Genomic DNA, 55589 nt, shown 5'->3' with positions numbered 1-55589 from the left:
TCCAGGTGGCGCGCGCCGGGCATCGCGGCGAACAGCAGCGGCAGCGGGGCGACGAGGAGGCCGAGGACCGCGCAGGCGGCGAGACCGGCGCGCAGCTGGCTGCGCATCAGGGAGCGGACGTAGGTGTGGCCGAGGGTGGTCTGCTCGTCGATCTCGGTGCGCGGGCGGTAGTAGCCGGACGCCCGGCGGGTGCGCCTGGGCGGGCCGGTGACGGTGACGCGGCGTTCGGTGGGGTCCTGGGGCACGGCTCACGGCCTCCGCATGAGCAGGTCCCGCAGTTCGCGGGCGTGGCGCCTGCTGACCTGGAGCTCCTCGGTGCCGACCAGGACGCTGACGGTACCCGCGTCGAGCCGGAGTTCGCCGATGTGACGCAGGGCGACGAGGTGGCGGCGGTGGATGCGGACGAAGCCGCGGGCGCGCCAGCGCTCCTCCAGGGTGGACAGCGGGATGCGGACGAGGTGGCTGCCCCGGTCGGTGTGCAGCCGGGCGTAGTCGCCCCGGGCCTCGACGTGGGTGATGTCGTCGACGGGAACGAAGCGGGTGACGCCGCCGAGCTCCACGGGGATGTGGTCGGGGTCGGGCTCGTGCACGGGTATGCGCGCGGCGGCGGAGGTGGCGGCCGCGGTGCCGCGCTGCTCGACGGCGCGGCGGACGGCCTCGGCCAGCCGCTCCCTGCGGACGGGCTTGAGCACGTAGTCGACGGCGTCGAGGTCGAAGGCCTGGACCGCGAAGTCCTCGTGCGCGGTGACGAACACGACCAGCGGCGGCCGGGCGAACCCGGTCAGGAGCCGGGCGAGGTCCAGTCCGTCGAGGCCGGGCATCTGGATGTCGAGGAAGACGACGTCGATGGCGTCCGGTCCGTCGGGGCCCGACTCCAGGGCCCGGTTGATGCGGCGCAGCGCCTCGGTCGCGTCGCTCGCGCCCTCCGCGGTGCCGATGCGGGGATCGGCGTTCAGCAGGTACACGAGTTCCTCGAGCGTGGGGCGTTCGTCGTCGACAGCCAGGGCGCGCAGCATGAACGTGGAGTGTAGGAGCAATCCGTGCCCCTGCACACGCCTGCGACGTGGTCGTATCCGCTGGATACAGTGCCCGCATGAACAGCAGGCCCGCTTCGTTCGACGAACTCGACCGGAAGATCGTCACCGCCCTGATGGAGAACGCCAGGACGTCCTTCGCCGAGATCGGCGCGGAGATCGGACTGTCCTCGACGGCGGTCAAGCGCCGGGTGGACCGGCTGCGCGAGACCGACGTGATCACCGGGTTCACCGCGACGGTGCGGCCCTCCGCGCTGGGGTGGCGCACGGAGGCGTACGTGGAGGTGTACTGCGAGGGGGCGGCGCCGCCCAGGCGGCTCGCGGAGGTCGTACGCGGCTACCCGGAGATCACGGCGGCGATGACGGTGACCGGCGGCGCGGACGCGCTGCTGCACGTGCGGGCGCGGGACGTGGAGCACTTCGAGGAGGTGCTGGAGCGGATCCGTGCGGAGCCGTTCATCCGGAAGACGATCAGTGTGATGGTGCTGTCCCACCTGATCCCGGACAGTCCGGACGCGGAAGCCGCCCTGCTCTCTCCGAAAGGCGCAGCAGACGTGCGCTGACCAGGCGAACAACGCAGCGATCCTGCGGGAACACGCAGCTTTTGTCGCTTGTCGGGCTCGGGCGTCACTTCCTACCGTGGTGTCAGCACCCCGTCACACACCGTGAAAAGCGGAGGTACCCCTCTGTGACCGAGTCCCGTGTGCCGCGCCGGCGGCGATTCCTGGTCTGCGAACCCAGACACTTCGCCGTGCAGTACGCGATCAACCCGTGGATGAGCACCGGCCGACCCGTCGACGTCATCCGCGCCCTCGACCAGTGGCGGGCACTGGTCGACACCTACCGTGCCCACGGCCACACCGTGGACACCGTCGAGCCGGTTCCCGGCCTGCCCGACATGGTCTTCGCCGCGAACTGCGCGGTCGTGGTCGAGGGCCGGGTCTTCGGCTCCCTCTTCCACGCGCCCGAGCGGCGTCCCGAGTCGGTGCCCTTCGAGGCGTGGTTCAAGACGGAGGGCTTCGAGGTCCACCATCCCGAGGCGGTCTGCGAGGGCGAGGGCGACCTGGTCCGGGCCGGCCGCTGGATCCTGGCCGGCACGGGGTTCCGCACCACCCGTGAGGCGCACCGCGAGGTCCAGGAGTTCTTCGGTGTGCCGGTGATCTCGCTGACCCTGGTGGACCCGTACTTCTACCACCTGGACACGGCGCTGTTCGTGCTCGACGACGGATCGGGCGGCAGCGCCGGCGACGGCGGGACCGCCGCGAACATCGCCTACTACCCCGGGGCGTTCTCGCCCGGCAGCCGTGAGGTGCTGCAGCGGCTCTACCCGGACGCGGTGATCGCCACCCGTGAGGACGCGATGGCGTTCGGGCTCAATTCCGTGTCCGACGGACGGCACGTGTTCATCGCGCCCGAAGCCCGGGCACTCGCCGACCGGCTCGCCGGTCTCGGCTACGTGCCCGTCCCCGTCGACCTGTCCGAGTTCCACAAGGCCGGTGGCGGCATCAAGTGCTGCACCCAGGAGATCCGGGAGACCCGCTCATGACCGCACCCGCCCGCACCCGCGGCTCCGAGGAGCTGATCCGCGCGGAGGAGCGCGTCCTCGCGCACAACTACCATCCGCTGCCCGTCGTGGTGGCCCGTGCGGAGGGCGCCTGGGTCGAGGACGTGGAGGGCCGCCGCTATCTGGACATGCTGGCGGGCTACTCGGCGCTCAACTTCGGTCACCGCCACCCGGCGCTGGTCGAGGCCGCGCACCGGCAGCTGGACCGGCTGACGCTCACCTCGCGCGCCTTCCACAACGACCGGCTCGCGGGCTTCGCCGAACGGCTGGCCGCCCTGACCGGCACGGACATGGTGCTGCCGATGAACACCGGCGCGGAGGCGGTGGAGAGCGGCATCAAGGTGGCCCGCAAGTGGGCCTACGACGTCAAGGGCGTCCCGGCCGACCGGGCGACGATCGTGGTCGCGGCGGACAACTTCCACGGCCGCACGACGACGATCGTCGGCTTCTCCACCGACGAGACGGCCCGCTCCGGCTTCGGCCCCTTCACCCCCGGCTTCCGGATCGTCCCGTACAACGACCTGGCGGCGATGGAGGCGGCGGTCGACGAGACGACGGCGGCCGTGCTGATCGAGCCGATCCAGGGCGAGGCGGGCGTGCTGATCCCGGACGACGGCTATCTGGCGGGCGTGCGGGAACTGACCCGCCGTGCGGACTGCCTGTTCATCGCGGACGAGATCCAGTCGGGTCTCGGCCGCACGGGGCACACCCTGGCCGTCGAGCACGAGTCGGTCGTGCCGGACGTGGTGCTGCTCGGCAAGGCGCTGGGCGGCGGCATCGTCCCGGTGTCGGCGGTGGTCGGCAGGCGTGAGGTGCTGGGTGTGCTGCACCCGGGCGAGCACGGGTCGACGTTCGGCGGCAATCCGCTGGCCGCCGCGGTGGGCACGGCGGTGGTGGAACTGCTGGAGACGGGCGCGTTCCAGCGCCGGGCCGCCGAGCTGGGCGCGGTGCTGCGCGAGGGCCTGTCCGCCCTGGTCGGCAAGGGAGTCGTCGGCTTCCGGGCGCGGGGACTGTGGGCGGGCGTCGACGTGGACCCGGCGCTGGGCACCGGACGCGAGGTCGGTGAGCGGCTGATGCGCGAGGGCGTCCTCGTCAAGGACACCCACGGCTCCACGATCCGTCTGGCGCCGCCGCTGACCGTCACGGGTGAGGAGCTGGCGGGCGCCCTCGGGACGCTGGAGGAGGTTTTGACCTGCTGACCCGCTCACCTCCTGACCTACTGACCTGCCGCTCTCCTGGCCTCCTGACCTCCTGACCTCCTGACGTGCTTACCCCCCGAGCGGGCCCGTCGGGACTCACGAACTGGACATCCACGGACTCGGGGACTCGGTAACCCGGACATCACGAAGCGGCTCGGTCCCGGTCGAGCCGCTCCACGTGCGCGACGTTGTCGCGGTCCCCGGCGTCCTCGCCCGGCCCGGACGCGAACCAGGCGTCGAGGATCTCCCGCAGCAGCGGCCCGGACGTCAGCCGAAGGCTGAGGGCGAGCACGTTGGCGTCGTTCCAGCGGCGGGCCCCGTCCGCGGTGTACGCGTCGGCGCACAGGGCCGCGCGGACACCCGGCACCTTGTTGGCGGCGATGGACGCGCCGGTGCCGGTCCAGCAGCACACCACGGCCTGGTCGGCCCGGCCCGCGGCGACCTCGCGCGCCGCCCGCTCCGAGCACACCGCCCACCGCGGGTCCGCCCCGGGGCTCAGCGCGCCGTGCGCCAGTACCTCGTGGCCGCGTCCGCGCAGTTCCTCGACGAGGAGCCGGGCCACGGGTTCGTCCATGTCGGAGGATACGGAGATACGCATGGGCGAAGCGTACTCACCGGCCGCTCACCTCATCGGCCCAACCACATGACCGAAGTCACGACCATACCCAGCATGATCGGGGGAACGGGTACGACCTGAGAGACGTAGGACCGAGCAGCGCTCCGCCCGGAGTGTCCGCGCGTGGAAAGGGAGGCCGCCACGTCCCCCACCGAGAACGGCCAAGAGACCGACGCGGCGGCGGTACGCCGCCATCCCGCTCTGTTCCGGGCGATCAAGCGCCGGCGCAACCCCCGGCTGCGCCGGTCGGACATCACCGTCACGGACGAGGCCGCGGTCAAGCGAGCCGTGAAGGCGGCCTCTCTCGGCAATGCCATGGAGTGGTTCGACTTCGGCATCTACGCCTATCTGGCGGGCACCATCGGCCGCGTGTTCTTCCCGTCCGGCAGTGACACCGTCCAGCTGCTGTCCTCGTTCGCCACGTTCGCCGTGGCGTTCCTGGTGCGTCCGATCGGCGGCATGGTCTTCGGCCCGATGGGCGACAGGATCGGCCGCAAGAAGGTGCTGGCGCTGACGATGATCCTCATGGCGATCGGCACCGCCACCATCGGGCTCATCCCCAGCTACGACTCGATCGGCTTCTGGTCGCCGCTGCTGCTGATCCTGTTCCGTCTGCTCCAGGGCTTCTCCACCGGCGGCGAGTACGGTGGCGCGTCCACCTTCATCGCCGAGTACGCGCCCGACAAGCGGCGCGGATTCTTCGGCAGCTTCCTGGAGCTGGGCACGCTGGCCGGGTACACGGGCGCCGCCAGCCTCGTGACCGCGCTCACGGCGGCGCTGGGCAGCGGCACGATGGACGCGTGGGGCTGGCGGATCCCCTTCCTCGTGGCGGCGCCGCTCGGCATGGTGGGTATCTATCTGCGGCTGAAGCTGGACGACACGCCCGCGTTCCTGAAGCTGGAGGACTCCAACGTCCACATCTCGGAGGCGGCGGACGCGGTGGAGACCACCGCCCGGGGCGACCTGGCCGGGATCTTCCGCACGCACTGGCGGTCGCTGGTGCTGTGCATCGCGCTGGTCGGCGCGTACAACATCACCGACTACATGCTGCTGTCGTACATGCCGACGTATCTGTCGGACGAGCTGGACTACAGCGAGAGCCACGGCCTCATGATCCTGGTGGCGACCATGGTGCTGCTGATGCTGATCATCAACCAGGTCGGCCGGCTGTCCGACCACTTCGGCCGCAAGCCCGTCCTGATGACCGGCATGATCGGGTTCTTCGTGCTGTCCGCCCCGGCCTTTCTGCTCGTGCGGGACGGCAGTCTGGTCGCCGTCTCGGGCGGCATGCTGATGCTCGGTCTGTCGCTGGTCTGTCTGCTGGGCACGATGTCGGCTGCGCTCCCGGCGATGTTCCCGACCAACGTCCGGTACGGGTCCCTGTCGGTGGGCTACAACCTGTCGGCGTCCCTGTTCGGCGGTACCACCCCGCTGGTGATCACGGCGCTGATCAGCGTGACGGGCTCCGAGATGATGCCCGCCTACTACGCGATGGCGGCGGCGCTGGTCGGTGTGGTGGCCGTGGCCTGCATGAAGGAGACGGCCCGGAAGCCGCTCGCGGGCTCCCCGCCGTCGGTGCAGAGCGAGGAGGAGGCGGCGGAGATCGTCGAGGCACAGGCTCCGACCCCGAAGTTCTGACGCCGGGTCTTCGCGCCCACGTGGTGGGGCGGTGGGATTCCGTGCGAACCCCACCGCCCCGTCCGTCTGCCGGACGTCCGTCAGCCGCGTCCCCACAGGGCGGGGACGTTCGGCGGCTCCCGGCCCGGGCAGGCGCCCGACGCCCACGACGCCCCGGCCGCCCGTGCCGATCCACCGGACATCCGCCCTCCCCCGGTCGCGCCCCCGCCCCGGGCCGTGCACGGGCCCGGGCTTCGCGCCTTCGGCTGCCGGACACGACGGAGGAGGGGCCCGCCGCGTCGATCGAGTCGGCCGAAGAGCGGCCGAACCGTCCCGGGCCGGTTCCGGCGGGACCGGGCTACGATCGATCACCGGACGCGGACGACCGGTCGACAGCCCGGAGAACTGGGAGACACACCGTGTTCTACTACGTGCTCAAGTACGTACTGCTGGGCCCGCTGCTGAGGGTCGTCTTCCGCCCCCGGATCGAGGGCCTGGACCATGTGCCGGGGTCGGGGGCGGCCATCGTCGCGGGCAACCACCTCTCGTTCTCGGACCACTTCCTGATGCCCGCGGTGCTCAGACGCCGCATCACCTTCCTCGCCAAGGCCGAGTACTTCACCGGGCCGGGTCTCAGGGGCAGGCTGACCGCGTTCTTCTTCCGCAGCGCGGGACAGATCCCGGTCGACCGCTCCGGCAAGGAGGCGGGGCAGGCCGCGATCCGCGAGGGACTCGGCGTGCTGGGCCGGGGCGAGTTGCTCGGCATCTACCCGGAGGGCACCCGCTCGCACGACGGCCGGCTCTACAAGGGCAAGGTCGGCGTCGCGGTGATGGCACTCCGGGCCGGGGTGCCGGTCGTGCCCTGCGCGATGATCGGCACCTTCGAGGCGCAGCCGCCCGGCCGGAAGATCCCCAAGCTGCACCCCGTGGTGATCCGCTTCGGCGAGCCCCTCGACTTCTCGCGCTACGCGGGCATGGAAGGCGAGAAGGCCGTGCTGCGCGCCGTCACCGACGAGATCGTCTACGCGATCCTCGCCCTGTCCGGACAGGAGTACGTCGACCGGTACGCGGCGGACGTGAAGGCCGAGGAGGCGCGGAAGGCGGCACAGGGGCGGAGGTTCCCCCGGCGGCCGCACCGTTGAGGGGACTCGGGGTTCCCTCCTCTGCCGTCGGCAGAGGGGCGTGCCGGGCGGCACCGGCCCGCCTACGGTCGCCGTATGACACGTGCAGTGGTGATCGGGGCGACGGGACAGATCGGACGGGCGGCGGTCGGCGCGCTGGCCGGGGACGGCTGGGAGGTGACGGCCGTCTCGCGGGGCGGCGAGCGGGACACGCGGTGGCCGCGGGACGTGAGGGTGGCACGGGCCGACCGGGAGGACGACGCGGCGCTGTCGGCGGCGGTGGGCGAGGGCTGTGACGTCCTGGTGGACATGGTGGCCTACGGGGAGCGGGACGCACGCCAGTTGGTCTCACTCGCGGGGCGGGTCGGATCGGCTGTGGTGATCTCCAGTCTGTCGGTCTACGAGGACGACAAGGGCCGCAACTTCGACACGCAGACCGAGCCCGACGGCTTCCCCGAGTACCCGGTGCCGGTCACGGAGGCCCAGCGCACGATCCGCCCCGGCGACGGTTCGTACAGCACGGGCAAGGCGGCGCTGGAACGTGAACTGCTCGCCGCTGGAGACCGGTTGCCGGTGACTCTGCTGCGGGCGGGCGCGGTCCACGGCCCGTACTGCCGGACGCCGCGCGAGCTGTACTTCGTCAAACGCAACCTCGACGGCAGGCGCCGGCGCGTGCTCGCGTACGGGGGCGCGAGCCGCTTCCACCCGGCGAGCGTGCGCAACATCGCCGAGCTGATCCGGCTGGCCGCCCCGCGTCCGGGCACCCGCGTCCTGAACGCGGTGGATCCGGACGCCCCGACGGTGGCGGAGATCGCGGCGGCGATCGACGCGGTGATGGGCGTGGAGTCCCGGGACGTGCTGGTGGACGGCCCGCCCCCGGTGGGCGACGTGGGCGCCACCCCGTGGTCCGTGCCGGCGCCGGTGGTGTGCGACATGAGCGCGGCGGAGAGCCGGCTGGGCTATCGCCCGGTGGTCCGCTACGCCGACACCCTGCCGGAGACGGTGGCCTTCATCGAGGAGCGGCTGGCGGGACGGGACTGGCGGGAGGCGTACCCGGAGATGTTCCAGGCGTACGGCGACCTCTTCGACTACGCGGCGGAGGACGCCTGGGCCGCGACGCGGCAGGGCTGAGGACGACGAGGAAGGGGGCGGCCGGTCCGACCGGCCGCCCCCTTCCCACCGGGGCCGGGCTACGGCTTGGGGGTGGCGTGCGGCGCGCAGGTCAGGTCGCGGGTGTCCACCTTGCCGGTGAGCAGGTAGGTGTCCACCCGGTCGTTGACGCACGGGTTGACCAGTCCGGTGACGCCGTGCGAACCGGCGTCCCGCTCGGTGATCAGGCGCGAGCCCTTGAACCGCTGGTGCAGTTCGACGGCGCCCCCGTACGGGGTGGCCGCGTCCCGCTCGGACTGGACGATCAGCACGGGCGGAAGTCCCTTGCCGGTCCTGACGTTCAGCGGGGTCTGCTGCTTGACCGGCCAGGTGGCGCACGGCAGGTTCATCCAGGCGTTGGCCCAGGTCATGAACGGGTGGTCGCGGTGGAGCCGGGTGTTGTCCCGGTCCCAGGTACGCCAGTTCGCGGGCCACTTGGCGTCGGTGCACTCGACGGCGGTGTATACGGCGTTGCCGTTCTCCGCGGAGGCGTTGCCCGCGGTGTCGGACGGGTCGGGTGCGGCGGCGTCGACGAGGGCCTGGGTGTCACCGGCGACGTACTTGCTGAAGACCGTCGCGATGGGCGCCCAGGCGGAGTCGTAGTACGGAGCGCTCTGGAAGAAGGAGATCAGCTCGGCGGGTCCGACGACGCCGCCCAGCGGCTCATTCGCGGCCCTGGCGCGCAGTTCGAGCCACTGCTCCTGGACCTCGGCCCGGGTGTCGCCGAGGTGGTAGGCCGCGTCGTTCTCGGCGACCCAGTCCTGCCAGTCCTTCCAGCGGCCCTCGAAGGCGACGTCCTGGTCGAGGTTGGCCTGGTACCAGATCTTGTCGCGGGACGGGTTGACGACGCTGTCGACGACCATGCGGCGGACATGGCCCGGGAAGAGGGTGCCGTAGACCGCACCGAGGTAGGTGCCGTAGGAGACGCCGAGGTAGTTGAGCTTCTTCTCGCCGAGTGCGGCGCGGATGACGTCGAGGTCGCGCGCGGTGTTCGGCGTGGTCATGTGCGGCAGCATCTCGCCGCTGCGCTCGTAGCAGCCCTCGGCGTACTCGCGGGCGAGCTTGCGCTGGGCGCGCTTGTCGGCCTCCGAGCCGGGCACGGGGTCGGCCTTGGGCGCCTTGACGAACTCCTGGGGGTCGACGCAGGAGATGGGCGCGGAGTGGCCGACGCCGCGCGGATCGAAGCCGACGAAGTCGTATGCCTCGGCGGCGTTCGCCCACACCGCGCTCTTGCCGGTGACGCGGGCCGGGAAGCGCAGGCCGGAACCGCCGGGACCGCCGGGGTTGTAGATGAGCGCGCCCTGGCGCTCGCTCCTGCCGCCGGTGTTGCCGATGCGGTCGACGGCGAGCTCGATCTGCTTGCCGAACGGCTTGGCGTAGTCGAGCGGCACCGTGACATAACCGCACTGGATGGGCTTCGGCAGGTTCCAGTCGGTGGCGCAGTCCTGCCAGTCGACACCGGCCTTCCGGGCGCGGGCGGCGGCGATGGCGGCACCGCGCGCTTCCCGGTCCCAGCCGTGTGCGTGCCCGCGGCCGGCGGCCGGGGTGGCGCTCGCGGCGGGGGCCGAGACGGCCCCGGCTATCAGCGTGGCGGTGACCAGCGCTCCGGCCGAGCCGAACGCCGTCGCCCTCCGCCGCATGCTGCTCTTCCTCAAGAGGCCCTCCCCGTACGTGTTCGCGACAAGTACGGGGATCCTCGCGGCTGTGGGTTCACCGAGAACAGAGCCAGTGCTACTTCTTTGCCAATCCGATAAACGGAGAAAGGCGTTCGGTCGGCGGAAGCTCCGGCGGGGACCTCAGCCCAGCGAGGCCAGTGCTCCCTTCAGCAGCCGCCGAAGCCGCAGCGCGTCCGGCGCCACGGCGGTCACCAGCGCGGCGGGCCCGGCGAGCGGCATGACGGCCGCGCCCTCCTCGAACGTGCGCGCCACCGGCGGCTCGGCGGCGAACTCCGGCCGTACGACGAGCACCTGGCCGACGGCGCGGTGCCCCGCCAGTCCGGCCGGCCCGTCCCAGCCGCCCGGGGCGCCCGGCCCGCAGGCCAGCTCCTGGTCGAGGACGCACCCCCCGTCGCTCCGCACGGTCAGACGGCTGGTGAGCCGTCCCGGTTCCTCACCGGCCCGCCCGAGCACCTGCTCCTCGCGCAACAGCAGCCGGGCCCCGGCGGCGAGGTCGACGCGCGTGGCGACGCTCAGATCGCTGCCGTCCGCCGAGATCAGCTGCTCGGGGAGCCAGCGCAGTTCGGCACCGTCGCCGACGGTGAGCCGGACGTCGTATCGGGCCCCGGCCTTGACCTGCCCCGGCAGCGCGAGCGTGGCGGCGGCCGAACCGATCCGCAGCCGGGCGCCCTTCACCGCCTCGGCCGCCACCGTGAAGTGATCGCCGCCGAGCGGCCCGCTCATGGCGCCGACCAGCATCACCCGGGCCTCGGCACCGCTGCCCCGGGTCCGGCGCACGGCGAGGGGGCCCTCACCCTCCAGCACCGGCAAGGCGGTACCGCCGCGCCCGTCGCCGCGGGCGAGGATGCGGGCGCTCGCCCGGACGCCGCCCGGGGCAGTGGTCACGCGGTCCACGCGGCGATCCGCGCCCGCACCCAGTCGGCGACCTCCCGGGCCCCGTCCTCGCTCCGCAACGACTGGAGGACGACGGGCAGTTCACCGCGCTGCGCCTTGGCGTCGGCGGCCATCCGCGCGAGGTCGGAGCCGACGTACGGGGCGAGGTCGGTCTTGTTGACGATCAGCAGGTCGGCGGTGGCGACGCCGGGCCCGCCCTTGCGCGGGATGTCGTCGCCGCCGGCCACGTCGATCACGAACACCTGCGCGTCGACGAGTCCCCTGGAGAAGGTGGCGGTGAGATTGTCCCCACCGGACTCCACGAGGATCAGGTCGAGCGGTCCGGCCTCCTCCTCCAGGTCCTCGACGGCCTCCAGGTTGGCGGAGATGTCGTCCCGGATAGCGGTGTGCGGGCAGGCACCGGTCTCCACGGCGCTGATCTGCTCGGGTGGCAGCACCGCCTCCCTGAGCAGGAACTCGGCGTCCTCCCGGGTGTAGATGTCGTTGGTCACCACGGCGAGGGACAACTCCTTGCGCAGCGTCCGGCACAGCGCGGCGACGGTGGCGGTCTTGCCGGACCCGACGGGACCACCGAGCCCGATCCGCAGGGCCCGTCGCGTCCCGTCGGGCCGACGGGCGTCCGCGGAGACCGCGGTGGACAGTGCGTGGTGAGGGTCGAGATGCATGCAACGGCTCCTGTCGAAGGTGGGATCGGCCTCCCAGCCCGTCCGGCGTTCGAGGACGAGACCGTCCGGGCGGAAAGAGGGGTCAGAGGGCGGTGCCCCACGGCGGGGCCGCAGGGGCGGAGCCCCGGGGTGGAGGTCGGGAGGGGGCGGCGGGGGCTGATCGGCTACGAGGCGAACAGCCGGACCGGCCATCCGGCATGCACCTCGGCCCCGATCTCGAGCAGGGGTGCGGACCTGGCGGGCAGTACGCCGACCCCGTCGGTCACCACCCGCTCCGCCACCTCCACGGCGTCCTGGGCGACCCGGTCCACTTCCTCCGCGAGCCGCGCCAGCACCCCCGTGGCGTCGAACGGATCGAGACCGAGCAGCCGCACGACGGCCGTCGCGGGTCCGCTCATCCCCTCGTAGAGGGAGCAGTACGCCGCGTCGAGCGCCCCGAGTCCGGCCGCGCGTGCGGCCAGCCCCAGCACGACGGGCTGATGGGCGCCCTTGGGGAACAGGAGTGCCAGGGCGTCGAGTTCAGGGCTCGGCCAGGTCGTCCGGGCGGCCCGCGTCAGCTGCCGCCCCAGTCTGCGTGCCGTCACCCGCAGGGCGGGCGACGGGGTGCGGGCGTCGGCGGCCCGGTCGAGTGCGCCACAGTCGACGCCGAGGGCCGAGGCCGCCGCGACGGACGCGGCGACGGCTCCGCTCGTGTGCAGCCGTCCCCGGCAGAACGCCTCCAGGCTCGCGGCGTCGGTGATGCGTCCCGCCCGGACGGCGGCCTCCGCCCCGCCGGAGTGTGCGTGCCCTCCGGCGGGGAAGCGGCCGTCCGCGAGGACGAGCAGTGCTGCGCGGCTCATGTCGGCGCTCAGAACAGAAAGTACCGCTGGGCCAGCGGCAGTTCGGCGACGGGATCGGGTTCGACGAGTTCGCCGTCGATGGTCACGGCGAAGGAGTCCGCGGCGACCCCCACACGGGGCAGCGCGTCGTTCTGCCGCATGTCGGCCTTGGTACGGCCGCGCGTCGACCGGATGGGCACGAACTGCCTTCCGAGTCCCAGCCGTTCCGGCAACCCGTCCTCAAGAGCCTGTTCGGCGACGAAGTTGACCGAGTTGTGGGCCGGCGCCGTCCCGTACGCCCCGAACATCGGGCGCGGCAGGACCGGCTGCGGGGTGGGGATGGAGGCGGCGGCGTCGCCCATCTGCGCGTAGGCGATCTGGCCCCCCTTGACGACGAGCTGCGGCTTCACGCCGAAGAAGCGGGGATCCCAGAGCACCAGGTCGGCGAGCTTGCCGGTCTCGACGGAGCCGACCTCGTGCTCGATGCCCTGGGCGACGGCGGGGTTGATGGTGTACTTGGCGACATAGCGGCGGGCGCGCAGGTTGTCGGCGCGGATGTCGCCGGGCAGGAGGCCGCGCCGCCGCTTCATCACGTGCGCGGTCTGCCAGGTCCGCAGGATCACCTCGCCGATGCGGCCCATGGCCTGGGCGTCCGATCCCATGATGGAGATCGCCCCCATGTCGTGCAGGATGTCCTCGGCCGCGATGGTGCTGGGCCGGATCCGGGACTCGGCGAAGGCCAGGTCCTCGGGGACGGCGGGGTTCAGGTGGTGGCAGACCATCAGCATGTCGAGGTGCTCGCCGACGGTGTTGACGGTGTGCGGCCGGGTCGGGTTGGTGGACGCCGGCAGCATGTTGGGCAGCGACACCGCCGTGATCAGGTCGGGGGCGTGACCGCCGCCGGCGCCCTCGACGTGGAAGGCGTGCAGGGTGCGGCCGGCGACGGCGTCGAAGGTGTCGCCGACGAAACCCGCCTCGTTCAGGGTGTCGGTGTGGACGGCGAGCTGGACGCCGGACTCCTCGCACACGTCCAGACAGGCGGAGATCACCGCGGGCGTCGCACCCCAGTCCTCGTGGATCTTGAAGCCGAGGATGCCGGCGCGCAGTTGGTCGCGCATGGACTCCTTGGACATGGTGCTGCCCTTGCCGAGGAAGCCGATGTTGACGGGGCTCGACTCCAGGGCGGCGAACATCCGGGCGAGGTGCCAGGCGCCGGGCGTGACGGTGGTCGCCTTGCTGCCCTCGGCCGGGCCGGTGCCGCCGCCGATGAGGGTGGTGATGCCGGACGCCAGGGCCTCGTCGACGGCCTTCGGCGCGATGAAGTGGACGTGGGTGTCGATGCCGCCCGCGGTGACGATCTTGCCGTTGCCCGCGATGACCTCGGTCTCGGGGCCGATGACCAGGTCGGGGTGGACGCCGTCCATGGTGTCCGGGTTGCCGGACTTGCCGATGCCGGTGATCCGTCCGTCGCGGATGCCGATGTCCGCCTTGACGATGCCCCAGTGGTCGATGACGAGGGCTCCGGTGATCACGGTGTCGGGGGCGCCCTCGGCCCTGCTGGTGCGCGCCTGGCCCATGGACTCGCGCAGCACCTTGCCGCCGCCGAAGACGGCCTCGTCGCCGGAACGGCCGGGGCCGCCCGACCGGTCCTCCTCGATCTCGACGAAGAGGTCGGTGTCGGCGAGCCGGACCCGGTCCCCGGTGGTCGGGCCGAACAGGTCGGCGTAGGCGGGGCGGGACAGTTCAGGCATCGAGGGCACCTCCGGTCGCGCCGCGCAGCCCGACGACGACGCGGGCGCCCGCGAGGGGGACCAGCCGCACGTCGACGGGGATGCCGGGCTCGAAGCGGACGGCGGTGCCGGCGGCGATGTCCAGCCGCCTGCCGTGCGCCGCGACGCGGTCGAACTCGAGACCGGGGTTGGCCTCGGCGAAGTGATAGTGGGAACCGACCTGGACGGGCCGGTCGGCGGTGTTGAGCACGGTCAGGCGGGTGACCTCGCGTCCTTCGTTGAAGGCGACCGGCTCGTCGGCGAACAGGATCTCTCCGGGAATCACGGCTGCCGCCCCCGTCAGACGATCGGTTCGTGGACGGTGACCAGCTTGGTGCCGTCGGGGAAGGTGGCCTCGACCTGCACGTCGTGGATCATCTCGGGGACGCCCTCCATGACCTCGTGGCGCTGGAGCAGCTTGCGTCCGGAGGTCATCAGCTCACCGACGGTCCGCCCGTCCCGGGCCCCTTCGAGGATGTGCGCGGTGATCAGTGCGACGACCTCGGGATGATTGAGCTTCACACCACGTGCGCGGCGCTTCTCCGCCACGTCCGCCGCCACATGGATGAGCAGTCTCTCCTGCTCGTGCGGGGTCAGTTGCACTTACCACCTCACAGGACATCTCGCCGGAACCGGACGGTCCGGCTGTCGCGGCCACCGCGACGGCTCAAGGTGTAACACACGTCGACGCAGCGGGAACGCACCCGCTCATGGCGGGAAAACCGCAGGTGGATCGAGGTGCACAGCGTGCAGAGTAGGACCAGGGCATTACGGCCGCGTCACCCGGTTTTGACGGACTGATTACCGATGCCGTCGGTGGGGCCCCGCGCCCGCGCACCGCGACCGCCCGCGCCCGGCCGAACGGACCGAACGGCGTACCCCCTTTCGGCGTAGGAACACCTCCGATTCGTGACCGGCCGGGGTTGCGGGGCCCGTGCGTCCGGGCGGCGGCATGCACCGCTCCGCCGCTGGTCCCGGGGGGCGACACCGCGCCCGGCGGCGACTCCGGCACAGGGGTGCCCACCCGAACGGCCGAGCGGCACGTAACAACACAAAAGCCACGCCCCGTTGGGAATCGCCCTGGAGACGGGACAGGATCCGTGACTGACGACAAGCCCCCGCCGCAGCGGCGGGGCGGTCCGGGCGGACGCCGAGTCCTGCCGCCGCCCGGACGACCGGTCGACAGGAAGTGGATCGGCAGGAGTGGAGGACCCGAGCACGACGGGTCGCCGGAACGGCCGCCTCCGCGAGAGGCGCCGGGCCGAGCGGTCCTTGGGGTGAAGCCGCACTCGTGCGGCCGGGCAACTTCGCCAGCCCGAATCCGACAGGTCATCCTTCACAGGCGGCTGACGAAGGGTTGCGCATGTCCGCGCTCAATCGTGTCCCGTCGCTGATGGCTCGTGCCGGTACGGCCTCGGCCCTCACCCTCGCCGCCGTGGGCGGCTCCGTCGTGGTCCCCGGTGCCGCCTCCGAGGCGGCCGCGGCGAGCCATGCGACGAAAGCCCTCAAGATCGCGGCCTCCAAGAAAGGCGCTCCGTACCGATGGGGTGCCATCGGCCCCCGCAGGTTCGACTGTTCCGGCCTGACGCTGTACTCGTTCAAGAAGGCCGGCAAGAAGCTGCCACGCACCGCGGCGCAGCAGTACAACAAGACCCGCCACATCCCGGCCAGGAACCGCAAGGTGGGAGACCTCGTCTTCTTCCACTCCGGCCGCAGCGTCTACCACGTCGGCATCTACGCCGGGAAGGGCAAACTCTGGCACGCACCGAAGACCGGGGACGTGGTCCGGCTGCAGAAGATCTGGACCGGCAGCGTCTGGTACGGCCGGGTCAAGTAACCCGCCCGAGGGGGTGACGGCGTTCTGCCCCGCCGTCACCCCCTCGAGTGCGTCCGCGCTCACCGCCCCGGCTTCCGGCCTCCCACGCCCTGCACCACGGCCGCGGCCGGCTCGGGAGCGGCCGCCCGGCCCGGGGGCGCCCAGGGCAGTTCGATGGAGACGGTCTTGCCGCCCTCGCGCGTGGGCCGGACCCTCAGCTTGCCGCCGCACTCGGCGGTCAGCCAGCGGATGATCACCATGCCCCGTCCGTTGTCCTGCTGGACGGCGGCGGGCAGGCGCTTGGGGAAGCGCGGATGGCTGTCGGTGACGCCGACGCGCAGCCGCTCGTCGCGGTGGAGAACGAGGTCCACCGTGAAGGTGGGCGACTGTCCGAACGTGTGCTGGACCGCGTTGGTCGCCAGTTCGGAGACGATGAGCCGGACGGTCTCGGCCAGGTCGGCGTCGGCCGGCAGGCCCCATTCCGCCAAGGTGCCGACCACATAGGTCCGCGCGGCGGCCACCGAAGCGGGATCGCTCGACAGAGTGACGGATGCTTCCAGATGGTCTGCCATGGCGATGCCGTCCCTTTCTCACGGACCGCGGCCCGACACGGGGCGGATGGTTCGAGTACGGTCCCGGACTGGTGCTTCGCCGCCAGACTGCCATCACCAGGCCCGTGAAGGACGGCGATCCACCAAGATATGCATATATCTGTCGCTCGAAGCGGTGAACTCTGCGACGGCAGAGCGTATTTGGGCGGCGCATAAGGAGTAAGGGAGTTGTCCCATGCAGCACGGTCCCGTGGTGCGGCGCCGGAAGCTGGGCGCGGAACTGCGCGCCCTGCGCACATCGGCGGGCATCACCAGCGGGGAGGCGGCCAGGCTCGTGGGCTGGCACCAGTCGAAGGTCAGCCGGATCGAGACCGGGACGAGCGGGGCGAAACCGGCCGACGTGCGGTTACTGCTGGACGTCTACGGCGTGGACGACGAACAGCTGCGGGGGCTGCTGGTGATGCTGGCCGGCTCCGACGACGCCGGGGGCCGCAACCACTGGTGGCACGCCTACCGGGGGGTGCTGCCACCGACCTACCGCGACTTCATCAGCCTGGAGTCGCAGGCGAGCGCGATGCGCACGCTGGAGACCACCGTGGTCCCGGGCCTGCTCCAGACCCCGGAATACGCCCGCGCGGTGACGCGGGCCGCGGTGGACGGAATGCCGGAGGAACGGCTTGACACGCTGGTGGAGGTGCGGCTGGCCCGCCAGGACGTGCTGCGGGCGGAGCCGCCGCTTGAGCTGAGCGCGGTCCTGGACGAGGCGGTGCTGCGCCGGAAGGTGGGCGGCCCCGGGGTGATGGCGCGTCAACTGGCACGGCTGATCGCGGCCGCGCGGCTGCCCCATGTCCGGCTCCAGGTCCTGCCGTTTGCCGCCGGGGCGCACATCGGTGTCACCGGCCCTTTCGTAATCTTCTCATTTTCGAGCACTTCTGATCTGGACGTAGTTGTTCTCGACCACTTGACGAGTAGCTTGCACCTCGAACGGAAAGAAGACCTAGAGGCCTATACCGAGGCCTTCAACGCCCTTCTGATCCATGCCCTTTCGCCCGAGGACTCGTTGGACTTCATCGCCGCCACCGCGGCAGGCGCGTAAGGAGGCACCATGTCAGGCTTCACGCCCGGACTCTCCAGGAACATCCCTGTCAGCACCGATCTGCCCGGCGTACGGTGGCTGCGCAGCAGCTACAGCACCGGAGCGAACAACTGCGTGGAGACGGCCCGTCCGTCGGCCGGCCCCTGGGCCGGACTGCTCGCGGTGCGCGACTCCAAGAACCCGGCCGGACCCGCCCTGATCTTCTCCCCCGGTAGCTGGACGACGTTCACCGCAGGCGTCCACCGCGGCTGACTCCGCCGGGCACCGGACGACGCACGGCCGTGTCACGCCGACTCATGGCCGCGTTTCGCCGATCACCCGCACAGCGCGCTCGATCTGTTCCCCGCAGAGGTCCCCGCGAGCGGTCAGCCTGAGCCGGGAGACGCCGTCGGGCACGGAAGGAGGGCGGAAGCAGCCCACGGACAGGCCGGCCGCACGGCAGTCGGCCGCCCACCGCACGGCGCCCTCCGGGGAGGGGGCGCGCACCGAGACGACCGCGGCGTCCGGACGTACGGCGTCCAGACCCGTGGCGGTCAGCCGAGCGTGCAGTCCGGCGGCGACGGCGCGGGCCCGAGCCGCGCGCTCCGGCTCGCGGCGCAGCAGGGTGAGCGCCGCCAGCGCCGCTCCCGCCGCGGCGGGAGCGAGCCCGGTGTCGAAGATGAACGTGCGGGCCGCGTTGACCAGGTGGTCGATCACCCGGGCGGGGCCGAGCACGGCGCCGCCCTGGGCACCGAGCGACTTGGACAGGGTGACGGTCACGACGACGTCGTCGCGGCCCGCGAGTCCGGCCGCCTGCGGGGCACCCCGGCCGCCGTCCCCGAGGACACCGAGACCGTGGGCGTCGTCGACGACCAGTCCGGCGCCGTGCTCCCGGCACGCCTCCGCGAGTTCGGCCAGGGGCGCGGCGTCGCCGTCGACCGAGAAGACCGTGTCGGAGACGGCCACGGCGGGCCCGTCGTGCGTCGCCAGCGCCTTGCGTACGGCGTCCGGGGCGGCGTGCCCGACGACCTGGGTGGTGCCGCGGGCGAGCCGGCAGCCGTCGATCAGTGAGGCGTGGTTGCCCGCGTCGGAGACGACGAGGCTGCCGTGCGGTGCCAGCGCGGTGACCGCGGCGAGGTTGGCCGCGTAGCCGGAGGAGAAGACGAGCGCGGCCTCGAACCCGCAGAAATCGGCCAGTTCGTGCTCGAGTTCGGCGTGCAGGGCGGTCGTGCCGGTCACGAGCCGTGAGCCGGTCGCGCCGCCGCCCCAGGTCCGCGCGGCCCGTACCGCCCCCTCGACGACCTCCGGGTGCCGGGCCAGTCCCAGGTAGTCGTTGCTCGCCAGGTCCAGCAGCGGCGACGCCGCCGGACGGGGGCGCAGAACCCGTACGAGTCCGGCCCGGCGGCGCGCCCGGGCCTGCTCGTCGATCCAGCCGAACGCCATGGGACGGTCCTCCGGGAATTTGTAGGCAGTGGACAGACATTAGCGGCACGGCCACCCCCGCGAGGTGTGGCAATACCCACACGTCGATCTGTCAGTGTTGTGCAAAGTCTCCTTGGCCGCGGGCGGCCACGTAGGACAGGATCGGCTCTCATGGACCTGCTGAACACGCTGGTGGACAAGGGGCTTCGGCGCGAGTCGCCGACCCGCGAGGAGGCTCTTGCCGTCCTCGCCACTTCCGACGACGACCTGCTCGACGTGGTGGCCGCGGCCGGCAAGGTGCGCCGCCACTGGTTCGGCCGACGGGTGAAACTCAACTATCTCGTCAACCTGAAGTCGGGCCTGTGCCCCGAGGACTGCTCCTACTGCTCGCAGCGGCTGGGCTCGCAGGCGGAGATCCTCAAGTACACCTGGCTCAAGCCCGACCAGGCCTCCGCGGCCGCCGCGGCGGGAGTGTCCGGGGGCGCCAAGCGGGTGTGCCTGGTGGCCAGCGGACGCGGTCCGACCGACCGGGACGTGGACCGGGTCTCGGACACCATCAAGGCCATCAAGGAGCAGAACGAGTCCGTCGAGGTGTGCGCCTGCCTGGGGCTGCTCTCCGACGGCCAGGCGGAGCGGCTGCGCGAGGCGGGTGCCGACGCCTACAACCACAACCTCAACACCTCCGAGTCGACGTACGGCGACATCACGACCACCCACACGTACGCCGACCGGGTGGACACGGTGAACAAGGCGCACGCCGCCGGTCTGTCCGCCTGCTCGGGTCTCATCGCGGGCATGGGCGAGAGCGACGAGGACCTGGTCGACGTGGTCTTCTCGCTGCGCGAGCTGGACCCGGACTCGGTGCCGGTCAACTTCCTGATCCCGATGGAGGGCACACCGCTGGCCAAGGAGTGGCACCTCACCCCTCAGCGGTGCCTGCGCATCCTGGCGATGACGCGGTTCGTCTGCCCGGACGTCGAGGTACGCATCGCCGGCGGGCGCGAGGTCCATCTGCGCACCATGCAGCCGCTCGCCCTGCACCTGGCCAACTCGGTCTTCCTCGGCGACTACCTCACCAGCGAGGGCCAGGCGGGCCACGCGGACCTGGAGATGATCGCGGACGCCGGCTTCGAGGTGGAGGGCGCGGGCGAGGTCACCCTGCCGGAGCACCGCGCCTCGGTACGGGGCGGTGGCTGCGGCTCCCACGCGGAGGGCGGCACGTGCGGCTCCCCCGCGGACGCCGCCGGCGACGGGGGCTGCGGATCACACGCCGGCGGCGGAGTGTGCGCCCCCGCGTCCGCACCCGCGGCTCGCACCGAGGAGCCCCGCACGGACCTGGTGGCGGTACGCCGCCGCGGCGCGGGAACGGACCTCGCGCCCAATGCCTGAGCCCGCACTGAACGTCGCCGAGCTGCTGGCGCTCGACCGGCGGCACGTCTGGCACCCGTACGGGCCCATGCCCGGCCGGCAGGACCCGCTCGTCGTGGAGTCGGCGAGCGGGGTGCGGCTGCGACCCGCCGACGGTTCCGGGGAACTGGTCGACGGCATGTCGTCCTGGTGGTCGGCGATCCACGGCTACAACCACCCGGTGCTGAACGAGGCCGCGCGTGAGCAGCTGGAGCGGATGAGCCATGTGATGTTCGGCGGGCTCACCCACGAGCCCGCCGTGCGGCTGGTGAAGCTCCTCGTCGACATCTCGCCCGCGGGTCTGGAACACGTGTTCCTGGCCGACTCCGGGTCGGTGTCGGTCGAGGTGGCCGTCAAGATGTGTCTGCAGTACTGGCGTTCGCTCGGCCGGCCCGGCAAGCGCCGCCTGCTGACCTGGCGCGGCGGCTATCACGGCGACACCTGGCAGCCCATGTCGGTGTGCGACCCGGAGGGCGGGATGCACGAGCTGTGGTCCGGCGTCCTGCCGCGCCAGGTCTTCGCGGACGCGCCGCCGACGGAGTACGAGGAGACGTACGCGGAACATCTGCGGTCGCTGGTCGAGCGGCACGCCGACGAACTGGCCGCGGTGATCGTCGAGCCGGTGGTGCAGGGCGCGGGCGGGATGCGGTTCCACTCCCCCGCGTATCTGCGGGTGCTGCGCGAGGCGTGCGACGCGCACGGGGTGCTGCTGGTGTTCGACGAGATCGCCACCGGGTTCGGGCGCACGGGCGCGTTGTTCGCGGCGGAGCATGCGGGGGTGACGCCGGACGTGATGTGCGTGGGCAAGGCACTGACCGGCGGTTATCTGACGATGGCGGCCACCTTGTGCACCGCGCGGGTGGCCGACGGGATCTCGCGGGGCGAGGTGCCGGTGCTGGCCCACGGGCCGACGTTCATGGGCAATCCGCTGGCGGCGGCCGTGGCGTGCGCGTCGATCGGGCTGCTGCTCGGCCAGGACTGGCCGGCGGAGGTCAGGAGGATCGAGGCGGGCCTGCGCGAGGGGCTCGCGCCCGCCGCCGGACTGCCGGGCGTCCGTGACGTGCGGGTGCTCGGCGCGATCGGGGTGGTCCAGCTCGACCACGCGGTCGACATGCGGGCGGCGACGCGGGCGGCCGTGCGCGAGGGCGTGTGGCTGCGGCCGTTCCGCGATCTGATCTACACCATGCCGCCGTACGTCACGGGCGACGCGGACGTGGCACGCATCGCCCGCGCGGTGTGCGCGGCGGCCCAGGAGGGATGACATGCCGGTACTGGTGATCACGGGCACGGGCACGGAGGTCGGCAAGACGGTCGTGACCGCCGCCGTCGCGGCGACGGCCCTGGCGGGCGGCCGGTCGGTGGCGGTGCTGAAGGCCGCGCAGACGGGCGTGGGGCCGGACGAGGCCGGGGACGCCCGGGAGGTGGCGCGGCTCGCGGGTGGCGTGACGGTCGCCGAAGTGGCGAGGTTCCCCGAGCCGCTGGCGCCCGGCACGGCCGCGCGCCGGGCCGGGCGGGCGCCGGTGCGCCCGGCCGAGGTCGCCGAGGCGGCGGCCAAGCTGGCCACCGAGCACGACCTGGTGCTGGTCGAGGGTGCGGGCGGGCTGCTCGTACGCTTCGACGCGTTCGGCGGGACGCTGGCGGAGGTGGCCGCACTCCTGGAAGCTCCGGTGCTGCTGGTGGCATCGGCGGGACTGGGCACGCTGAACACCACGGAGCTGACGGCGCGTGAGCTGGCTTCCCGGGGGCTGGAGCTGCCGGGAGTGGTGATCGGCAGCTGGCCCGAAGCCCCGGATCTCGCGTCGCGCTGCAACCTCGAGGACCTCCCCGACGTGGCCGCTGCCCCGCTGCTCGGCGCCGTGCCGGCCGGTGCCGGCACCCTCGCTCCGGCCGCGTTCCGTTCGTCGGCGCCGCGCTGGCTGGCGCCCCGCCTCGACGGCACGTGGGACGCGGAGGCGTTCGGGGCCCGCCACGCGCCATGAGGGCGGTCCGGCCGGCGAGTGGTCCCCGCGCGGCGGGTGCGCGGCGGCGGAACGGGGGACAATCACCGTAGGCACCACCTCGTGAGGGAGGTCCCATGCCGCTGCGATCCGCCTGGGCCCGCGGGCTGCCGCGGGACGCCGTGCACCATCCGCTGTTCGCCCGCTACTACGCCCGGATCAGTGTGGGCGCCGAGACCCGGATGGGCATGGCGCACGTGCGCGAGCGGCTGCTCACCGGACTGTCCGGGCGGGTGATCGAGGTCGGCGCGGGCAACGGGCTGAACTTCTCGCACTACCCGGGCACCGTTTCGGAGGTCGTCGCCATCGAACCGGAGCGCGTGCTGCGGAAGTCGGCGGTGGAGGCGGCGCTGCGCGCCCGGGTGCCCGTGGATGTGGCGCCGGGCGCGGCGGAGGCCCTGCCGGTCAAGAGCGACGCCTTCGACGCGGCCGTGGTCTCGCTGGTGCTGTGCAGCGTCCGCGACGTGCCGCGGGCGCTCGGGGAGCTGCGGCGGGTGCTGCGGCCCGGCGGACAGGTGCGGTTCTTCGAGCACGGCCGGGGCGGTGGACGGGTGATGACCTTCACCCAGCGGGCACTGGACCGGACGCTGTGGCCTCCGCTGTCCGGCGGCTGCCACCTGTCCCGCGAACCGGTCGCCGCACTGCGGGACGCGGGCTTCGTCCTCGGGCCCTACCGGCAGGTGATGATGCCGGAGAAGGGGCCGGCGCTGCCGAGTTCGTACTGCGTACTGGGCACGGCCTGGCGGCGGTCCTGATCCGCGGCGCGCTCACCCGCTCCACCGGCGCGGTTCGCCCGCGGTCCTCTCGACCGACGCCCGGTCCGCGTCGGCGGGCAGGCGTAGTCGACCGCGGAGGCGGGCAGGGCGTTGCGGTGCTCCCGCGCCGGGACGTGGATCGGCGGCCGGAGCGGCGAGACCGGGCGGCCGGCGCCCGTCACCGCCGAGGAGCCCGACGAGCGCGTCGCGCGGTTCCGGGGGGCGGCGGGCCGCAGGGAACAGGCCGAGCTGAACCTGCTCATCCGGACCGTCCTCCTCGCCGAGGACCGCGAGGCGGCGGTCCGCCCCCGCCCGGAGCACGTGCCGCAGCCGACCGCGGGACAGCTGCCGCAGCCGACCGCGGGACAGCTGCCGGAGCCGCCCGTCTTCCTGACCGGGGCCCCGGAGCAGCTCACGGCGCGGGGGCGGGAGCAGCGCGGACGGTACGGCTTCACGGAGCTGACCGTGCTGGAGCCGTACTTGGAGGCCTTCGCGCCGGGGATGCGGGCGCTGTGCGGCGACGGACGGTCCGCATACCGGAATTCCCCCGGACCCGTCCGCCACGCGTGGTGGGATCGCCGCATGAACGACATGGATGATCTGCGCGTGCGGCCCGCCGGGCCCGACGACCTGGACACCGTGCTCGCCTTCTGGAGGACGGCCGCCGAGGGAACGAGCATCAGCGACGACCGGGACGGCGTGGAACGCCTGGTCGCGCGGGACCCCGAGGCGCTGCTCCTGGCCGAGCGCGGCGGGGACCTGGTGGGCACGGTGATCGCGGGCTTCGACGGCTGGCGCTGCCATCTGTACCGGCTCGCGGTACACCAGGACCACCGGCGCCGGGGGATCGGCTCGGCCCTGCTCGAGGCCGCCGAGGAGCGGTTCGTGCGGCTCGGGGGGCGTCGCGGTGACGCGATGGTGCTGGGGCGCAACGAGCGGGCACAGCATGCCTGGCGGGCGGCCGGGTACGCGCCCGAGGAGCAGTGGCGACGCTGGGTGAAGCCCCTCACCGGCTGAAGGACCGAGCGGCTGAAAGGTTGAGCACCGGCGCATGAGCGAATCCGCAACGGCGACTCTCCCGGCGCACGCCTCCACGCTTTCCGCCGCGTACGTCGCGGTGCCTCCCTCCGGCGCACGTTCCCGCGCTTTCCGCCGCGTACGTCGCGGTGCCTCCCCCGGCGCACGTTCCCGCGCTTTTCACCGCGTACCTCACGGTGCCTCCCCCGGCGCACGACATCGGGCGGACCTCCGGGTCCTGGCCGATCATGGATCCGAGGTGACCCGATGACCGAAGTGCTCCTGCTGCTGGTGGCGATCCTGCTCGCGCTCTTGTGCGGCGCCTTCGTCGCGGCCGAGTTCTCGCTGACCACCGTCGAGCGAGGAGAACTGGAGCGGGCCGCCGCGCGCGGCGAGCGGGGTGCCGCGAGCGCCCTCAAGGGCGTACGGAACCTGACCTTCCAGCTGTCCGGGGCGCAGCTCGGCATCACGGTCACCAACCTGGTGGTCGGCATGCTCGCCGAGCCGTCGGTCGCGGCACTGATCGCGGGGCCCCTCGAAGACCTGGGAGTGCCCCGTTCGGCGGCGTCCTCGCTGGCGCTGGTGCTGGGCACAGCCCTGTCGACGGTCTTCCTGATGATCGTCGGCGAACTGGTACCGAAGAACTGGGCGATCTCCTCGCCGCTGGCCGTGGCCAAGCGGGTGGGTGGCCCGCAGCGCTGGTTCAGCGCGGCCTTCCGGCCCTTCATCAGCCACCTGAACAACACCGCCAACCGCGTCGTGCGCCGCTTCGGCGTGGAGCCCGCCGAGGAGCTGGCGTCCGCGCGCGGGCCGCAGGAGCTGGCGGCGCTCGCCCGGCACTCGGCCAAGGAGGGCGCGCTGGAGCCCGACACCGCCGAGTTGTTCGTGCGGACCCTGAACCTGGCCGACCTGACGGCACAGCAGGTGATGACCCCGCGCGTCCAGGTCGTGGCCCTGGAGACCCGGGCGACGTGCGAGGACGTGGCGAACGCGACGCGGGCGACGGGACTGTCCCGGTTCCCGGTCTACCAGGACACCCTCGACGCCGTGGTCGGGACCGCACACGTCAAGGACGTCCTGGCGGTGCCCGCCGAGCGGCGGCCCGGGATGCCGGTCGCCGAGCTGATGCGCGAGCCGCTGCTGGTCCCGGAGTCACTGACCGTGGACCGGCTCCTGGACCGGCTCTCCGGGCGGCGGACGATGGCCGTGGTGATCGACGAGTACGGCGGGACGGCGGGGGTGGCGACACTGGAGGACATCGTCGAGGAGGTCGTCGGCCAGGTGCGGGACGAGCACGATCCGCACGAGACGCCCGACCTCGACCCGGCCGGCACGGACGATCAGGGGCACGCGCTGTACTGGGCCGACGGCTCGGCGCGCGTGGACCGGCTGGCGCGCCTGGGGCTGCGGGTGCCCGAGGGGCCGTACGAGACGGTCGCGGGGCTGGTCGCGGCCGGACTGGGACGCATCCCCGCCGTCGGGGACGGTCTCGATGTCGACGGCTGGCGGCTGGACGTCGTGGACGCCACCGGGCACAGAGCGGCCCGGGTGCTGCTGCACGCACCCGACGACCGTACGGCCGACGTGCGCGCCGTCGGCGAGGGTGACGAAGGGGAGGCGGGCCGGTGACCGCCGTTCAGCTGCTCATCGGCCTGGCGACGCTGGTCGTCAACGCGTTCTTCGTGGGCGCCGAGTTCGCGCTGATCTCCGTGCGCCGCAGTCAGGTGGAGCCGTACGCCGAAGAGGGCGACGCCCGTGCCAAGCGCGTGCTGTGGGGGCTGGAGCACGTGTCGGTGCTGCTGGCTGCGGCGCAGCTCGGCATCACGCTGTGCACGCTGGTCCTCGGTGTGGTCGCGGAACCGGCGATCGCGCGTCTGCTGGAGCCGGTGTTCCACGCGGTGGGCGTGCCGGCCGGCGCCGGGCACGCGGTGTCCTTCGTGATCGCCCTGGCGCTGGCGACGTATCTGCACATGCTGCTCGGCGAGATGGTTCCGAAGAACATCGCGCTGGCCGAGCCGGTGCGCAGCGCGCTGGTCCTCGGGCCGCCGCTGGTGGCGCTGTCCCGGGCGCTGCGTCCGGTGATCTTCACGGTCAACGCCCTCGCGAACGCGCTGCTCAAGCTGCTCAGGGTCGAGGCCAAGAACGAGGTGGCGGCGACCTTCACGGACACGGAGCTGGCGGAGATCGTCAAGGACGCCGGCGAGGCCGGGCTGATCGACGACCGCGCCCAGGAGCGGCTGCACGACGCCCTGGAGCTGGGCCGTCGGCCGGTGCGGGACGTGGTGCTGCCGCTGGAGCGCGTCGTCCACGCGCGCGTGGGCATCACCCCGGCGCAGTTGGAGCGGCTGTCGGCCCAGTCGGGGTTCTCCCGCTTCCCGGTCGTGGACGACGGGCGGCGGATCGTCGGCTACCTGCACGTGAAGGACGCCCTGGACGCGTCGCCGCGGGACGTGCCGTTCCGTCAGCGGGACATGCGGCCCATCGCCCGGGTGCGCGAGCGCACCCCGCTGGACGACGTGCTCACCGCCATGCGGCGCAGCCGCACGCACCTGGCGGCCGTCCTCGGCTCCGACGGACGGCTGGCGGGACTGGTGACCATGGAGGACGTACTGCGGGAGCTGTTCGGACAACGCGCGTAGGCGGGGCCCGGAGGGTGACCGACCGGAGGGTGACCGACCGGAGGGTGACCGACCGGAGGGTATGCGCGGGGGGCTACCATCTCTGTCGCCATGCAGACGAATCCCACCCACACCAGCCTCGTCGCCGTCGGCGACTCCTTCACCGAGGGCATGTCGGACCTGCTGCCCGACGGCTCCTACCGGGGCTGGGCCGACCTCCTGGCCACGCGGATGGCGGCCCGCTCGTCCGGCTTCCGGTACGCCAACCTCGCGGTTCGCGGGAAGCTGATCGGGCAGATCGTCGACGAGCAGGTGGACGTGGCGGCGGCGATGGGAGCCGACGTGATCACACTGGTCGGGGGGCTCAACGACACGCTGCGGCCCAAGTGCGACATGGCCCGGGTACGGGATCTGCTGACGCAGGCGGTGGAACGGCTCGCCCCCCACTGCAAGCAGCTGGTGCTGATGCGCAGCCCGGGCCGGCAGGGTCCGGTGCTGGAGCGGTTCCGGCCCCGTATGGAGGCGCTGTTCGCCGTCATCGACGACCTGGCCCAGCAGCACGGCGCCGTGGTCGTCGACCTGTACGGGGCTCGGTCGCTGGCCGACCCGCGGATGTGGGACGTGGACCGGCTGCACCTGACCGCCGAGGGCCATCGCAGGGTCGCGGAGGCCGTATGGCAGGGGCTCGGCTACGAACCCGAGGACCCCGAGTGGCACGCGCCGGTCCCGGCGGTGCCGCCGCCGGGCTGGATGATGCGCAGGACCGCGGACGTCCGGTTCGCCCGGCAGCACCTGCTGCCGTGGATAGGACGCAGGCTGACGGGCCGCTCGTCCGGCGACGGCATGCCGCCCAAGCGCCCGGAGCTGCTGCCGTTCGGGGACCTCGCGCAGTGACCGGCGCCACCCCGCGGCCTTCGTAGGTTCCGACGAGCATCCCCGCGGAGCCGACCTGCACGAATCGCCAGTACACTCCGTCCACGTGACTTCCGCTCCCGCCAAGCCCCGCATCCCGAACGTCCTCGCCGGACGCTACGCCTCCGCCGAACTCGCCACGCTCTGGTCGCCCGAGCAGAAGGTGAAGCTGGAGCGGCAGCTCTGGCTCGCCGTGCTGCGGGCCCAGAAGGACCTGGGCATCGAGGTGCCCGACGCCGCGATCGCCGACTACGAGCGCGTCCTCGACCAGGTCGACCTGGCCTCGATCGCCGAGCGCGAGAAGGTCACGCGGCACGACGTGAAGGCGCGGATCGAGGAGTTCAACGACCTCGCCGGGCACGAGCACGTGCACAAGGGCATGACCTCCCGCGACCTCACGGAGAACGTCGAACAGCTGCAGGTCCGGCTCTCGCTGGAGCTGGTCCGCGACCGCTCGGTGGCGGTCCTGGCCCGCCTCGGCAGGCTGGCCGGCGAGTACGGCGAGCTGGTCATGGCCGGCCGCTCCCACAACGTGGCCGCGCAGGCGACCACGCTGGGCAAGCGGTTCGCCACCGCCGCCGACGAGCTGCTCGTCGCCTACGGCCGGGTGGAGGAGCTGCTCGGCCGCTATCCGCTGCGCGGCATCAAAGGCCCGGTCGGCACCGCCCAGGACATGCTGGACCTGCTCGGCGGCGACGCCGGCAAGCTCGCCGAGCTGGAGCGGCGGATCGCCGGGCACCTGGGCTTCTCGCAGGCCCTCACCTCGGTCGGCCAGGTCTACCCGCGTTCCCTGGACTACGAGGTCGTCACCGCGCTGGTGCAGCTGGCGGCGGCGCCGTCGTCGCTGGCCAGGACGATCCGGCTGATGGCCGGGCACGAGCTGGTCACCGAGGGTTTCAAGCCCGGCCAGGTCGGCTCGTCCGCGATGCCGCACAAGATGAACACCCGCTCCTGCGAGCGCGTCAACGGCCTGATGGTGATCCTGCGCGGTTACGCCTCGATGACCGGCGAGCTGGCGGGCGACCAGTGGAACGAGGGCGACGTGTCCTGCTCGGTGGTGCGCCGCGTAGCCCTGCCCGACGCGTTCTTCGCGCTCGACGGGCTGCTGGAGACATTCCTGACCGTGCTCGACGAGTTCGGCGCCTTCCCGGCCGTCGTCGCCCGGGAGCTGGACCGCTACCTGCCGTTCCTCGCCACCACCAAGGTGCTGATGGGCGCCGTGCGGGCCGGTGTCGGCCGCGAGGCCGCCCACGAGGCGATCAAGGAGAACGCCGTCGCCTCCGCGCTGGCCATGCGCGAGCAGGGCGCCGAGCGCAACGAGCTCCTCGACAAGCTGGCCGCCGACGACCGCATCCCGCTGGACCGGGCGGGGCTGGACGCGCTGATGGCCGACAAGCTGTCCTTCACCGGCGCCGCGGCCGACCAGGCCGGCGTCGTCGTCGGCCGGATCGAGGAGATCGTCAAGCAGCACCCCGCCGCCGCGGGCTACACCCCCGGGGCGATCCTCTGACCCGCTTCACCCGCGCCGAACTGGAGGCCGCCCGCCACCGTCTCGTACCGGACGTCGTCGCGGACGGTCTCCATGTGCTGTTCTGCGGCATCAACCCCGGTCTGATGACCGCGGTGACGGGCCACCATTTCGCCCGCCCCGGCAACCGCTTCTGGCCGGTGCTGCATCTGTCCGGCTTCACACCGCGGCTGCTGAGGCCTTCGGAGCAGGACGAACTGCCGTCGTACGGGCTCGGGATCACGAACGTCGTGGCGCGGGCCAGCGCGCGTGCGGACGAGCTGAGCGCCGAGGAGTACCGGGAGGGCGGGCGGCTGCTGGCGCTGAAGGTGGCGCGGCTGCGGCCCCGTTGGCTGGCCGTGGTCGGTGTCACCGCGTACCGCGCGGCCTTCGACGACCGCAAGGCCCAGGTGGGGCCGCAGGCGCGGACGATCGGGGACACGCGGGTGTGGGTGCTGCCCAACCCGAGCGGGCTCAACGCGCACTGGACGGCGCAGACGATGGCGGAGGAGTTCGCCCGGCTGCGGGTCGCCGCGGAGGCGGACGGAGACCCGGAGGCGGACGGAGACGCGGAGGCGTAGCCATGGGTGTCGGTCACGGTGGCGCCGCTTCCGTGACCACGGCCAGCAGCTGCACCTCGTCCGTCTCGTCCCGGTCGGCGACGGCCACCGCGAGCCAGCGGCCGGTGCTCTCCGCCTCCCACAGGTACGCCACCCGCGCGCGGGCGCTCAGCTCGGCCCACGGCTCGGGTATCTCCTCCCGCTCGGTCCGCAGCAGGACCGTCTGGAGGCTCCAGGGGGCCGGCTCGCCCCAGCGCGGGGCGAGGCGCTCGGAGACGGCGTCCCGCTCCTTCTCGTACTGGTCCACCGTCACCGCCCGCTCCGCCCGGTCGCCGGTGCGCAGGCCGTGGCTGCTCTCCAGTACGGCCGTGAGGTGACCGGGGCGCGACGTGCCGTGCTCCGCCGGGAACGGGCGGAAGCACAGCTCGTCGATGAGGGCGAGGTGCCGCACGATGTCCATGTCTCCAGTAAACCGGCCTCCACTGACAATTGGCGGGGCGTCAGCCGGCCTCCGGCGTCGGTCGGCCCTCCCCGTCGGCCGGCCCTCGGCTCAGGCGTCCCGGCGGTGCAGCCGCCACGCTCCCGCGAGGACGGCGGCCGCGCCGGGGAACGGCGGCCAGCGTGAGCCGGATTCCGCCCGCGTGGTACTCGGACGACACGGCCGTGGGTCCCAGCTCAAGCGCGCCCGCCCGGCCGAGATCGTGCACGCGGTACGGCTGATCGCCGAGGGCGAGTTTGCGTTGTGACGTCGCATGTGAGCGCCGTACTGGCGAAGCTGGGGGCCCGGGACCGCACACAGGCGGTCATCACGGCGTACGAATCGGGGTTCGTGGCGCCCGGGTGAGCGACCGTCGCGGGGCCGGGAGGGGCGGACCGGGACTCGCCGGGGTGGAGCGGGCCGAGTACCATCCGGCCCACACGCGCACGAGCTGGGAGGACGGACCTTGGCAGGCCTGACCGGCGGGGATCCGTCGCTGTTGCGGAGGATCAACTCCGCTGTGGTGCTGCACGCGTTGCGTACGGCGGACTGCGCGACGCTGACCGAGATCACCCGGGTGACGGGACTGTCCCGGCCGACGGTCGAGGGCGTCGTCGAGGGGCTGATCGAGGCCGGTCTGGTCGTCGAGGCGGCCGCCGACGAGAGTACGGCCCGGCGGCAGGGGCGGCCCGCGCGGCGGTTCCGGTTCCGGGCGGAGGCCGGGCATCTGCTGGGGCTGGAGATCGGCCCGCACCGCGTGGCCGCGCTCCTGTCCGACCTGGACGGCAGGGTGATCGGCGCCCAGGCCAAGGATGTGGACGAGAACGCGCCGGCCGACGAGCGGCTGGAGCGGCTGCGCACGGCCGTCGCCGAGCTGCTGCGCCGGGCCGGTGTGGCGCGCGGCTCGTTGCGGGCCGTCGGTGCGGCCACGCCCGGGATCGTCGAGGCGGACGGCACGGTCCGCCTGGGCACGGCGCTGCCCGGGTGGACGGGGCTCGGCCTCGGCGAGCGGCTGAGCCGTTCCTTCAAGTGCCCGGTGCTGGTCGAGAACGACGCGAACGCGGCGGCGGTCGCCGAGCACTGGAAGGGCGCCGCCACCGAGTCCGACGACATCGTGTTCGTGCTGGCCGGGCTGAGTCCCGGGGCCGGGGCCCTGATCGGCGGGCGGCTGCACCGGGGGTACGGCGGGGCGGCCGGAGAGATCGGCGCGCTGCACCTGCTGGGCCGGGACGTGACGCCGGAGACACTGCTGTCGACCACGGACCAGCCGCTGCACCCGCTGGACGAGCAGGCGGTCGCCAAGGTCTTCGCCGAGGCCCGGGAGGGCGACGAGCGGGCCCGCGCGGCCGTCGAGCGTTTCATCCAGCGGCTGGTGCACGACGTGGCGGCACTGGTGCTGGCGCTCGATCCCGAACTGGTCGTCGTCGGCGGCTGGGCGGCCGGGCTGGACGGCGTACTGGAGCCGCTGCGCCGCGAGCTGGCCCGTTACTGCCTGCGCCCGCCGCGGGTGGCCCTGTCCCTGCTCGGCGAGGCCGCCGTGGCGACGGGGGCGCTGCGGCTGGCCCTCGACCATGTGGAGGAGCAGCTCTTCGCGGTCGAGGGCGCGACGGCTCGGCGCTGACCGGGGCGGGCCGTCGGCGCTGACCGGGGCGGCCGTCGGCCGGCGCCGCGGGTGAGTCGCGCCGGTGCGGCCTGGACCGCGCGGGCGGACCGCAGTCCCCGACGCCTCCGGTGGAAGCGCCATCGGCAAGGAACCCGGCGGGCAGCGGCGCGGGCACGCCGCCAGGCCGCAGGACCGGGAGGGGCGGCCCAGGCGTTGCGCCCGGCCGGTCGGGCGAGGAGCGCGGCGACGGACTGCGGGGCCGCCAGACCGCCCGACCGCCACAAACGGAACGGCACGCAGCCGAACCGGCGACGGCCGGCAGAGGTGGCGTCGGGGACGGGCCCCGACGGTCAGGAGGCCTGGGTCTGCGGGCCGTGGTGGATCTCCACGCCTCCCGAGTCCCCGAAGGTGAGCCGGCAGGTGTCCGCGCGGTAGGTGGCGACCGAGAGCGCGGCGGTGCGGCCCCCGGCGAGGTAGCGGGTGGTGACCACGAGTACGGGTGCGCCCGGGAGACGGTCCAGTTCCTTCGCGTCGCCGGCGCCGACCGAACCCAGCTCCACCGCGCTCTCCTGCCGCTCCAGATCCCCGCGCTGCAGCTCGCGCAGCACGGCACGCGCGCGTGCGGGGCCGGAGGGCGCGTCGATGGCGGTGAGGCCGGGCACCGAGGACGGCGGGACGTACAGCAGTTCCGCGGCGACGGGCTGGCCGTGGCTCACGCGGGAGCGGCGGACGGTGTGGACGGGTTCGTCGCGGCCGGCCCCCAGGGCGTCTGCGACGGCCGCGGGAGGTGCCGCGAGGACACAGTCGGCCGGGTGCCAGGCGTCGTCGGCCGTACCGGGCCAGGCGTGCTGCGGGGTGCCGACGGCCACGCCGACACGCGGCGGGGCCACGGTCGTGCCGACACCGCGGCGGCGCTGGAGCCTGCCTTCCAGCTCGAGCTGTTCCAGGGCCTGGCGGAGGGTCGCGCGGGCGACGCCGAAGCGGGCGGCGAGGTCGCGCTCGTTGGGCAGGATCTCACCCACCTCGAACTCCGAGTCCAGGGCCTCGCTGAGCACGGTCCTGAGGTGCCAGTACTTCGGTTCCGGCACCGATTCCAACTGCGTGGTCCCCACCCTGTCCTCCGCAATCGCCGTGGTCCGGCGGCGTTTTGACGCCCTTGTTTATTAAAGGTTGTTGCACTTCTCTGTGACCATAAAGCGACCCGACCCCTTGGTCAAGACCAATCCCACGGCAGTAAGGCCCCGGCCGCCGTCGTGGGACGGGGCCGGGGCCTTGGGCAGCGAGAGGGAGAAGGGCCGGGCGGAGCTAGACGATGTCGGCCAAAGACCTCAGTTTGTCCGGGTTGCGGATGATGTACATCGACTGGATGCGTCCGTCGACGACGTCCACCTGGACGACGGCGTCGGGCCTTCCGCCGGAGCGGACCAGCAGGGCCGGGCCGCCGTTGAGCTCCAGGAAGTGGAAGGTGGCGTCGGGAACACCCTGCCGCGCGACGCCGAGCACGAAGCGGCCCACCTTGTCGGAGGTCTCCAGCACGCGCAGCGGCGCCTTGGCCTTGCCACCGCTGTCGCCCACCAGCCGTACGTCCGGCGCGAGCAGCGCCACCAGGCCGGCCAGGTCGCCGTCGGCCGCCGCGGCGAGGAAGCGTTCGGTCAGGTCGCGGCGCTGCGCCGGGTCGACCTCGTAGCGGGGACGTCGCTCGTCGACGTGTTTGCGGGCGCGCCCGGCGAGCTGACGGACCGCGGCCTCGCCGCGCTCCAGCATGGCGGCGATCTCCGCGTACGGGTAGCCGAAGGCCTCCCTGAGGACGAAGACCGCGCGCTCCAGCGGTGACAGCGACTCCAGGACGACCAGGACGGCGAGGGACACGGAGTCGGCGAGGACGGCCCGCTCGGCGGTGTCCGGCTCGGCGTCGCCGAAGTCGGTGACGTAGGGCTCGGGCAGCCACGGGCCGACGTACGTCTCGCCGCGCGACTTGATCTGGCGCAGCCGGTCGATGGCGAGGCGGGTGGTGATGCGCACCAGGTAGGCGCGGGGCTCGCGGACGACGGACCGGTCGGCGCCGGACCAGCGCAGCCACGCCTCCTGGACCACGTCCTCCGCGTCGGCCAGGCGACCCAGCATCCGGTAGGCGACTCCCGTGAGGACGGGCCGGTGTTCTTCGAAGACGTCGGTCGCGGTTTCGGTGGTCACCTTTCCATCCCAGCGGACGCGTCCGGTGGTGTCCAGGCGGAAGCGCCCCGCACCCGACACGGGGCTACCCGCTGGTAGCTCTTGCTGACAAGCTGTCTACCCGACGCTGCCGTCGTTCGCGTGTTCGCGTGTTCGCGTGTTCGCGTGTTCGCGTGTTCGCGAGAAGGAGCCCCATGTCCGCAACGCTCTCCTTCACGGCCCCCGCCGGGCACGGTCCGCCGGACATCGCCCTCGCCCACACGCGCGTGGGCACCGGCGAGCCGCCGCTCCTGCCGCACGGCATCGGTCACCACCGCCAGGCCTGGGACCCGGTGATCGACATCCTGGCCACCGAACGCGAGGTGACAGCCGTGGACCTGCCGGGGTCCGGGGAGTCGTCCGCGCTGCCGCACCGAGACACTGGCGCTCGCCCGTGCCGAGGGGTTCGCCGAGACACTGCGGGCCGGCCGGAGCGTGCTGTTCACCGACGACGTGCCCGGCGTCCCCGTCACCGTGGCGTGGGGCGGCCGGGACCGGCTGCTCCCGCCCCGGCAGGGCGTACGCGCGAAGCACACCATCCCGCGCGCCCGGCTGGTGCGGCTGTCGGGATGCTGCCACGTCCCCATGAACGACGACCCGGCGCTGGTGGCCCGCGGCATCCTCGACGGCAGCCGCGCTCAGGAGGCGAGCGCGGCGAGCACCTCCTTCAGCACGGTCGGGTTGTAGGGCATGCTCACGTGCGGGGTGTGGTCGTCCGGGTCGATGTCCTGCAGGACGATGTTGTTGACGTAGCGCCCCTCTGCCGGTTCGAGGGCGCAGGAGGTGTACGGGGTGACCACGTCGTCGTACCGGGTGGCGATGACGGTGTGCCGGACCCCCTCCGTCGTCTCGCCCAGATCGGCCAGTTCCCGCTGGAAGGGGTGGTCGTGCTGCAACTGCGGCCAGGCCGGCACGACCTCCCCGACGGCACCCTGTTCGATCAGTTCGACCGCCCCGGGGATCTGGCGGGCCAGGTTCATGAGTCCCTGGGCCGTGACACCGTGGTTGCTTGGTGCGATGCCCACGAAGTTGTGCACCTTGGGCCCGCCGCCCAGCGCGTTGAGGTAGTAGCGCGGCATCATGCCGCCCTGTGAGAAGCCGACGAGGTCGGCCTGCTGGGCTCCGGTGCGCCGCAGCACCTCGTCGACGAAGTCGGCGAGCTGCCGGGCGGAGTACCTGATGTCGCCGAGGCCGAAGATCACGGGATTGCCGTGCTGGCCGTAGTCGAGCCGGAAGACGCGGTGCCCGTGTCGGCGGAGCAGGGGCGTCGCCGTGTTCCAGGTGTAGCCGCGGTTGCCGAAGGTCCCGTGTACGAGCACCACCGGACGCGGATGCTCCTCGGTCGGCGGGGTGTTCCAGTCGTCCTCTCCGGCCCGCACGTCCACGGTGGCGATGACCTGCGCTCCGCCGGCCTGGGCTACCGCGCCAAGTCGGTGCGGCGACTCGGTGATGTCCGCGACGAGATCGTCCGAGTTGACGCCGGGAAGGCGGGGATTGAGGAAGCTCACGGTGTTCTCCCTTTTCTCGGGGAATGGAGCTGCGGTGATCCGACTTCTCAGTCTCACGTCCATCGAATTCCGCAACGATCCCTCGATCGGGGGAAAGAATTCACTCCTTGGGATAAGTAGGGTTCATCTTTTCGATATTTTCGAAAAGGAGGTCGGCACGTGCGCCCGGAGCGCGCTTCTCGCATCGTGCGCCGCCCGTTGTACGTCAACGCGCGGACGGAGAAAGGGCGTTGCGAAACGGGGGTCGGAGTGCGGCCCGAGCGTAAAGACAGATGAGACGGACACTGCCGATGGATCGCAGGGCGAGGGGGTTGGGCCATGGCCGCGAGGCCCGAAGTGCCGGAGGTTCCCGGTACCGGTGAGGGCGGGGCCGGCTCGTCCTCCGTTCCGCCGGATGCGCTGCCCGTGGCGTGGCGGCCCCTGCTCGGCCGGCCAGCCCTGGCGGAGCTGCTCGGGCATCCCCTCGCGGGCGCCGCACTGACCGAGATGCGCCGCCTGCTGCCGCCGCACGTCGCCGTGCACTCCCTGCGGACGTTCCTGCTGGCCGACGCCTTCGCACGGGTCCATGGGACGGCCTACGACCGGGTCGGCCTGCTGGCCGCCGCGGCCTTCCACGACGCCGGGCTGGTGGGGCGCACGCGGCTCGGGCGCGGCGGATTCCCGCACCGTTCCGCCCAGTTGCTCGACGAATTCCTGGCCGGGCACGGAGTGGGGACGGGACGGCGCACGACCCTCACGCGGGCGGTGCGCGAACACATGCGGCCGTTCCCGGCACGCGATGCCGGGCCCGAGGGGCGGCTGCTGCACTTCGGCGCGTGGCTGGACGTCACCGGTCGCGGTGAGCGCCACGTGCCCGGCGACCGGAAACGGTTGGCCGAGTCGGCGCCCACCCCCTGGTTCGCCGTGTCCTTCTCCGCCCGGGCGGCGGCCTGCGGGCTGCGCCGGGCGCTGCCGGGGTCCCCGGTCACCCCTCGGTGAACGGAGCCCGGCATTTCGCCCTTCCCGTCGCGAAAGGAACCGCAGACATGCAAGAAGACCAGCGTGTTTTCGATGTCGCCATCGTCGGAGGCGGCATCGGCGGGACGATGCTGGGGACCGTTCTCGCCCGTCACGGCGTGCGTGTGCTGCTGCTGGAGGGCAGCGGTCATCCCCGGTTCGCCATCGGAGAGTCCACCGTCCCCGAGACCACGTTCGGCCTCCGGGTGCTGGCCCGCCGCTACGACGTCCCGGAACTCGAGCACCTGGCGACCAACGCGGCGGTGCGCCGCCACGTGTCGTCGAACTGCGGGGTCAAGCGGAACTTCAGCTTCATCTACCACCGGGAGGGCGAGCCGACACGGCCCGACGAGTGCACGCAGTACCCCACCTGGGGCCCGCCGCTCGGCCCGGACTCGCACTACTTCCGGCAGGACGTGGACGCGTACATGTTCCACGTCGCCGTGTCCTACGGCGTCACCGCGTACACCCACACCATGGTCGACGACGTGAAGTTCGAGGAGGACGGTGCCACGCTCGTCACCCGGGACCGCGGCAGCTTCCGGGCGTCGTACGTGGTCGACGCCGGCGGCATGCGGGCGGTGCTGCCCGAGCGGCTCGGGCTGCGGCAGGAGCCGCCGTACCGCACCCGGTCGCGCACGATCTTCACGCACATGGTGGACGTGCGCCCCTTCGACGCCGTGTCGCCGCCGCGCGAACAGCACGGCATGCCCAGCCCGTTCAGCCAGGGCACGCTCCACCATCTCTTCCAGGGCGGATGGTTCTGGGTCATCCCGTTCGACAACCAGTCGGCCGGCACGAGTGAGCTGTGCAGCGTCGGCATCAACCTCGACCTCGACCGGCACCCGCGACCGGAGGACTCCTCGGCGGAGGAGGAGTTCTGGCACCATGTGCGCCGGTTCCCGAGTGTGGCGCGGCAGTTCGAGAACGCCCGGGCGGTCCGGCCGTACGTGTCCACCGACCGCACCCAGTTCGCCTCGCAGAAGGTGGTCGGCGACCGGTGGTGCCTGCTGCCGCACGCCAGTGACTTCATCGACCCGCTCTTCTCCAGCGGGCTCGCCGTCACCGTGATGGCGCTCAACGCGCTGGGCCACCGGCTCATCGACGCGGTGCGCGAGAACGACTTCGACACCTCCCGGTTCGCGTACCTGGACCACTGGACCAAGCGCATGTTCCGGTTCTACGACGACCTGGTGTCCTGCAGCTACATCGCGTTCGACGACTTCGACCTGTGGAACGCCTGGAACCGGGTATGGACGCTCACCACCCTGTACGGCACGAACGCCCAGAACCAGGCCGCCGTGACGTACGAGAAGACGCACGACCCCGCCTGCTTCGACATGCTGGAGCTGCCGCCGTACCGAGGTCTCCAGGGTATGGACAATCCCTGGGTGGAGCGGATGTTCGACCAGTCGAGGGACGCCGTACTCGCCTATCGGGCGGGCGAGTCGACGAAGGAGGAGACGATCGCGCGCATCTACGCGCTGCTGGGCGAGAGCGGGCTCGTGCCGGCGGTCTGGAGGACGCTGGACCCCGACAACCGATGCCCGTCCGGAGTGTTCACCCTCTGGCCGCTGATGAAGATCCTCCTGTGGGGCAAGTACCGTTCGCCCCGGCACGTGCGGGGCTCCTACTTCACCGGCGGTGCGCGGCTGGTGGGCAAGGAGGCGGTCCAGGCGTACACCAGCGAACTGCGTGCCGGCAGCTCGCTGGTGCACCAGACCGTGCGGGACATGTGGCTCAACTGGAACCGCGACTGGGCACGACGGCCCGCCCCTCGGAAATGAGCGCGAAAAAACATTTCCGCCGACCGCCGGAAGTACATATTCCGGTTTGCCGCTCCAGGGCCTCGGGTAAGAAAACCACATGGCCGACAAATGGAAAGTCGGCTGCGGTTCTCCCTGCCCAATCCGAGAGACAACGGGCTGCAATCCACGATGGTGCGACATTCCGCCTGCCAATCGCCCGCTGAATGCTCCTGGGAAGATATCTTCCAGCATCAGGACCGCCTCATGCGATTGGTTCGAAGAAGACTGCCGAATTTCCAGGACGCCGAGGACTGCGTTCAGGAGACCATGGCCCGCGCAGCCGCCCACGCCGCGTTGGACAGAAATCGACTCGGTTCCTTTCTGACGTCCGTGGCGCTTCGCCTCTGCATCGACTTCTACCGTGACACGGAGCGTCGCAGCAGACTTCTGCAGCGCGCAGCGCTCGTGGACACCTTCGGCACGACCGAGGAGGACGTCTGCGACAAGGACTTCGGCAGATGGCTGCTGGGCCAGGTACAACACCTGCGAGGACGGGAACAGGAGGTCATACTCGCCCGCGCCAAGGGCATTTCCACCGCGGAATTCGCCCGCATGCACAACATTTCAGTGAAAGCCGCCGAAGCCGCTTTCACAAGAGGCCGCGCCCGATTGAAGAGCGTGTGCGCGAAAGCCTTGGACGGCTGCGCCCACTAACGCCCGAAAGTCATCTCCCTTCCCATCGCAGAGAAATCGAAAGGGACCACACCCATGGCCAAGAGCAAGAACATCCAGGACATCTTCAAGGACCTGGTCGGCGATACGGCCGACAGCTGGAAGGAAGCGTTCGACGACCTCCTGAACCGAGAGGACTCGGGGTCGTCGTGCGACTCCGGCCGCGCCGCCAACCCGCTGGCCGGTCTCCCCCCGAACGTCCTGGGCGCACTGGCCGGGGCGGTCAACCCGGCGACCGCGTTGGCGGGTGCCGCCAACCCGCTGGCCGCGCTGGGCGGCCTCGGGAGCGGCGGCAACCCGCTCGCCCATCTCACTCAGGGAGCGACGGGCCAGCCGGGGAACTTCGCCAACCCGGCGCAGAACCCGCTGGCCGCGCTCGCGGGCGCCGCGGGCGGCGGCAATGCGCTGGCCGCTCTGAGCGGGGCCGGCAACCCCCTGGCCGCCCTGAGCGGGGCCGGCAACCCGCTGGCCGCACTGAGCGGGGCGGCCAATCCGCTGGCCGCGTTCGGCGGCGCGGCCGGTGCCCTCGGCGGGCTCGGTCAGCTGGCCGGAGGCCTCGGACAGGCCGCGGGCGGCGCGGGCGACCTCATGTCGCTCCCGACCCAGCTCACCCAGCTGCTCCAGGTGCTCCCCAAGCTCATCGAGGCGCTCCAGGGGCTGCAGAACCTGACCAACCTGCCGGCCCAGGCCGGACAGCAGGGCCTCGCCGCCCTGCAGGGCCTGACGGGACAACAAGGGGGTGACAGGCCCCAGGGCGGGCATTCCTCGACCTCGGGCTGACTGACCGGTCGTACACCACCGCCCCGCCGGCCGGCTCCGCGCCCGTGCGCGCCGGCCGAGGAACCGTACGCGTCCCACCTGAGGAGGATCACACACGATGGCGTCTGTCGTCGGCGATCGGCTGCGTCTCGTGGTCAAGGTCCTTGGCAGCCTCGTGGCCGACGAGGTGGGACAGGCGGCCCGGCTGCGCAGACGTCCGAAGCGGGACGCGCCCTTCCCGGCGGAGGACACTGAGGCCTCCGCCGGGTCCGAGCAGCGCCGCGCCAAAGCGGTACGGCAGGCTCTGGAGAGCCTGGGCCCGTTCTACGTGAAGCTGGGCCAGATCCTCTCCACCCGGCCCGACATGGTCCCCCAGTCCATCCGGGACGAACTGCAGAACCTGCACGACGAGGTCGACGTCCAGCCGTTCTCGGAGTTCGAACCGGTGCTGGTCCGAGACCTGGGGCCGGACTGGAAACTGCGCTTCGACGACGTCGAGACCGCCGCGCCGCTCGGGGCGGCGTCCCTCGCCCAGGTCTACCGCGTCACGCTGCCGGGCGGACGCGCCGCCGTGGTGAAGATCCAGCGGCCCGGCATCCGTGAGGGCGTGCTCGCGGACATGGCCCTGATGCGCCGGGCGTCACGGATCGTGGCCCGCGTCGCTCCCCGGTTCAACGAGGTCATCGACATCGAGGCGATGCTCGGCTCGGTCTTCGACGCCATGGAACCGGAACTGGACTTCACCGGCGAGGCCCGCAACATGGACGAGGCCCGCGAGCACGTCCGGCCGTTCCGGTCCCTTGAGGTGCCCCGGGTCCTGCACGCCAGTCCCCGGGTCCTCGTCCAGTCACTGGCCGAGGGGAAGTCGGTGCGGCACGTCGACCGCGACCACTTCACCGACGACGAACGCATGGAGATCGGCAAGGACCTGCTGCGCTTCATGTACCACGGGTACTTCGTCCACCGCTTCTTCCACGCCGACCCGCACGCCGGCAACGTCTTCGCGGCTCCGGGCGGACCGGCGACACTGATCGACTGGGGCATGGTCGGCCGACTGGACCGGCGCACCAGCCTGCAGCTGCTGCCCCTGTTCATGACGCTGGCGCAGAACGACGGCGCCGGACTGGCTCAGCACTGGGCTCAGATGGGCCGTATGACGCCGTGGGCCAACATGCCCGCGTTCGCCGCCGACATGGCCGCCTTCGTGCCCAAGGTCTCCCATCTGTCGCTGGAGGACATGAACTTCGGGGTCTCGCTCACCACCGTGCTCGCCAAGGCGACCAAGCGGGGTATCGGTTCGCCACCGGCCGTGTCGCTGCTCGGCAAGTCGTTCGCGAACCTGGACGGCTCGGTGCGCTGCCTGGCTCCCGAGATCACGCTGCCCGAGGTGTTCCAGGCGGAGGTGCCGAGGATCCTCTTCGCCCTGGGCCGCGAGTTCCTCGGCCGCAACCAGTTCGCCCGGAACTCCATGGAACTGCTGCTGGCCGCGGTCACCAGCCCTGACCAGGTCCGGGGGGTCCTCTCCGACGTGGCCAACCGCCAGTTCGCGCTGAACATCCACGAGCCCCGCACTCCGGCCGCGATGGGCGGCCAGCGGCCCACCCGTCCCTCCGGAAGTCTGCTCGCGCTGGGCGCCGCGGCCTTCCTGCTGAGCCGTCGCCGCTCCGGCTGACCCGGACCCGCGCCGGGCCGCCCCGCCCCGTTCCGCCTCGCCTCGTCGCGTCTCCACCCAAGGAGGTCCCATGCCCGGATCCACCCGACCGCAGCCACCGTCCGCGCCGGCCGTCCGCGCCCCGGACGGTCTCTCACACGCGGCGCTCTGGACGGCCGCCGCGCACGCGGCGGAGTACCTGCGGCCCGTGCCGCACGTCCGCGATCCGTGGGCCGCCGACTTCCTCCACACGGCCGGGTTCGAGGGTGGTCCGCCCGGTGACGGACCGATGCAGCGCCTGCTGCCCGACTGGCAGGTGGTGCGCTCCCGCTTCTTCGACGACTACCTGCTCACCGCGGCCCGTTCGGGCTGCCGTCAGGTGGTCCTGCTCGGTGCCGGACTGGACACCCGCGCCTTCCGGCTCGACTGGCCGACCGGCGTGCACCTCTTCGAGGTCGAGGTTCCCGCCGTTCTGGCCTTCAAGGAACGCGTGCTGGACTGCAGCCCGGTCACCTGCGGGCGCCGCAGCACCGTCGGAGCGGACATCACCGGTTCGTGGGGCGAGAAGCTGGTCGCGGCGGGATTCGATCCCGCCGGGCCCGCCGCCTGGCTCTGCGAGGCCCCGCTGTACTTCCTCCACCCCGCCCAGGTGACGGCCGTCGTCGCCACGATGACCGAACTGTCCGCCGACGGCAGCAGCTTCGGCGCCGAATGCGTGAACGCCGGGGCGGTGGCCTCGCCCTTGGTGGCGCCCTTCCTCGAAGCCCTCGCCACGGTCGGCGCCGCCTGGAACTGGCAGCTCGCCGAGCCGGAGGGCTGGTGGGCGGAGCACGGCTGGGACGCGCGGGTCGCCGATGTGTTCACGCTGCCCTACGCGCTGGAACGCCTTTCCCCGTACCTGCCGCTGGTCGGCGAGGCCGCCGCCGAGTGCGCCTTCCTCACGACCGGAACGCTGCGCGGCTCGCGCTGAACCCTCGTACGAGGAAGCCCCGGGCGCCTGCCCGGGGCTTCGTCGGACACCGCGCGGGTCACCCGCGTTCCAGCTCCAGCAGCGCCGCCAGCCACAGGCCGGGGAGTTCGCCGGCGGTACGGAGCGCCTCGTCGTGCACGACGGTCAGGCACGCGGTGTCGTGCTGACTGGTCAGCGTCACCACGCTGCGGATACCGGACGCGACGCTCGTGAAGACCGCCGCCCGCCTGGCCGCGAGTCCCTGGTGGACCAGCGCCGTGCCGAAGTTCACGCTGCTCACCGGTCCGGCGACGAGCCTGCCGTGCACCAGCCGGACGCCGACCCGGGCGCCGACCGACCGGGGGGCGGCCGCCAGCAGCAGGCGCATGGCGTCACGCCGCCGTCCGGCCCGCAACCGGTTCATCGCGGCCGTGACCCGGGCCAGGGCCCGCTGCGGCGACTCCTCGTCGCAGGGCAGCAGCATCCGAGCGGTGACCATGCGGTTGCCGGGGGCCTGCTCCTCGCCCGGAGCGCGGACGGACATCGGAAGCGCCACGGGCAGCGGCGGGTGGACCGTGCCGGTTTCCTTCAGGTGCCAGGTGCGGACGGAGTGGGACAGGGCGGCGAGGTAGACGTCCGTCACCGTGGTCCCGTGCCTGCGGCCGATGGCGCGGAGCCGGGCCAGCGGGGTGTCGGTGTGGCACACGTCGACCCGCCCGGTGCTCACTCCGTCGAAGGCCGGTTTCGCCGTCGCCGCACCGAATGCGCCCGCCAGGTCACCCAGGCTGCCGGCGAGACCGGCCGCGGTGGGCAGACGGCGGGGCAGCGGGGCCGGTCCGCCCTCCGTGTCGTCGCCGAGCAGGGCGCGGGCGGTGTAGGCGGCACCCACCCCGTCCTGGAACGCGTGGTCGGTGCGGTAGCAGAGAGTGTGGCGGCCCGCCGGGCCGTGCGCCAGCCAGACGTCCCAGGACGGCCGGTCGTCGGTGTCCATGGGGCGGGAGAGCATCAGCCGGCTGGTGGCCGACCCGTCGGTGTCGTCGGGCAGCCACGCCTCGTGCACATGCCGGTCCACCGCGATCCGGTCCACCCGCCGGAACCTCCCGCTCTCGCGTGCGATGCGGTAGTGCAGCGCAGGGATGCGGTGGGCGCGTTCGGCGACCCGCGCGCGCACGGAGTCCAGGGCGGGCGCCCGGCCGTCGAAATGGAACGCGAACACGACGGGGAGCGGCCGTCCGTGCGCGGCGCGGTGAAAGGCGATGTCGACGGTGCCCATGGGCACGGACGGCGGCAGGCGGCCGTCCGTGCCCAGGCGGGGTCGCAGCATGAGAACCTCCCGGTCGATTCGTGGAATGGGACACCATCGCGCGACCGCCGTCAGCAGACACGCCGGGCGGCCCACCCGTACGCGTCCACGCAGGCGCGCAGCAGAGGGGTCGCTGGACCGCCCACGGGCAGGCGGGGGGCCCTGGAGCGGTGCCACGGCAGTGCTTCGCCGGGTTCCGGCTCGCCCAGCAGGGCCGCGGCCACGTGCGCGCCGTGCGCCACGGACAGGGCGAGGCCGTGTCCGCAGCAGCCGCCGATGAACCAGACGTCGGGGAAACCGTGGACGGGCCCGACCACCGGCAGGTCGTCGCCGGTCATGCCGATCCGGCCGGACCAGCGGTGGGTGACCCCGACCCGGGCGAGGTCGGGGTGCAGGGAGCGCAGCCAGCCCTCCAGCCGGGCCCAGGCGCGCTCGCGCAGCGCCTGGAGCCGGGGGGCGGCGAGCCCGGCCGGGACCGCGGCGGTGCCTCCGCCCGCGACCAGCCCCCGGTCCGGGAGGAGCCGGAAGTACGGCGCCAGCGGCACGGCGTCGACGACGGAGTGTCCGGTGCGCCCGCCCAGTGCCTCGTACGCGCCGGGGCTCAGCGGCGCGGTGGCGACGGCGTACACCTCCAGCGGGAGCACCGTGCCGACCGGCAGGTCCAGTGCCTGTGCGGCGGAGTTCACGGCCAGCACCGCCTGCCCGGCGTAGAGCCGGCCGTGCGGGAGGACCAGCTCGGGGCCGACCAGGTCGCCGGGGCGCAGGGCCAGCAGCGGGCTGTGGCCGTAGAACCGCACCCCCTTGTCGGCGCAGGCGCGGGCGAGGGCGCAGGTCAGGGCGGCCGGGTCGAGGGTGGCGGCGGGGCGGTGCAGGAGTGCGGCGCGGTAGGGCACTCCGACGCGCTCGCGGATACCGGCCGGGCCGAGGACGGGAACGTCCAGGCCCAGTTCGCGGCAGGCGCGGGCCTGGCGGGCGAGTGCCACCAGACCGGCGGGTGAGCGCGTGGCCACGAGCTGCTCGCCGAACCGCAGCCCGCAGGGCACTTCGAGCCGTGTGCACAGGTCGAGCACCTCCCGTACCGCCTGCTGACTGGCCCGGTGCATCCGGCGTGCGGTCCGCGCGCCGAAGCGGCGCACCGCGCGGTCGAGGGCGGGCCCCGCCCGGGGCCCGAGCAGGCCGGTGCCCCGGCCGCTGGCCCCGGCGCCCGGCTGCCGGGCGTCCACCACCGCGATGTCCAGCCCGGGGGCGCGCTCCGCGAGGTGGTAGGCGCAGGACAGCCCGGCCAGGCCGGCCCCCACGACGGCCACGTCCGCGGTGACCACGCCGTGCAGTTGGGGCTGGGGCGGCAGTTCGGCCGGGTCCCAGTACGGCGTCCCGGCCGGCTGACCGGTCATCCGGCGGCGTCCGGCACCGGCTCGGTCAGCGCGCCGAACCTGCGGTCGTGCCACAGCAGCGGCCGGCCGGCACCCACGTGCACGGCGGCGACCCGGCCGACGACGAGGTGGTGGTCGCCGTAGCGGCGTACGTCCTCGGTGAGGCACACCGACCAGGCGAGCGCGCCGGCCAGTACGGGGACGCCGAGCACCTGCCGGGTGTCGGTGCCTGCGAACCGCTCGGCCGCGGTCGTCGTGGGCGACGCGAACCGGCCCGCCATGTCCTGCTGTTCCTCGCGCAGCAGGTGAACGGCGAAGGTCCGGCGGGCGCGGACGGCGGCGAGGGTGCGGGAGCCGTCGCGCAGACAGACCACCAGCAGGGGCGGGCGCGCGGAGAGGGAGGTGACGGCGGAGACCGTCATGCCGAGCGGACCGTGCTCGCCCCGCGCGGTCACCACGGTCACCCCGGCGGCCAGCTTCGCGTAGAGGCCGAGGCAGCGGGCGGCGCCCGGTCCGGGTTCCTCGTGCAGCGGGTCGGAGGTCGTCGCCGCCCGGTCAGCCACGAGCCGCAGCCGCGCGTTCATCGATCACCTCCGCGTCCGCCAGGCCCCGCAGCACGCGGGCGATGTTGGTCCGCACGGTCGACTCGGCGACCGGGTCGAGGATCTCGGCCAGCGAGGGGATACCGAGGTCGAAGGCGGCGGTGAAGACGACGAGGGTGCCGCCGTCCCTCGGCTCGCACCGCCAGCCGCCCTCGAAGGTCTGGAAGTCGCCGCTGAGCTGTTCGAAGGCGAGGGAGTGCGTGTCGGGCGAGTAGGTGTCGCGTTCCCGCCAGCGCATCAGGCCGCCCCGGAACTCGACGGTCCAGTCCGAGACGGTGGAGCCGTCGGGGAGCGGCGGCTCGACGCGCACCTCGCGGAAGACCTCGCTGTACTCGGGGTAGCGGCGGAAGTCGCTGATGCGGCGGTAGACGTCGGCGGGTGCCAGGTCCTCGGCGAGGGCGTGCAAAACCACGTGGCGCATGAGGCGTTCGGTTCCTTCCCGGAGGGTGTGCGGGCGCTGGGGTCAGCCGGACATGCGGTCGGCCGTGCTTCGCAGGGCCTCGACGAGGGTGGTCAGGAACAGGTCGAGCTCGGTGTCCCCGACCACCGCCGGCGGGGTCAGCCGCAGTACCCGGGTGGAGTTGAGGGAGTGGTTGACGAGGACTCCGCGGGCGATCAGCTCCAGCAGCAGTTCACCGACCGCCTGTTCCTCGGCGAACTCGATACCGATCAGCAGTCCACGGCCGCGCACCTCGCGGACCAGGTCCCCTGCGTAGGGCGCGCACACGTCCCGTACCGCGGCGAGGACACGCGGGCCGAGCGCGGCGGCCCGGGCCACCGTGTCCTCCTCCTCCATCGCCCGTACGGTGGCGAGGGCGGCGGCGCAGGCGATCGGTGAGGCGCCGAAGGTGGACGTGTGCAGGTAGGGATCGCGGCCGAAGGGCGCGTAGGCCTCCGCGGTGGCGGCCATGGCGGCGACCGGTACGACACCGCCGCTGAGCCCCTTGCCGGCCAGCAGCACGTCCGGGCACACGCCCTCGGCGTCCACGCCGAACCAGGTACCCAGCCGTCCCATACCGGTCTGGATCTCGTCGACGACCAGCAGGGCACCGTAGGCGCTGCACAGCGCGCGCACCCGGCTCAGGTAGCCGGGGCCGGGGATGCGGACGCCGCCCTCGCCCTGGACGGGCTCGACGATGACGCAGGCCCGGTCGCGTCGGGCGGCCAGCGCCTGTTCGAGGTCGGCCGGATCGTCGTAGGCGACCTGCGTGACATCGGGGAGCAGGGGCTGGAAGGGCGTCTGGTAGGTGGCGTTGGCCGTGACGCTGAGCGCGCCGAGCGTCTTGCCGTGGAAGCCGCGGCGGGTGGTGATCACCGAGGTGCGTCCGTGGGCGCGGGCGAGCTTAAGGGCGGCTTCGGTGGCCTCGGCGCCGGAGTTGACGAAGTGGACGTAGTCGAGTCCGGGCGGGGTGTGGGCGGCGAGGGCCTGGGCGGCGCGGGCGGCGACGGGTTCCAGGAAGACGCGGCTGGCCAGCGGGTGGGTGTCGATCTGGCGGTGCACGGCCTCGACGACGGCCGGGTGGCGGTGGCCGAGGATGAAGACTCCGTAGCCGCCGAAGTCGAGGAAGCGGCGGCCGTCGTCGGCGTGGATCCAGACGCCCTCGGAGCGGACCTCGGCCATGCCGCCCATGACCCGGCCCATGACGGCGCGGCCGGATCCGATGTGCTTGAGGTAGAGGTCGACGACGTCGGTCCGGTCGCGGGACGCGGCGGACTCCTCGGCCTCGGTCGGCTCGACCGGCTTGGCCGCCTCGGTCGGGTCAGTCACCTCGGTGGCCTTGGTCGGTTCAACCGGCTTGGCAGCCGCCGTCCGCTCGACGGCGTTGGCGGCCTCGGTCGGCTCGACCGGCTTGGCCGCCTCGGTCGGCTCAGTGGCCTCGGTGGCTCGGGCGGGCTCGATGGCCTCGGCGGCTTCGGTGGCGGAGGGCGACAGGGCCATCACGCCACCTCCGTCGCGCTCGCCACGGCCGCGGGCGCACGGTGTCGGCCCAGTACTCCGGACCGGTCCGCGGCCCAGCTCTCCAGGTTGCGTACGAGCGCGGCGCGGATGTCGGCGTGGGTGACGCGGGTGCCGCAGTGGGGGGTGCCGAGGGAGGAGTCGAACGGCAGCTCGCGCTGGAAGACCAGGAGCAGTTCGGCGTAGTGCCGGAAGCGCTGCCGCACCGAGGCGGGCAGCGAGGTGCTCTCCAGCATGGGCAGCAGCAGCCGGTGGACGGCCTCGACGGGGATGAGCCGGGGGCGCAGCGGCCGGGGCAGGCCGTGGCGGACGGCGAACTCCGCGCAGGTGTCGGCGATCTCGCTCAGGGCGGGGGCCTGGCTGCCCGCGGTGAGCCAGTACTCGCCGCTGCCGACACCGCCGCGGATCAGGGCGCCGACGGCCCGGGTGACGTAGTCCTGCGGGATCATGTCGACGCGGGCCTCGGGGGCACCGGGAAGCACCGGCACCTGGCCGAGGACCATCGCACCGATCGTCTTGGTGAGGCCCTGCTGTCCGGCGATGTGTCCGGTGGCCGAGTGGCCCATGACGACGGAGGGGCGCACGATGGCCCCGGGCACGCCCGACTCCCGCATCAGTTGCTCGGCGCTGATCTTGGACGAGAGGTACGCGGCGGCGCCCGGGAAGCGCTCCCGGTCCTCCTCGCTCGGCGTGTTGGCGACGAAGGCGGTGCTGACCAGGTAGAGCGGGGCGTCCGCGCGGGCGGCGAGATCGAGCATCGTCTCCACACCGACGGTGTTGGTCCGCACGATCTCCTCGGGCGGAGTGCGCCAGTTGGTCTGGGCGGCGGAGTGCAGCACCACGTCGACGCGCAGGGCCAGTTCATACCAGGCGCCGGCGCCGGCGCCGAGGCCGAGGCGCGGGGCGAGGAGGTCGCCCTCGATCTCGCGCACCCGCGGATCGTGCAGCGGCCTGGTGCGGCGCACGCAGAGCAGGTCGTAGTCGGGCGCCAGTTCGTCGATCAGGGCGCGCCCTAGGACGCCGGAGCCGCCGGTGAGCAGCAGGGTGGGACGTTCTCGCACGGTGGGGCGGGGCGGTGCGGGCAGGACGGTGGGACGTGGGGCGTTCAGCGGCATGGTGGGCTCCCCTCGACGGGTTTCGGTGCCGTGGAGCGTGGGGACGGCGGCCGGTGCCGGGCCGTACAGGACGGCGGCCGGTGCCGGGCCGGGGCGGGAGGACGGTCGGCCGGGGTCGGGGGCGGGGCGACGGGGGGGGCGGGGCGACGGTCGGCCGGGGTTGGGGGCGGAGGCGGCAGGACGGTCGGCCGGGGACGGGCGACGGCCGGTCCTGGAACGGCGGGCGCCACGGCGGCCGGCCGGAGTGGCGGGGAGGCGGGGAGGCGGGGAGGCGGCGACGGCCGGTACCGGAAGGGCACGCGCCACCGCGGTCTCGTCGCGCGTCAGGCGAGGGCGAGCGGGCCGTCGGCCAGGTAGGCGGAGAGGGGGCCGGTCATGCGGGAGCGTGACGGAGGGTGCAGGGACAGGCCGTTGGCGCAGGCGGCCAGGTGGCCCACCTCGTCGGAGCTCATGAAGTTCAGCCCGCCGAGCAGTTCGACCGCCCGGGGGACGATACGGGCGAGGGCGTCCTGGACGCCGTAGCGCACGCACAGCGAGTGGGCGAGGGCCGACTCGTCCAGCTCCCCGGCGTCGACCCGGCGGGCCACGCTCTCGGCGGTGGCCATGGCGGCCTCGGTCTCGACGAAAAGGCGTACGCGCTCGTGTTCGGGGATCCGGTCGTTCAGCAGCACGCGCTCCACCAGGGCGGACGCGGCCCCGAGATAACTCCCCGTCATCAGCACCTGGAACCAGACCAGGCCGGCGGTCTGCAGCTCGTCGAGGCGCTCCCCGGAGGCGGTCGCGGTGCGCAGGACGAGTTCCGGTGGGACGAGGACGTCGGTGAGCGTGACCTGTTCGCTCTCGGCGCCGGCCAGGAAGGTGCTGGACCAGAAGCCGCTGACGCTCAGGCCCTCGCTGTCGGCGGGCACGAGGGCGACGGCGAGTTCGTCGCCCTGCCCGTCCTCGCGCGGGATCACCACACCCGCGGTGAGCACGTCCATGGAGTGGGCCAGGCTGCACGGCCGTTTGACGCCGTTGATCCGGATGCCGTCCGCGGTCGCGGTGGCGGTCATCGACGGGTCCAGGATGCCGGCGCCGCTGCGGCCCTCGGCGAAGCCGGACGCGATGAGGCGGTTGCCGGACGCCACGCCTTCGATCAGCATCCACTCCAGGCCGCCGCCGAGACCGCCGAGGCCGACCAGGGTGGCCATGGAGAAGTGGTGCATGGTCGTGGCCACGGCCAGGGACGGTGAGCGGCTGCCGATGGCCCGCTGCACCCGCAGCGCGTCCAGCGCGGTGGCGCCGCGCCCCTGATGGGACTCGGGGACGAGCAGTCCGGGGGCTCCGCTGTCCCGGAAGTGCCGGATGCCCGGGCTGCCCGGCCGCTCCAGGTCCATCAGGGGAATGTCGCGCAGGGCGGGGTCCAGGTCGGGCAGCAGCTTGGTGAGGGTGGTGCGTTCACGCTCGAGGAATCTCATGGGCGTGCGGTCCTCCTGGGTGAAGGGGGGCGGGACTGCGGTGCGGACGCGGTCGGGTGCGTGGCCACGGCGCGAACGCAGGTGCGGTCAGACGGCGTTGGTGGCGCGCAGTAGCTGCCAGACGGCGCCGGGGCGGGGCCTGCCGCGGAAGGCGATGTACTCCGGGAGTACCGCGTGCGGGGCCCATTTCTGCTTGTACTCGAGCTGGGAGGCCGCGGGGTAGACCGCGTCGCCGTGTTCGGCCAGCAAGCGGGCGAACCGGCTGAACAGGCGGCTGGCCCCCGGCAGTTCGTGGCTCGGGTCGAGACCGGTGAACGGGGTGAAGCCGAAGTGCAGCCAGCCGGCGCCGTCGGCGGTCAGCCGCTCCATGACGGTGGCGTTGAGCGCCTCCATCACGCCGGGCGGGGCGTCGGGACGGCGTCGGCTGAGGTCGTGCAGCATGCCGGGGCGGCTGCCGTAGACCGGCGAGTAGTTGACGTAGCCGACCACCTCACCGTCGATCCGGCCGACGAACAGGCGTCGGTGCCGCTGGAGGCTGCCGGTCCGCTGGCCGACCAGGAACCGCAGCTCCTTGACGTGCCGGCCCTTCTCCCGCAGCCAGCGCTGGTCGATCCGGTCCAGCTCGGCGCAGTCGTCGCCGTCCAGCACCTCGGCGACCTCCAGGCCGGCCCGCCGAGCGCGCGAGATCTTGTTCCGCAGGCGCACGAACCGTGAGCCGCGCAGTGTGAAGCGGCTCAGGTCGACGGCGTACGACGCCCCGATCTGGTTGACCGTGAACCCGTGCGCCGCGTACAGCTCTGCGTCCGCCCGTTGCAGCTGCACGGCGACCAGGCGGCGTCCGGTGTGGGCGGTGAAGGCCGCCAGCAGTCGCGCGCGGTGCTCGGGCGCCGTGAAGGGGCCGCCGAACTGCAGGACGTAACGGCCGGAGGTGCGGTAGGCGCAGGCGCCGTCGAACCCGTCGTCGTGGAAGTACGTGTTCCCGCTGTTGAGGGCGAGAAAGGAGCTGGGGTTGTCGCTGTGCGCGGCGAGCGTGTCAAGTACGGACGGCATCGGTGCCCTCCACGGAGACGTCCACGGAATTCCGCGCCGCGCCGGATCCGCCGGAATCGCCGGAAGCCGCCGCCGGGCGATACCTCTGCTCGAACGACCGGAACGCCGGGGTGGTCTCCGGTTCGAAGGCGACACCGAAGGGCTTGAGGGAGTTCCCGAAGAGCGCCCGGTCGCCCATGAGGTGGATCGGCAGGGCGAGCAGCGCCCATTCCGGCCGTACGAACAGCGCCCACGCCCCGGCCAGGGCACCTGCGGTGACGAGGCTGTGCATCGCGTTGTAGGCCACGTAGTAACCCCGCGGAACCCGTCGGTCCGGGCGGCGCCTGAAGGCGATCGCTCCGGGAATGTATCCGACGGCGTCGATCACCGTGAACAGCAGCACGAAAACGCCCCAGCGGATTTCCGTGCGGTGCTGGAACGCGAGCACCAGCGATACGGCGAGAAAGCCCAGCCATTCGAGTCGGGAGAGAGCGAAGGTGACCTTCGTCTCGAAACGGTTCTTGGCGTCCACGGGCGCTCCTGAATTGCGCGTACGATTCCGGGGCCCGACATCAGCCTGCCCCCTCGCTGTGGTCTGTCACTCCGGTTTACGCGCCAACGAGCCCAACCCCTCGTAAAGTGGAGGCGATTGGGACGAGTGATCCTCGGGGGACCGTTTTCATGACGTCAGCGTGGGAGTTGCTGCTGCCCGCCGCCTCGGCACCGGCACGCGCGCGTGGCCGCGCACTGACGGGGGCGCTGCGGGAGGCGGTCCGCTCCGGGAGGCTCTCCCCGGGTACCCGCCTGCCGTCGAGCCGGGACCTCGCGGCCGATCTCGGCGTGTCGCGGGGGCTGGTCACGGAGGCGTACGAGCAGCTGACGGCCGAGGGGTATCCGCGCAGCGGTCGGGGTGCGGGCACCTGGGCGGGCGACGCCGTACGGGCCGCCCGCCCACGCGCGCGACCTCGCTCCGCGCTCCCCCGGGGACCGGGCCGACTTCGTGCCGGGGACACCCGACCTGTCGCTCTTCCCCCGTTCGGCGTGGGCCGCGGCGCAGCGGAGCGTGCTGGCGGACCTGCCGCACGAAAGCCTCGGCTATCCCGATCCGCGTGGGCTGCCCCGGCTGCGGACCGCGCTGGCCGAGCTGCTCGGGCGGCGCCGGGGTGTGGTGGCGGACCCCGAGCGGATCGTGGTGGTGTCCGGGGCGGCGCAGGCGACCGCGCTGCTGGCGGGCGTGCTCCGCGCGCACGGGGACGCGCACCGCCGGTGTCGAGGACCCCGGGAGCCCTCAGCACGCCGCCCTGTACGCCTCGGCGGATGTCGGCACCGTGCCCCTGCCCCTGGACGACGAGGGCATCGCCGTCGGTCCGCTGCGTGCCTCGGGCGTACGCGTGGTGGTGACGACACCGGCCCACCAGTTTCCCACCGGGATCGCCTACTCGGCGCGGCGCCGTGCCGGACTGCTGGACTGCTGGACTGGGCACGGTCGGTGGACGGACTCGTCCTGGAGGACGACTACGACGGCGACTTCCGTTACGACCGGGCCCCGGTGGGCGCGCTCCAGGGGCTCGACCCGGAACGGGTCGCCTATACGGGCTCGGTCAGCAAGTCCCTCGCTCCGGGGCTGCGGCTGGGCTGGCTGCTGGTGCCCGACTGGCTCGCGGACGACGTCGTCGAACGCAAGCGCACCACCGACCTCGGACACCCGGCCCTGGACCAGGCACTCTTCGCCCGCTTCGTGGAGCACGGCGACTACGACCGGCAGCTCCGGGCCTGCCAGCGCGCGTACCGGGAGCGCCGCGACGCCCTGGCCGCCGCGCTGAGCGAACACTTCCCCGGCTCACGGGTCACCGGCATCGCCGCCGGTCTGCACGCCATCGCCACGCTTCCCGAGCGGTACGGGCCCCAGGGCGCTTCCTCGCCCGCGTGGCGGAGGCGGGCGTCGCGGTGCGCTCGCTGGCCGCGTACGGGCACGGCGGGGCGGCCGGTGGCCCGGTGACCGGTGCCCCGGCAGGCGGGGCGGCGGTACGGCTGGTGTTGGGGTACGCGCATCTGCCACCGGGACGGATCCGGGCGGGGGTGGCGACGATGGCGGATGCCTTGTGACGGGGTGCCTGCGCCCGTGCGTGGACCTGATCTGCGTCCGTATCCCTGCCCCTACCTGCGCCCGTGCCCGCGCCCGCGCCCGCGCCACGGCACCTTCGGTCCTGAACGGGTGTTCCTGAAGGCGCCGACCGCCTCGAACGTCTCGCCCGCGGGCGGCTACCAGCTCTTCGGCGAGGTCGACATCGACGGTGGCAGCGCCGAGATGACGGTGCGGCTGCGCGAACAGGACGGCCCGGTGCTGTTCACGAAGCTGCTGCGGCCGGGCCGGGTCGGCCCGTAGTCCCGTAGCCTGTCGGGTGTGCCGCGCACCGGCGTCATCCCCCGGTGCGCGGCCCGGCAGCGGGTCAACTCCTCCCGGATGTCCCGGAAGCCCTCTTTACCCATCGGTCACAGAGCGTTCGTGATCACGCAACACCGTTCCTTCACAGTGGATGCATGAGTCGAGAGATGCCTGATGTGACGGACGCCGTGGCGCACCTCTTCGAGCACGGTCCCGCGGTGCCCGCCGTCGTGCTGGCCTCGGTGGCGGCACTGATCGCCACGGCACGCTTCCACACCCGGTGGTCACGAGGCCACGGGCAGGCGCCGCCGGCGGACGATACCGGCGCCCGGCCACCGACCGCCGAGCGGCCGGGCGGGTCCGGGCCGGGCGAAGGGTGCGCGCTGTGGCGGATGCGGACGACGGTGCGCGACGCGCCGGGATCGCTGGCCGTGCTGTGCGCTGCCCTCGCCGACCGGCGGATCGACATCCTGAGCCTGCAGACTCACCCGCTGGCCGAGGGCACCGTGGACGAGTTCCTGCTCCGTGCACCGGGCGAGCTGAGCGGGGCCGAGCTGGCCGACGTGGTGACGACGGCGGGCGGCGCCCACACCTGGACCGAGCGGGCGGACGCCCACGACCTGGTGGACGCGCCGACCCGGGTGCTGCGCCTGGCCGCCCGCACGGCCCTGGATACGGCGGAACTCCCGCTGGCCCTGCGGCAGTTGCTGGGCAGGTGCACCATCAGGTCACTGCCCCCGGGCACGGGCGCGGCGGCCGGCGCCGTACCGCCGGAGGGCGCGCTCGAGGACACCGTGCTGCGGCTGCGCGCCCCGGAGGGCGGCGTGATCAGCGTGGAGCGTCCTCACCTGCCGTTCACCCCGGCCGAGTTCGCCCGGGCGCGTGCCCTGGTCGAGCTGGACGCGCGGCTCGGCCCGCGGGTCCCGCGCGGCCGGGACGTGCTGACGCTGTCCGCGGGGAGCGACATCACCGTCCGCCGCGCCGACCCGAGAGACCTTCCGGCGGCGAAGGCGATGCACGAGCGCTGCTCGGCGCGGACGCTCGGGATGCGCTACCACGGCCCGGTCGGGGACGCCGAGCGGTATCTCAACCACCTGCTCAGCCCGCGCTTCGGCCGCACTCTCGCGGTGCAGACCGCCTCGGGCCGCATCGTGGGCCTCGGTCATCTGCTGTGGGACGGCGACGAGACGGAGGTCGCGCTGCTCGTCGAGGACGGCTGGCAGCGCCGGGGCATCGGCGGCGAACTCCTCGGCCGGCTGGTGGCGATGGCGGCGGAGGCGGGCTGCGAAAGCGTGTACGCGGTCACGCAGGCGTCCAACACCGGCATGGTCGCCGCGATGCGCGGCCTGGGCCTCCCCCTCGACTACCAGATCGAGGAGGGGACCCTGGTCGTCACGGCCCGCCTGGACCCGTCGGCCCGGTCCGCGGCCCGGCTGCCGTACGGGGAGCGGATCGGCCAGGAGCGCTAGGTCCTGTCGTCGAACTCGCGTCGTCGCCCGGAGGGCGGCCCCGCGGCGTCGGGAGCGTGCTCTCGGCACGCCGGGTCCTGGGCCTCGTACGGGAGGTACCCGGGCCAGGGCCCGGTACGGCGAGAGTGCGTGCACGACGTCGCAGGGCAGACGGGAGTGCGACGACAGGGCCCAGAGGGCAGCGGGGGCGGCACGTAAGAAGTGCGCCGACAGGCGCCGTTACTCGGTGCGCGCCAGTGCCTCCCGCAGCGGGATCGCCCCGGCCGCCCGCTCCCCCAGCGCCGTGTCCAGGTCGGCCCACAGGTCGTCGACGTCCTCCAGGCCGACCGACAGCCGCAGCAGCCGGTCCCCGACCCCGGCGTCCCTGCGGTCGTCGGGGTCCACGATGCGGTGGCTGATGGACGCGGGGTGCTGGATGAGGGTGTCGACGCTGCCGAGGCTCACGGCCGGGGTGATCAGGCGGACGCCGCCGATGACCTGGTGCGGGTCGCCGTGGACCTCGAA

At 72.8% G+C, this 55589-nt stretch carries 53 protein-coding genes, 4 pseudogenes and 1 riboswitch (2 of these 58 running past the window's edge); of the genes and pseudogenes, 31 read left to right on the top strand and 26 right to left on the bottom strand.

Annotation, left to right across the window (positions count from 1 at the left end; all coding sequences use genetic code 11):
- Positions 1–245 carry the 5' portion of a hypothetical protein gene (locus ACGFYH_RS19550; RefSeq protein ID WP_393804379.1) on the bottom strand. It extends 115 nt beyond the left edge of the window, so only the first 245 of its 360 coding nucleotides appear in the window; it begins with the start codon at positions 243–245; its stop codon lies off the left edge, out of view.
- 3 nt (positions 246–248) lie between these two features.
- Positions 249–1016 carry a LytR/AlgR family response regulator transcription factor gene (locus ACGFYH_RS19545; protein ID WP_393804378.1) on the bottom strand — a complete coding sequence of 256 codons (768 nt, stop codon included), beginning with the start codon at positions 1014–1016 and terminating at the stop codon, positions 249–251.
- A gap of 77 nt (positions 1017–1093) precedes the next feature.
- On the opposite strand from ACGFYH_RS19545, the gene ACGFYH_RS19540 reads away from it, so the two are divergent.
- From ACGFYH_RS19540 to rocD, 3 genes are all read left to right on the top strand, one after another.
- Positions 1094–1597, top strand: coding sequence for an Lrp/AsnC family transcriptional regulator (locus ACGFYH_RS19540; RefSeq protein ID WP_393804377.1), 504 nt, complete (start codon positions 1094–1096; stop codon positions 1595–1597).
- A 125-nt stretch (positions 1598–1722) separates the two neighbouring features.
- Positions 1723–2580 carry a dimethylargininase gene (gene ddaH / locus ACGFYH_RS19535; protein ID WP_393804376.1) on the top strand — a complete coding sequence of 286 codons (858 nt, stop codon included), beginning with the start codon at positions 1723–1725 and terminating at the stop codon, positions 2578–2580.
- Positions 2577–3797, top strand: a complete 1221-nt coding sequence (rocD, locus tag ACGFYH_RS19530) for an ornithine--oxo-acid transaminase (RefSeq protein ID WP_393804375.1) — start codon at positions 2577–2579, stop codon at positions 3795–3797. Before ddaH ends, rocD begins: the two co-directional genes overlap by 4 nt.
- 142 nt (positions 3798–3939) lie before the next feature.
- Here the strand turns inward: rocD and ACGFYH_RS19525 are convergent, their stop codons facing one another.
- Positions 3940–4395 carry an RpiB/LacA/LacB family sugar-phosphate isomerase gene (locus ACGFYH_RS19525; RefSeq protein ID WP_393804374.1) on the bottom strand — a complete coding sequence of 152 codons (456 nt, stop codon included), beginning with the start codon at positions 4393–4395 and terminating at the stop codon, positions 3940–3942.
- 141 nt (positions 4396–4536) lie between these two features.
- Between ACGFYH_RS19525 and proP the strand changes: the two genes are divergently transcribed.
- The 3 genes from proP to ACGFYH_RS19510 all read left to right on the top strand — a co-directional run bounded on the left by proP (position 4537) and on the right by ACGFYH_RS19510 (position 8282).
- On the top strand, positions 4537–6051 hold the full coding sequence (gene proP / locus ACGFYH_RS19520) for a glycine betaine/L-proline transporter ProP (protein ID WP_393804373.1): 1515 nt from the start codon (positions 4537–4539) through the stop codon (positions 6049–6051).
- Positions 6052–6449: 398 nt separating this feature from the next.
- A complete protein-coding gene (locus ACGFYH_RS19515) occupies positions 6450–7172 on the top strand; it encodes a lysophospholipid acyltransferase family protein (protein ID WP_393804372.1) in 723 nt (240 codons plus the stop codon).
- A 75-nt stretch (positions 7173–7247) separates the two neighbouring features.
- Positions 7248–8282 (top strand): NAD-dependent epimerase/dehydratase family protein, encoded by a 1035-nt coding sequence (locus ACGFYH_RS19510; RefSeq protein ID WP_393804371.1) that lies wholly within the window; start codon positions 7248–7250, stop codon positions 8280–8282.
- Positions 8283–8341: 59 nt separating this feature from the next.
- Here the strand turns inward: ACGFYH_RS19510 and ACGFYH_RS19505 are convergent, their stop codons facing one another.
- From ACGFYH_RS19505 to ACGFYH_RS19475, 7 genes are all read right to left on the bottom strand, one after another.
- Complete coding sequence (locus ACGFYH_RS19505; protein ID WP_393804370.1) at positions 8342–9955, bottom strand: alpha/beta hydrolase; 1614 nt, start codon at positions 9953–9955, stop codon at positions 8342–8344.
- Positions 9956–10096: 141 nt separating this feature from the next.
- Complete coding sequence (locus ACGFYH_RS19500) at positions 10097–10861, bottom strand: urease accessory protein UreD (protein WP_393804369.1); 765 nt, start codon at positions 10859–10861, stop codon at positions 10097–10099.
- Positions 10858–11535, bottom strand: coding sequence for an urease accessory protein UreG (ureG, locus tag ACGFYH_RS19495; RefSeq protein ID WP_393804368.1), 678 nt, complete (start codon positions 11533–11535; stop codon positions 10858–10860). Before ureG ends, ACGFYH_RS19500 begins: the two co-directional genes overlap by 4 nt.
- A 164-nt stretch (positions 11536–11699) precedes the next feature.
- Positions 11700–12374 carry an urease accessory protein UreF gene (locus tag ACGFYH_RS19490; RefSeq protein ID WP_393804367.1) on the bottom strand — a complete coding sequence of 225 codons (675 nt, stop codon included), beginning with the start codon at positions 12372–12374 and terminating at the stop codon, positions 11700–11702.
- Positions 12375–12382: 8 nt separating this feature from the next.
- Positions 12383–14104 carry an urease subunit alpha gene (locus ACGFYH_RS19485; protein WP_393804366.1) on the bottom strand — a complete coding sequence of 574 codons (1722 nt, stop codon included), beginning with the start codon at positions 14102–14104 and terminating at the stop codon, positions 12383–12385.
- Positions 14097–14408, bottom strand: coding sequence for an urease subunit beta (locus ACGFYH_RS19480; protein WP_393804365.1), 312 nt, complete (start codon positions 14406–14408; stop codon positions 14097–14099). Before ACGFYH_RS19480 ends, ACGFYH_RS19485 begins: the two co-directional genes overlap by 8 nt.
- A gap of 14 nt (positions 14409–14422) precedes the next feature.
- Positions 14423–14725, bottom strand: coding sequence for an urease subunit gamma (locus tag ACGFYH_RS19475; RefSeq protein ID WP_393804364.1), 303 nt, complete (start codon positions 14723–14725; stop codon positions 14423–14425).
- Between the two features lie 623 nt (positions 14726–15348).
- A riboswitch (cyclic di-AMP (ydaO/yuaA leader) is annotated at positions 15349–15482 on the top strand.
- Positions 15483–15485: 3 nt separating this feature from the next.
- On the opposite strand from ACGFYH_RS19475, the gene ACGFYH_RS19470 reads away from it, so the two are divergent.
- On the top strand, positions 15486–15959 hold the full coding sequence (locus ACGFYH_RS19470; RefSeq protein WP_393804363.1) for a C40 family peptidase: 474 nt from the start codon (positions 15486–15488) through the stop codon (positions 15957–15959).
- Positions 15960–16018: 59 nt separating this feature from the next.
- On the opposite strand, the gene ACGFYH_RS19465 is transcribed toward ACGFYH_RS19470, so the two are convergent.
- Positions 16019–16510 carry an ATP-binding protein gene (locus ACGFYH_RS19465; protein ID WP_393804362.1) on the bottom strand — a complete coding sequence of 164 codons (492 nt, stop codon included), beginning with the start codon at positions 16508–16510 and terminating at the stop codon, positions 16019–16021.
- A 214-nt stretch (positions 16511–16724) separates the two neighbouring features.
- Between ACGFYH_RS19465 and ACGFYH_RS19460 the strand changes: the two genes are divergently transcribed.
- Together ACGFYH_RS19460 and ACGFYH_RS19455 are read left to right on the top strand one after the other, a co-directional pair.
- Entirely contained in the window at positions 16725–17585 is an 861-nt protein-coding gene (locus tag ACGFYH_RS19460; protein WP_393804361.1) for a helix-turn-helix domain-containing protein, read from the top strand.
- 9 nt (positions 17586–17594) lie between these two features.
- A complete protein-coding gene (locus ACGFYH_RS19455) occupies positions 17595–17837 on the top strand; it encodes a DUF397 domain-containing protein (RefSeq protein WP_393804360.1) in 243 nt (80 codons plus the stop codon).
- A gap of 42 nt (positions 17838–17879) precedes the next feature.
- Here ACGFYH_RS19455 and ACGFYH_RS19450 read toward each other — a convergent pair whose 3' ends face one another.
- Positions 17880–19007, bottom strand: coding sequence for an 8-amino-7-oxononanoate synthase (locus tag ACGFYH_RS19450; RefSeq protein ID WP_393804359.1), 1128 nt, complete (start codon positions 19005–19007; stop codon positions 17880–17882).
- 150 nt (positions 19008–19157) lie between these two features.
- Between ACGFYH_RS19450 and bioB the strand changes: the two genes are divergently transcribed.
- From bioB to mug, 10 genes are all read left to right on the top strand, one after another.
- Positions 19158–20375, top strand: coding sequence for a biotin synthase BioB (gene bioB, locus ACGFYH_RS19445; protein WP_393804358.1), 1218 nt, complete (start codon positions 19158–19160; stop codon positions 20373–20375).
- Positions 20368–21654 carry an adenosylmethionine--8-amino-7-oxononanoate transaminase gene (locus ACGFYH_RS19440; protein ID WP_393804357.1) on the top strand — a complete coding sequence of 429 codons (1287 nt, stop codon included), beginning with the start codon at positions 20368–20370 and terminating at the stop codon, positions 21652–21654. The genes bioB and ACGFYH_RS19440 overlap by 8 nt, the downstream gene beginning before the upstream one ends.
- 1 nt (position 21655) lies before the next feature.
- Entirely contained in the window at positions 21656–22372 is a 717-nt protein-coding gene (bioD, locus tag ACGFYH_RS19435; RefSeq protein WP_393804356.1) for a dethiobiotin synthase, read from the top strand.
- A 95-nt stretch (positions 22373–22467) separates the two neighbouring features.
- Complete coding sequence (locus tag ACGFYH_RS19430) at positions 22468–23145, top strand: class I SAM-dependent methyltransferase (protein ID WP_393804355.1); 678 nt, start codon at positions 22468–22470, stop codon at positions 23143–23145.
- Between the two features lie 582 nt (positions 23146–23727).
- The gene (locus ACGFYH_RS19425) at positions 23728–24162 is read left to right on the top strand and encodes a GNAT family N-acetyltransferase (protein WP_393804428.1); all 435 of its coding nucleotides are present in this window, start codon (positions 23728–23730) and stop codon (positions 24160–24162) included.
- Between the two features lie 267 nt (positions 24163–24429).
- The gene (locus tag ACGFYH_RS19420; protein WP_393804354.1) at positions 24430–25791 is read left to right on the top strand and encodes a hemolysin family protein; all 1362 of its coding nucleotides are present in this window, start codon (positions 24430–24432) and stop codon (positions 25789–25791) included.
- Positions 25788–26801: a hemolysin family protein gene (locus tag ACGFYH_RS19415; RefSeq protein WP_393804353.1), complete on the top strand. Its 1014-nt coding sequence runs from the start codon at positions 25788–25790 to the stop codon at positions 26799–26801. The genes ACGFYH_RS19420 and ACGFYH_RS19415 overlap by 4 nt, the downstream gene beginning before the upstream one ends.
- Positions 26802–26891: 90 nt before the next feature.
- Complete coding sequence (locus tag ACGFYH_RS19410) at positions 26892–27674, top strand: SGNH/GDSL hydrolase family protein (protein ID WP_393804352.1); 783 nt, start codon at positions 26892–26894, stop codon at positions 27672–27674.
- Between the two features lie 85 nt (positions 27675–27759).
- Positions 27760–29202, top strand: coding sequence for an adenylosuccinate lyase (purB, locus tag ACGFYH_RS19405; protein ID WP_393804351.1), 1443 nt, complete (start codon positions 27760–27762; stop codon positions 29200–29202).
- Positions 29199–29780 carry a G/U mismatch-specific DNA glycosylase gene (mug, locus tag ACGFYH_RS19400; RefSeq protein WP_393804427.1) on the top strand — a complete coding sequence of 194 codons (582 nt, stop codon included), beginning with the start codon at positions 29199–29201 and terminating at the stop codon, positions 29778–29780. The genes purB and mug overlap by 4 nt, the downstream gene beginning before the upstream one ends.
- Positions 29781–29793: 13 nt before the next feature.
- Here mug and ACGFYH_RS19395 read toward each other — a convergent pair whose 3' ends face one another.
- Positions 29794–30219 carry a hypothetical protein gene (locus tag ACGFYH_RS19395; RefSeq protein ID WP_393804350.1) on the bottom strand — a complete coding sequence of 142 codons (426 nt, stop codon included), beginning with the start codon at positions 30217–30219 and terminating at the stop codon, positions 29794–29796.
- A gap of 205 nt (positions 30220–30424) precedes the next feature.
- On the opposite strand from ACGFYH_RS19395, the pseudogene ACGFYH_RS19390 reads away from it, so the two are divergent.
- Together ACGFYH_RS19390 and ACGFYH_RS19385 are read left to right on the top strand one after the other, a co-directional pair.
- Positions 30425–30603 (top strand): annotated as a pseudogene (locus tag ACGFYH_RS19390) (DNA-binding response regulator); the annotation flags it as partial.
- Positions 30604–30703: 100 nt separating this feature from the next.
- Positions 30704–31858 (top strand): ROK family transcriptional regulator, encoded by a 1155-nt coding sequence (locus ACGFYH_RS19385; protein WP_393804349.1) that lies wholly within the window; start codon positions 30704–30706, stop codon positions 31856–31858.
- A gap of 332 nt (positions 31859–32190) precedes the next feature.
- Here the strand turns inward: ACGFYH_RS19385 and ACGFYH_RS19380 are convergent, their stop codons facing one another.
- Entirely contained in the window at positions 32191–32952 is a 762-nt protein-coding gene (locus ACGFYH_RS19380; protein WP_393804348.1) for a GntR family transcriptional regulator, read from the bottom strand.
- Positions 32953–33145: 193 nt separating this feature from the next.
- Positions 33146–34033, bottom strand: a complete 888-nt coding sequence (locus ACGFYH_RS19375; RefSeq protein WP_393804347.1) for an RNA polymerase sigma-70 factor — start codon at positions 34031–34033, stop codon at positions 33146–33148.
- Positions 34034–34206: 173 nt separating this feature from the next.
- On the opposite strand from ACGFYH_RS19375, the pseudogene ACGFYH_RS19370 reads away from it, so the two are divergent.
- Positions 34207–34738: pseudogene (locus ACGFYH_RS19370) on the top strand (alpha/beta fold hydrolase).
- Here the strand turns inward: ACGFYH_RS19370 and ACGFYH_RS19365 are convergent.
- Complete coding sequence (locus ACGFYH_RS19365; RefSeq protein ID WP_393804346.1) at positions 34690–35559, bottom strand: esterase/lipase family protein; 870 nt, start codon at positions 35557–35559, stop codon at positions 34690–34692. The pseudogene ACGFYH_RS19370 and the gene ACGFYH_RS19365 overlap by 49 nt on opposite strands.
- Before the next feature lie 318 nt (positions 35560–35877).
- On the opposite strand from ACGFYH_RS19365, the gene ACGFYH_RS19360 reads away from it, so the two are divergent.
- The 6 genes from ACGFYH_RS19360 (at position 35878) to ACGFYH_RS19335 (ending at position 42415) form a co-directional block, all read left to right on the top strand.
- Positions 35878–36537, top strand: coding sequence for an HD domain-containing protein (locus tag ACGFYH_RS19360; protein WP_393804345.1), 660 nt, complete (start codon positions 35878–35880; stop codon positions 36535–36537).
- A 47-nt stretch (positions 36538–36584) separates the two neighbouring features.
- A complete protein-coding gene (locus ACGFYH_RS19355) occupies positions 36585–38342 on the top strand; it encodes an NAD(P)/FAD-dependent oxidoreductase (protein WP_393804344.1) in 1758 nt (585 codons plus the stop codon).
- Between the two features lie 90 nt (positions 38343–38432).
- Entirely contained in the window at positions 38433–39017 is a 585-nt protein-coding gene (locus ACGFYH_RS19350; protein ID WP_393804343.1) for an RNA polymerase sigma factor, read from the top strand.
- 54 nt (positions 39018–39071) lie between these two features.
- Complete coding sequence (locus ACGFYH_RS19345; protein ID WP_393804342.1) at positions 39072–39815, top strand: hypothetical protein; 744 nt, start codon at positions 39072–39074, stop codon at positions 39813–39815.
- 97 nt (positions 39816–39912) lie between these two features.
- A complete protein-coding gene (locus ACGFYH_RS19340) occupies positions 39913–41466 on the top strand; it encodes an ABC1 kinase family protein (protein WP_393804341.1) in 1554 nt (517 codons plus the stop codon).
- A 70-nt stretch (positions 41467–41536) separates the two neighbouring features.
- A complete protein-coding gene (locus tag ACGFYH_RS19335) occupies positions 41537–42415 on the top strand; it encodes an SAM-dependent methyltransferase (RefSeq protein ID WP_393804340.1) in 879 nt (292 codons plus the stop codon).
- Positions 42416–42473: 58 nt separating this feature from the next.
- Here the strand turns inward: ACGFYH_RS19335 and ACGFYH_RS19330 are convergent, their stop codons facing one another.
- The 9 genes from ACGFYH_RS19330 to ACGFYH_RS19290 all read right to left on the bottom strand — a co-directional run bounded on the left by ACGFYH_RS19330 (position 42474) and on the right by ACGFYH_RS19290 (position 51762).
- The gene (locus ACGFYH_RS19330) at positions 42474–43718 is read right to left on the bottom strand and encodes a wax ester/triacylglycerol synthase domain-containing protein (RefSeq protein WP_393804339.1); all 1245 of its coding nucleotides are present in this window, start codon (positions 43716–43718) and stop codon (positions 42474–42476) included.
- 50 nt (positions 43719–43768) lie between these two features.
- Entirely contained in the window at positions 43769–45091 is a 1323-nt protein-coding gene (locus ACGFYH_RS19325) for an NAD(P)/FAD-dependent oxidoreductase (RefSeq protein WP_393804338.1), read from the bottom strand.
- Complete coding sequence (locus tag ACGFYH_RS19320) at positions 45088–45654, bottom strand: flavin reductase family protein (RefSeq protein WP_393804337.1); 567 nt, start codon at positions 45652–45654, stop codon at positions 45088–45090. Before ACGFYH_RS19320 ends, ACGFYH_RS19325 begins: the two co-directional genes overlap by 4 nt.
- Positions 45626–46093: an aromatase/cyclase gene (locus tag ACGFYH_RS19315; protein WP_393804336.1), complete on the bottom strand. Its 468-nt coding sequence runs from the start codon at positions 46091–46093 to the stop codon at positions 45626–45628. The genes ACGFYH_RS19320 and ACGFYH_RS19315 overlap by 29 nt, the downstream gene beginning before the upstream one ends.
- A gap of 42 nt (positions 46094–46135) precedes the next feature.
- On the bottom strand, positions 46136–47611 hold the full coding sequence (locus tag ACGFYH_RS19310) for an aminotransferase class III-fold pyridoxal phosphate-dependent enzyme (protein WP_393804335.1): 1476 nt from the start codon (positions 47609–47611) through the stop codon (positions 46136–46138).
- A complete protein-coding gene (locus ACGFYH_RS19305) occupies positions 47611–48744 on the bottom strand; it encodes an SDR family oxidoreductase (RefSeq protein WP_393804334.1) in 1134 nt (377 codons plus the stop codon). The genes ACGFYH_RS19310 and ACGFYH_RS19305 overlap by 1 nt, the downstream gene beginning before the upstream one ends.
- A 323-nt stretch (positions 48745–49067) precedes the next feature.
- Complete coding sequence (locus ACGFYH_RS19300; RefSeq protein WP_393804333.1) at positions 49068–50201, bottom strand: acyl-CoA dehydrogenase; 1134 nt, start codon at positions 50199–50201, stop codon at positions 49068–49070.
- A gap of 87 nt (positions 50202–50288) precedes the next feature.
- A complete protein-coding gene (locus ACGFYH_RS19295; RefSeq protein WP_393804332.1) occupies positions 50289–51251 on the bottom strand; it encodes a bifunctional lysylphosphatidylglycerol flippase/synthetase MprF in 963 nt (320 codons plus the stop codon).
- Positions 51235–51762, bottom strand: coding sequence for a hypothetical protein (locus ACGFYH_RS19290; RefSeq protein WP_393804331.1), 528 nt, complete (start codon positions 51760–51762; stop codon positions 51235–51237). Before ACGFYH_RS19290 ends, ACGFYH_RS19295 begins: the two co-directional genes overlap by 17 nt.
- Positions 51763–51911: 149 nt before the next feature.
- On the opposite strand from ACGFYH_RS19290, the pseudogene ACGFYH_RS19285 reads away from it, so the two are divergent.
- The 3 genes and pseudogenes from ACGFYH_RS19285 to ACGFYH_RS19275 all read left to right on the top strand — a co-directional run bounded on the left by ACGFYH_RS19285 (position 51912) and on the right by ACGFYH_RS19275 (position 55085).
- Positions 51912–53336, top strand: a pseudogene (locus ACGFYH_RS19285) (PLP-dependent aminotransferase family protein).
- An 88-nt stretch (positions 53337–53424) separates the two neighbouring features.
- Positions 53425–53616 (top strand): annotated as a pseudogene (locus ACGFYH_RS19280) (alkaline phosphatase); the annotation flags it as partial.
- Positions 53617–53783: 167 nt separating this feature from the next.
- Complete coding sequence (locus ACGFYH_RS19275; protein ID WP_393804426.1) at positions 53784–55085, top strand: GNAT family N-acetyltransferase; 1302 nt, start codon at positions 53784–53786, stop codon at positions 55083–55085.
- A gap of 219 nt (positions 55086–55304) precedes the next feature.
- Here the strand turns inward: ACGFYH_RS19275 and ACGFYH_RS19270 are convergent, their stop codons facing one another.
- Positions 55305–55589 carry the end of a trans-sulfuration enzyme family protein gene (locus ACGFYH_RS19270; protein ID WP_393804330.1) on the bottom strand. It continues 939 nt past the right edge of the window, so 285 of the gene's 1224 nt are visible here — the last part of the coding sequence; its start codon lies beyond the right edge, outside the window; it ends in the stop codon at positions 55305–55307.

Origin of the sequence: Streptomyces sp. NPDC048392 (assembly GCF_043200575.1) — a bacterium.
Taxonomy (GTDB): Bacteria; Actinomycetota; Actinomycetes; order Streptomycetales; family Streptomycetaceae; genus Streptomyces.
The sequence above is the reverse complement of the archived record's forward strand: the minus strand, read 5'-3'. Positions and strand labels throughout refer to the sequence as shown.

Excerpts from the sequence above, each read along its gene's own strand:
- ACGFYH_RS19545 (WP_393804378.1), bottom strand. The coding sequence starts at position 1,016 with ATGCTGCGCGCCCTGGCTGTCGACGACGAACGCCCCACGCTCGAGGAA.
- ACGFYH_RS19540 (WP_393804377.1), top strand. The coding sequence starts at position 1,094 with ATGAACAGCAGGCCCGCTTCGTTCGACGAACTCGACCGGAAGATCGTC.
- rocD (WP_393804375.1), top strand. The coding sequence starts at position 2,577 with ATGACCGCACCCGCCCGCACCCGCGGCTCCGAGGAGCTGATCCGCGCG.
- ACGFYH_RS19525 (WP_393804374.1), bottom strand. The coding sequence starts at position 4,395 with ATGCGTATCTCCGTATCCTCCGACATGGACGAACCCGTGGCCCGGCTC.
- ACGFYH_RS19510 (WP_393804371.1), top strand. The coding sequence starts at position 7,248 with ATGACACGTGCAGTGGTGATCGGGGCGACGGGACAGATCGGACGGGCG.
- ureG (WP_393804368.1), bottom strand. The coding sequence starts at position 11,535 with ATGCATCTCGACCCTCACCACGCACTGTCCACCGCGGTCTCCGCGGAC.
- ACGFYH_RS19490 (WP_393804367.1), bottom strand. The coding sequence starts at position 12,374 with ATGAGCCGCGCAGCACTGCTCGTCCTCGCGGACGGCCGCTTCCCCGCC.
- ACGFYH_RS19485 (WP_393804366.1), bottom strand. The coding sequence starts at position 14,104 with ATGCCTGAACTGTCCCGCCCCGCCTACGCCGACCTGTTCGGCCCGACC.
- ACGFYH_RS19470 (WP_393804363.1), top strand. The coding sequence starts at position 15,486 with ATGTCCGCGCTCAATCGTGTCCCGTCGCTGATGGCTCGTGCCGGTACG.
- ACGFYH_RS19465 (WP_393804362.1), bottom strand. The coding sequence starts at position 16,510 with ATGGCAGACCATCTGGAAGCATCCGTCACTCTGTCGAGCGATCCCGCT.
- ACGFYH_RS19460 (WP_393804361.1), top strand. The coding sequence starts at position 16,725 with ATGCAGCACGGTCCCGTGGTGCGGCGCCGGAAGCTGGGCGCGGAACTG.
- ACGFYH_RS19455 (WP_393804360.1), top strand. The coding sequence starts at position 17,595 with ATGTCAGGCTTCACGCCCGGACTCTCCAGGAACATCCCTGTCAGCACC.
- ACGFYH_RS19450 (WP_393804359.1), bottom strand. The coding sequence starts at position 19,007 with ATGGCGTTCGGCTGGATCGACGAGCAGGCCCGGGCGCGCCGCCGGGCC.
- bioB (WP_393804358.1), top strand. The coding sequence starts at position 19,158 with ATGGACCTGCTGAACACGCTGGTGGACAAGGGGCTTCGGCGCGAGTCG.
- ACGFYH_RS19440 (WP_393804357.1), top strand. The coding sequence starts at position 20,368 with ATGCCTGAGCCCGCACTGAACGTCGCCGAGCTGCTGGCGCTCGACCGG.
- bioD (WP_393804356.1), top strand. The coding sequence starts at position 21,656 with ATGCCGGTACTGGTGATCACGGGCACGGGCACGGAGGTCGGCAAGACG.
- ACGFYH_RS19430 (WP_393804355.1), top strand. The coding sequence starts at position 22,468 with ATGCCGCTGCGATCCGCCTGGGCCCGCGGGCTGCCGCGGGACGCCGTG.
- ACGFYH_RS19425 (WP_393804428.1), top strand. The coding sequence starts at position 23,728 with ATGAACGACATGGATGATCTGCGCGTGCGGCCCGCCGGGCCCGACGAC.
- ACGFYH_RS19420 (WP_393804354.1), top strand. The coding sequence starts at position 24,430 with ATGACCGAAGTGCTCCTGCTGCTGGTGGCGATCCTGCTCGCGCTCTTG.
- ACGFYH_RS19410 (WP_393804352.1), top strand. The coding sequence starts at position 26,892 with ATGCAGACGAATCCCACCCACACCAGCCTCGTCGCCGTCGGCGACTCC.
- ACGFYH_RS19395 (WP_393804350.1), bottom strand. The coding sequence starts at position 30,219 with ATGGACATCGTGCGGCACCTCGCCCTCATCGACGAGCTGTGCTTCCGC.
- ACGFYH_RS19360 (WP_393804345.1), top strand. The coding sequence starts at position 35,878 with ATGGCCGCGAGGCCCGAAGTGCCGGAGGTTCCCGGTACCGGTGAGGGC.
- ACGFYH_RS19355 (WP_393804344.1), top strand. The coding sequence starts at position 36,585 with ATGCAAGAAGACCAGCGTGTTTTCGATGTCGCCATCGTCGGAGGCGGC.
- ACGFYH_RS19350 (WP_393804343.1), top strand. The coding sequence starts at position 38,433 with ATGGAAAGTCGGCTGCGGTTCTCCCTGCCCAATCCGAGAGACAACGGG.
- ACGFYH_RS19345 (WP_393804342.1), top strand. The coding sequence starts at position 39,072 with ATGGCCAAGAGCAAGAACATCCAGGACATCTTCAAGGACCTGGTCGGC.
- ACGFYH_RS19340 (WP_393804341.1), top strand. The coding sequence starts at position 39,913 with ATGGCGTCTGTCGTCGGCGATCGGCTGCGTCTCGTGGTCAAGGTCCTT.
- ACGFYH_RS19335 (WP_393804340.1), top strand. The coding sequence starts at position 41,537 with ATGCCCGGATCCACCCGACCGCAGCCACCGTCCGCGCCGGCCGTCCGC.
- ACGFYH_RS19330 (WP_393804339.1), bottom strand. The coding sequence starts at position 43,718 with ATGCTGCGACCCCGCCTGGGCACGGACGGCCGCCTGCCGCCGTCCGTG.
- ACGFYH_RS19325 (WP_393804338.1), bottom strand. The coding sequence starts at position 45,091 with ATGACCGGTCAGCCGGCCGGGACGCCGTACTGGGACCCGGCCGAACTG.
- ACGFYH_RS19320 (WP_393804337.1), bottom strand. The coding sequence starts at position 45,654 with ATGAACGCGCGGCTGCGGCTCGTGGCTGACCGGGCGGCGACGACCTCC.
- ACGFYH_RS19315 (WP_393804336.1), bottom strand. The coding sequence starts at position 46,093 with ATGCGCCACGTGGTTTTGCACGCCCTCGCCGAGGACCTGGCACCCGCC.
- ACGFYH_RS19310 (WP_393804335.1), bottom strand. The coding sequence starts at position 47,611 with ATGGCCCTGTCGCCCTCCGCCACCGAAGCCGCCGAGGCCATCGAGCCC.
- ACGFYH_RS19305 (WP_393804334.1), bottom strand. The coding sequence starts at position 48,744 with ATGCCGCTGAACGCCCCACGTCCCACCGTCCTGCCCGCACCGCCCCGC.
- ACGFYH_RS19300 (WP_393804333.1), bottom strand. The coding sequence starts at position 50,201 with ATGAGATTCCTCGAGCGTGAACGCACCACCCTCACCAAGCTGCTGCCC.
- ACGFYH_RS19295 (WP_393804332.1), bottom strand. The coding sequence starts at position 51,251 with ATGCCGTCCGTACTTGACACGCTCGCCGCGCACAGCGACAACCCCAGC.
- ACGFYH_RS19275 (WP_393804426.1), top strand. The coding sequence starts at position 53,784 with ATGCCTGATGTGACGGACGCCGTGGCGCACCTCTTCGAGCACGGTCCC.